The 51492-nt window shown below is 71.3% G+C and carries 51 protein-coding genes; 32 read left to right on the top strand and 19 right to left on the bottom strand.

The features are described 5' to 3' along the window. The coding region (locus VIG76_RS08815; RefSeq protein ID WP_331953238.1) for an aminoglycoside phosphotransferase family protein at positions 1-384 on the bottom strand (384 nt) is incomplete at its 3' end. Positions 385-494: 110 nt separating this feature from the next. Here VIG76_RS08815 and VIG76_RS08810 point away from each other — a divergent pair. The 5 genes from VIG76_RS08810 to VIG76_RS08790 all read left to right on the top strand — a co-directional run bounded on the left by VIG76_RS08810 (position 495) and on the right by VIG76_RS08790 (position 6035). After that, the gene (locus VIG76_RS08810; RefSeq protein ID WP_331953236.1) at positions 495-1817 is read left to right on the top strand and encodes an MFS transporter; all 1323 of its coding nucleotides are present in this window, start codon (positions 495-497) and stop codon (positions 1815-1817) included. Positions 1818-1888: 71 nt separating this feature from the next. Further along, a complete protein-coding gene (locus tag VIG76_RS08805) occupies positions 1889-3226 on the top strand; it encodes a four-carbon acid sugar kinase family protein (RefSeq protein WP_331953234.1) in 1338 nt (445 codons plus the stop codon). Further along, positions 3223-4197, top strand: coding sequence for a D-erythronate dehydrogenase (gene denD, locus VIG76_RS08800; RefSeq protein ID WP_331953232.1), 975 nt, complete (start codon positions 3223-3225; stop codon positions 4195-4197). The genes VIG76_RS08805 and denD overlap by 4 nt, the downstream gene beginning before the upstream one ends. A 42-nt stretch (positions 4198-4239) precedes the next feature. Next, positions 4240-5292 carry an aldo/keto reductase gene (locus VIG76_RS08795; RefSeq protein ID WP_331953230.1) on the top strand — a complete coding sequence of 351 codons (1053 nt, stop codon included), beginning with the start codon at positions 4240-4242 and terminating at the stop codon, positions 5290-5292. 53 nt (positions 5293-5345) lie between these two features. Further along, positions 5346-6035 carry a pyridoxamine 5'-phosphate oxidase family protein gene (locus tag VIG76_RS08790; RefSeq protein ID WP_331953228.1) on the top strand — a complete coding sequence of 230 codons (690 nt, stop codon included), beginning with the start codon at positions 5346-5348 and terminating at the stop codon, positions 6033-6035. Here the strand turns inward: VIG76_RS08790 and VIG76_RS08785 are convergent. Beyond that, the gene (locus VIG76_RS08785; protein WP_331953226.1) at positions 6025-7020 is read right to left on the bottom strand and encodes an amidase domain-containing protein; all 996 of its coding nucleotides are present in this window, start codon (positions 7018-7020) and stop codon (positions 6025-6027) included. The two genes, VIG76_RS08790 and VIG76_RS08785, sit on opposite strands and share 11 nt — an antisense overlap. 235 nt (positions 7021-7255) lie before the next feature. Between VIG76_RS08785 and VIG76_RS08780 the strand changes: the two genes are divergently transcribed. Next, entirely contained in the window at positions 7256-8431 is a 1176-nt protein-coding gene (locus VIG76_RS08780; RefSeq protein WP_331953224.1) for an LCP family protein, read from the top strand. A gap of 4 nt (positions 8432-8435) precedes the next feature. Here VIG76_RS08780 and VIG76_RS08775 read toward each other — a convergent pair whose 3' ends face one another. Beyond that, positions 8436-10052, bottom strand: coding sequence for a DHA2 family efflux MFS transporter permease subunit (locus VIG76_RS08775; protein WP_331953222.1), 1617 nt, complete (start codon positions 10050-10052; stop codon positions 8436-8438). Between the two features lie 61 nt (positions 10053-10113). Here VIG76_RS08775 and VIG76_RS08770 point away from each other — a divergent pair, with 61 nt between their 5' ends. After that, a complete protein-coding gene (locus VIG76_RS08770; RefSeq protein ID WP_331953220.1) occupies positions 10114-10599 on the top strand; it encodes a MarR family winged helix-turn-helix transcriptional regulator in 486 nt (161 codons plus the stop codon). On the opposite strand, the gene VIG76_RS08765 is transcribed toward VIG76_RS08770, so the two are convergent. After that, positions 10596-12413 (bottom strand): glycoside hydrolase family 15 protein, encoded by a 1818-nt coding sequence (locus VIG76_RS08765; protein WP_331953218.1) that lies wholly within the window; start codon positions 12411-12413, stop codon positions 10596-10598. The two genes, VIG76_RS08770 and VIG76_RS08765, sit on opposite strands and share 4 nt — an antisense overlap. 161 nt (positions 12414-12574) lie before the next feature. Here VIG76_RS08765 and VIG76_RS08760 point away from each other — a divergent pair, with 161 nt between their 5' ends. Further along, positions 12575-13576 (top strand): SDR family oxidoreductase, encoded by a 1002-nt coding sequence (locus VIG76_RS08760; RefSeq protein ID WP_331953216.1) that lies wholly within the window; start codon positions 12575-12577, stop codon positions 13574-13576. 102 nt (positions 13577-13678) lie between these two features. Here VIG76_RS08760 and VIG76_RS08755 read toward each other — a convergent pair whose 3' ends face one another. Beyond that, positions 13679-14725 carry a VIT1/CCC1 transporter family protein gene (locus VIG76_RS08755; RefSeq protein WP_414640624.1) on the bottom strand — a complete coding sequence of 349 codons (1047 nt, stop codon included), beginning with the start codon at positions 14723-14725 and terminating at the stop codon, positions 13679-13681. A 350-nt stretch (positions 14726-15075) separates the two neighbouring features. Here VIG76_RS08755 and VIG76_RS08750 point away from each other — a divergent pair, with 350 nt between their 5' ends. From VIG76_RS08750 to VIG76_RS08740, 3 genes are all read left to right on the top strand, one after another. Next, positions 15076-15903, top strand: coding sequence for an MSCRAMM family adhesin (locus tag VIG76_RS08750; protein ID WP_331953214.1), 828 nt, complete (start codon positions 15076-15078; stop codon positions 15901-15903). A gap of 71 nt (positions 15904-15974) precedes the next feature. After that, positions 15975-16511 carry an RNA polymerase sigma factor gene (locus tag VIG76_RS08745; protein WP_331953212.1) on the top strand — a complete coding sequence of 179 codons (537 nt, stop codon included), beginning with the start codon at positions 15975-15977 and terminating at the stop codon, positions 16509-16511. Continuing rightward, positions 16508-17314, top strand: a complete 807-nt coding sequence (locus tag VIG76_RS08740) for a hypothetical protein (RefSeq protein WP_331953210.1) — start codon at positions 16508-16510, stop codon at positions 17312-17314. Before VIG76_RS08745 ends, VIG76_RS08740 begins: the two co-directional genes overlap by 4 nt. On the opposite strand, the gene VIG76_RS08735 is transcribed toward VIG76_RS08740, so the two are convergent. After that, entirely contained in the window at positions 17311-18192 is an 882-nt protein-coding gene (locus tag VIG76_RS08735) for an alanyl-tRNA editing protein (RefSeq protein WP_331953208.1), read from the bottom strand. The genes VIG76_RS08740 and VIG76_RS08735 overlap by 4 nt on opposite strands. Positions 18193-18277: 85 nt before the next feature. On the opposite strand from VIG76_RS08735, the gene VIG76_RS08730 reads away from it, so the two are divergent. Next, entirely contained in the window at positions 18278-19096 is an 819-nt protein-coding gene (locus VIG76_RS08730) for an alpha/beta fold hydrolase (protein WP_331953206.1), read from the top strand. 24 nt (positions 19097-19120) lie between these two features. On the opposite strand, the gene VIG76_RS08725 is transcribed toward VIG76_RS08730, so the two are convergent. Further along, entirely contained in the window at positions 19121-20365 is a 1245-nt protein-coding gene (locus tag VIG76_RS08725; RefSeq protein ID WP_331953204.1) for an SGNH/GDSL hydrolase family protein, read from the bottom strand. Positions 20366-20673: 308 nt separating this feature from the next. Here VIG76_RS08725 and VIG76_RS08720 point away from each other — a divergent pair, with 308 nt between their 5' ends. Both VIG76_RS08720 and VIG76_RS08715 read left to right on the top strand, forming a co-directional pair. Continuing rightward, positions 20674-22353, top strand: coding sequence for a C1 family peptidase (locus VIG76_RS08720; protein ID WP_331953202.1), 1680 nt, complete (start codon positions 20674-20676; stop codon positions 22351-22353). 49 nt (positions 22354-22402) lie between these two features. Beyond that, positions 22403-23143, top strand: a complete 741-nt coding sequence (locus tag VIG76_RS08715) for a gamma-glutamyl-gamma-aminobutyrate hydrolase family protein (RefSeq protein WP_331953200.1) — start codon at positions 22403-22405, stop codon at positions 23141-23143. On the opposite strand, the gene VIG76_RS08710 is transcribed toward VIG76_RS08715, so the two are convergent. The 4 genes from VIG76_RS08710 to VIG76_RS08695 all read right to left on the bottom strand — a co-directional run bounded on the left by VIG76_RS08710 (position 23124) and on the right by VIG76_RS08695 (position 26819). Further along, entirely contained in the window at positions 23124-24278 is a 1155-nt protein-coding gene (locus tag VIG76_RS08710; RefSeq protein ID WP_331953198.1) for a hypothetical protein, read from the bottom strand. The two genes, VIG76_RS08715 and VIG76_RS08710, sit on opposite strands and share 20 nt — an antisense overlap. Positions 24279-24306: 28 nt before the next feature. Next, positions 24307-25029 carry a hypothetical protein gene (locus tag VIG76_RS08705; protein WP_331953196.1) on the bottom strand — a complete coding sequence of 241 codons (723 nt, stop codon included), beginning with the start codon at positions 25027-25029 and terminating at the stop codon, positions 24307-24309. Next, positions 25019-25579: an RNA polymerase sigma factor gene (locus VIG76_RS08700; protein WP_331953194.1), complete on the bottom strand. Its 561-nt coding sequence runs from the start codon at positions 25577-25579 to the stop codon at positions 25019-25021. Before VIG76_RS08700 ends, VIG76_RS08705 begins: the two co-directional genes overlap by 11 nt. A gap of 91 nt (positions 25580-25670) precedes the next feature. Further along, on the bottom strand, positions 25671-26819 hold the full coding sequence (locus tag VIG76_RS08695) for a glycoside hydrolase family 3 N-terminal domain-containing protein (protein ID WP_331953192.1): 1149 nt from the start codon (positions 26817-26819) through the stop codon (positions 25671-25673). A 134-nt stretch (positions 26820-26953) separates the two neighbouring features. Here VIG76_RS08695 and VIG76_RS08690 point away from each other — a divergent pair, with 134 nt between their 5' ends. Together VIG76_RS08690 and VIG76_RS08685 are read left to right on the top strand one after the other, a co-directional pair. Next, positions 26954-27772, top strand: coding sequence for an ArsR/SmtB family transcription factor (locus VIG76_RS08690; protein WP_331953190.1), 819 nt, complete (start codon positions 26954-26956; stop codon positions 27770-27772). A 61-nt stretch (positions 27773-27833) separates the two neighbouring features. Then, complete coding sequence (locus tag VIG76_RS08685) at positions 27834-28859, top strand: AAA family ATPase (RefSeq protein WP_331953188.1); 1026 nt, start codon at positions 27834-27836, stop codon at positions 28857-28859. Positions 28860-28862: 3 nt separating this feature from the next. Here VIG76_RS08685 and VIG76_RS08680 read toward each other — a convergent pair whose 3' ends face one another. Further along, positions 28863-29483, bottom strand: a complete 621-nt coding sequence (locus VIG76_RS08680) for a TetR/AcrR family transcriptional regulator (RefSeq protein ID WP_331953186.1) — start codon at positions 29481-29483, stop codon at positions 28863-28865. Between the two features lie 133 nt (positions 29484-29616). On the opposite strand from VIG76_RS08680, the gene VIG76_RS08675 reads away from it, so the two are divergent. The 4 genes from VIG76_RS08675 (at position 29617) to VIG76_RS08660 (ending at position 32790) form a co-directional block, all read left to right on the top strand. Beyond that, complete coding sequence (locus tag VIG76_RS08675; protein WP_331953184.1) at positions 29617-29769, top strand: hypothetical protein; 153 nt, start codon at positions 29617-29619, stop codon at positions 29767-29769. A 101-nt stretch (positions 29770-29870) separates the two neighbouring features. After that, positions 29871-30815: a cytochrome c oxidase assembly protein gene (locus VIG76_RS08670; protein ID WP_331953182.1), complete on the top strand. Its 945-nt coding sequence runs from the start codon at positions 29871-29873 to the stop codon at positions 30813-30815. Next, positions 30815-31639, top strand: a complete 825-nt coding sequence (locus VIG76_RS08665; RefSeq protein WP_331953180.1) for a cytochrome c biogenesis CcdA family protein — start codon at positions 30815-30817, stop codon at positions 31637-31639. Before VIG76_RS08670 ends, VIG76_RS08665 begins: the two co-directional genes overlap by 1 nt. Continuing rightward, positions 31636-32790 carry a redoxin domain-containing protein gene (locus tag VIG76_RS08660; protein ID WP_331953178.1) on the top strand — a complete coding sequence of 385 codons (1155 nt, stop codon included), beginning with the start codon at positions 31636-31638 and terminating at the stop codon, positions 32788-32790. Before VIG76_RS08665 ends, VIG76_RS08660 begins: the two co-directional genes overlap by 4 nt. A gap of 323 nt (positions 32791-33113) precedes the next feature. On the opposite strand, the gene VIG76_RS08655 is transcribed toward VIG76_RS08660, so the two are convergent. Beyond that, on the bottom strand, positions 33114-33563 hold the full coding sequence (locus VIG76_RS08655) for a MarR family winged helix-turn-helix transcriptional regulator (RefSeq protein WP_331953176.1): 450 nt from the start codon (positions 33561-33563) through the stop codon (positions 33114-33116). Positions 33564-33659: 96 nt separating this feature from the next. Between VIG76_RS08655 and VIG76_RS08650 the strand changes: the two genes are divergently transcribed. The 3 genes from VIG76_RS08650 (at position 33660) to VIG76_RS08640 (ending at position 35520) form a co-directional block, all read left to right on the top strand. Further along, positions 33660-34001 (top strand): hypothetical protein, encoded by a 342-nt coding sequence (locus tag VIG76_RS08650; RefSeq protein WP_331953174.1) that lies wholly within the window; start codon positions 33660-33662, stop codon positions 33999-34001. A 393-nt stretch (positions 34002-34394) separates the two neighbouring features. Next, positions 34395-34892: a hypothetical protein gene (locus VIG76_RS08645; RefSeq protein WP_331953172.1), complete on the top strand. Its 498-nt coding sequence runs from the start codon at positions 34395-34397 to the stop codon at positions 34890-34892. 139 nt (positions 34893-35031) lie between these two features. Beyond that, a complete protein-coding gene (locus VIG76_RS08640) occupies positions 35032-35520 on the top strand; it encodes a DUF1269 domain-containing protein (RefSeq protein WP_331953170.1) in 489 nt (162 codons plus the stop codon). 318 nt (positions 35521-35838) lie between these two features. Here VIG76_RS08640 and VIG76_RS08635 read toward each other — a convergent pair whose 3' ends face one another. Together VIG76_RS08635 and VIG76_RS08630 are read right to left on the bottom strand one after the other, a co-directional pair. Further along, positions 35839-36699 (bottom strand): SGNH/GDSL hydrolase family protein, encoded by an 861-nt coding sequence (locus tag VIG76_RS08635; RefSeq protein WP_331953168.1) that lies wholly within the window; start codon positions 36697-36699, stop codon positions 35839-35841. A gap of 248 nt (positions 36700-36947) precedes the next feature. Beyond that, positions 36948-37181 carry a hypothetical protein gene (locus tag VIG76_RS08630; protein WP_331953166.1) on the bottom strand — a complete coding sequence of 78 codons (234 nt, stop codon included), beginning with the start codon at positions 37179-37181 and terminating at the stop codon, positions 36948-36950. A 136-nt stretch (positions 37182-37317) separates the two neighbouring features. Here VIG76_RS08630 and VIG76_RS08625 point away from each other — a divergent pair, with 136 nt between their 5' ends. Continuing rightward, positions 37318-38061, top strand: a complete 744-nt coding sequence (locus tag VIG76_RS08625) for an alpha/beta hydrolase family protein (protein ID WP_331953164.1) — start codon at positions 37318-37320, stop codon at positions 38059-38061. A gap of 212 nt (positions 38062-38273) precedes the next feature. After that, on the top strand, positions 38274-38576 hold the full coding sequence (locus VIG76_RS08620) for a hypothetical protein (protein ID WP_331953162.1): 303 nt from the start codon (positions 38274-38276) through the stop codon (positions 38574-38576). Positions 38577-38677: 101 nt separating this feature from the next. On the opposite strand, the gene VIG76_RS08615 is transcribed toward VIG76_RS08620, so the two are convergent. After that, positions 38678-40231 (bottom strand): outer membrane protein assembly factor BamB family protein, encoded by a 1554-nt coding sequence (locus VIG76_RS08615; protein WP_331953160.1) that lies wholly within the window; start codon positions 40229-40231, stop codon positions 38678-38680. 726 nt (positions 40232-40957) lie between these two features. On the opposite strand from VIG76_RS08615, the gene VIG76_RS08610 reads away from it, so the two are divergent. After that, on the top strand, positions 40958-41350 hold the full coding sequence (locus tag VIG76_RS08610; protein WP_331953158.1) for a nuclear transport factor 2 family protein: 393 nt from the start codon (positions 40958-40960) through the stop codon (positions 41348-41350). A 551-nt stretch (positions 41351-41901) separates the two neighbouring features. Here the strand turns inward: VIG76_RS08610 and VIG76_RS08605 are convergent. Continuing rightward, complete coding sequence (locus tag VIG76_RS08605; protein ID WP_331953156.1) at positions 41902-42864, bottom strand: alpha/beta hydrolase; 963 nt, start codon at positions 42862-42864, stop codon at positions 41902-41904. A 370-nt stretch (positions 42865-43234) separates the two neighbouring features. Between VIG76_RS08605 and VIG76_RS08600 the strand changes: the two genes are divergently transcribed. From VIG76_RS08600 to VIG76_RS08585, 4 genes are all read left to right on the top strand, one after another. Beyond that, on the top strand, positions 43235-43855 hold the full coding sequence (locus VIG76_RS08600; protein ID WP_331953154.1) for a TetR/AcrR family transcriptional regulator: 621 nt from the start codon (positions 43235-43237) through the stop codon (positions 43853-43855). 396 nt (positions 43856-44251) lie between these two features. Further along, positions 44252-45541, top strand: a complete 1290-nt coding sequence (locus VIG76_RS08595; RefSeq protein ID WP_331953152.1) for an MFS transporter — start codon at positions 44252-44254, stop codon at positions 45539-45541. A 102-nt stretch (positions 45542-45643) separates the two neighbouring features. After that, positions 45644-46777 (top strand): serine hydrolase domain-containing protein, encoded by a 1134-nt coding sequence (locus tag VIG76_RS08590; RefSeq protein ID WP_331953150.1) that lies wholly within the window; start codon positions 45644-45646, stop codon positions 46775-46777. A gap of 626 nt (positions 46778-47403) precedes the next feature. Beyond that, complete coding sequence (locus tag VIG76_RS08585) at positions 47404-48447, top strand: IS110 family RNA-guided transposase (protein WP_331953148.1); 1044 nt, start codon at positions 47404-47406, stop codon at positions 48445-48447. A gap of 538 nt (positions 48448-48985) precedes the next feature. Here the strand turns inward: VIG76_RS08585 and VIG76_RS08580 are convergent. Next, positions 48986-49240 (bottom strand): putative antibiotic biosynthesis monooxygenase, encoded by a 255-nt coding sequence (locus VIG76_RS08580; RefSeq protein WP_331953146.1) that lies wholly within the window; start codon positions 49238-49240, stop codon positions 48986-48988. Positions 49241-49303: 63 nt separating this feature from the next. Next, positions 49304-50230 (bottom strand): NAD(P)/FAD-dependent oxidoreductase, encoded by a 927-nt coding sequence (locus tag VIG76_RS08575; RefSeq protein ID WP_331953144.1) that lies wholly within the window; start codon positions 50228-50230, stop codon positions 49304-49306. A 76-nt stretch (positions 50231-50306) separates the two neighbouring features. Between VIG76_RS08575 and VIG76_RS08570 the strand changes: the two genes are divergently transcribed. Both VIG76_RS08570 and VIG76_RS08565 read left to right on the top strand, forming a co-directional pair. Continuing rightward, the gene (locus VIG76_RS08570; RefSeq protein WP_331953142.1) at positions 50307-50918 is read left to right on the top strand and encodes a helix-turn-helix domain-containing protein; all 612 of its coding nucleotides are present in this window, start codon (positions 50307-50309) and stop codon (positions 50916-50918) included. Positions 50919-51106: 188 nt separating this feature from the next. Next, positions 51107-51492, top strand: a 386-nt coding sequence (locus VIG76_RS08565; RefSeq protein WP_331953140.1) for a tyrosine-type recombinase/integrase, incomplete at its 3' end; no start/stop codon positions are given.

Below are 51492 nucleotides of genomic sequence, written 5' to 3'. Positions count from 1 at the left end.
CGTCAGCACCGCGAGGACCGTCTCCGGCTCCTCCTCGAGCAGCGCGGATCCCGGCGAGCAGCGCTCGAGCAGCAGGGCCCGCCGCTCCGGGTCCTCGTCGAGGAGCCGGACCGCCCCGCGGCCGCCCCAGGCCCGCAGCGCGTCGCCCTCGAAGCGGCTCTCCGCGTCCGGGAGCTGCACCTTGAGCACCGCGGGCGTGCCTGACGCGGTGCGAACGGGCATCGCGACCGACGCGAAGGCGTACGGATAGGGCTCACCGAGCTCGAGGTGCCAGCGGTCGGCCACCTCGGCCACGAGCCCCGGCAGGGCGCCGAGCCAGCCCCGCCACTCCGTCGACTCCCGGAGCCGGGCGAGCCCGGCGGGGATCCGGAGCGGGAGCGGCATGCCGGAACCGTAGCGCGCCGCTCGCAGCCATCCGGATGGCGGAATACACGCGGTTCCCAGGCGCCGGGCAGACCCTTGCACTCATACAAGGTGGTATGAGGAGGTCGGGGATGTCTGCTCGCGAGTCGGTCTCGAACGTCGGCCGGATGCGCTGGAAGCGCCTCATCCCCGTGGCGATCGTCGTCTACATCATCTCGTTCATGGACCGCACGAACATCGGGTTCGCGCTGAACGGCCTCCACAAGGACCTCGGCATCGACGCCGCCCAGCAGGGCCTCGCGGCCGGCATCTTCTTCATCGGCTACGTCTCGCTGCAGATCACCGGCGGCCATCTCGCCGAGCACTGGAGCGCGAAGAAGTTCGTCGGCATCATGCTCTTCGTCTGGGGCGTGCTCGCCGTCGCCACCGGCTTCGTGCAGAACTTCGGGGAGCTGCTCGTGCTCCGCTTCCTGCTCGGCGTCGCCGAGGCCGGGATCTGGCCCGCGATCCTCGTCCTCATCAGCCACTGGTTCCCGGCCGCGGAGCGTGCCCGCGCGTACGCGTTCTGGATGATGAACATCGCGATCGCCTCGATGATCACGGCCCCGCTGTCCGGCTGGATCCTCTCGTTCGCGGACTGGCGCTGGCTGTTCATCATCGAGGGCGCGTTCCCGTTCATCATCGCGGCGCCCCTCTGGTTCGGCCTCGTGGCGGACCACCCCCGTGAGGCGAAGTGGTGCTCGCCCGAGGAGCGGGAGTACATCGAGAAGGGGCTCGCCGCGGACCGGGCGCAGGAGGGCGACCACGAGAAGCTCGGTCTCAAGCACGTCGTCACGAACTCCGTCGTCCTCCGGCTGACGCTCGTGTACTTCCTCGTCCAGATCGGCTTCTACGGCGTGAACATCTGGCTGCCGAAGGTCGTCGGGACCATCACCGGCGGCGTGCCCACCGTCGTCGGCTGGGTCACCGCGATCCCCTACGTGCTCGCGATCGTCGCGCTCTGGTTCAACGCGAAGGCGGCGGACCGGAGCGGTCGCTACTCGACGCACGTCCTGCTGTCGCTCGCGACGAGCGCCGTCGCGCTCGTGATCTCGGTCGGGACCGGCAACGCCGCCCCGGTGCTCGCGATCGTGTTCATCAGCATCGCCGTGGCCGGGTCGCTCGCGTACGACGGCCCGTTCTGGGCGGCCGGATCGCAGGCGATGCCGGTCGCCGTGGCCGGCGTGGCCATGGGCTTCATCAACGCGATCGGCAACCTCGGCGGCTTCGTCGGCCCCTACGTCGCCGGATTCATGCAGGACGCGAGCGGGGGGAGCTTCTTCACCGCCTCGATCTTCCTGGCGATCAGCCTGCTCGCGGCCGGTGGCGTGATGCTCACCCTCCGCCGCAAGGGCGACCGGCCCCACGTGCGCGAGGCCGAGCGGGAGGCGCTGACGGGCACGAACCGCGCGTGACGGACGTCGCCCGGGATCCGTCCACCGGCCCACCCGCCCCGCGGCCGGTCGCACCGTCTATCGTGCGAGCCGTGATCGCCGATGCCCGCCGCCTGGTCGTGCTCGACGACGATCCGACCGGCACGCAGACCGTCACGGACATCCCGGTGCTGACCCGGTGGGGCCGGGACGACCTCCGCTGGGCCCTCGCCCAGGGCGGTCCCGGCTTCTTCGTCCTGACGAACACCCGCAGCCTCGGCCCGGACGGCGCGGCCGCCCGCACCCGCGAGGTGGCCGAGGCGTGCCTCGACGCCGCGGATGAGGCCGGGATCGACGTGTCGTTCGCGAGCCGAAGCGACTCGACCCTCCGCGGCCACTTCCCGCTGGAGACCGACGTGCTCGCGGAGGTGCTGGCGAGCCGCGGTCGGCCGGTCGACGGCGTGCTGCTCGTCCCGGCGTACGTCGACGCGGGCCGGATCACCGTCGACGGCGTGCATCTCGTCGCGGCGGGTGACGGGTTCCAGCCGGTGGGCGAGAGCGAGTTCGCCGCGGACGCGACCTTCGGGTACCGCAGCTCCCGGCTCGCCGACTGGGTGGCGGAGAAGAGCGGACGACCGGTCCCCACCACCGAGCTCCCGCTCGCGGTCGTCCGCGGCGACCCCGAGGAGCTGCGCCGCCGGATGGACGGCACCGGGGTGCTCATCCCGGACGTCGTCACCGACGACGACCTGCGCGCGGTCGCGGTCGCGGTGCTCGCCGCGGAGCGGGACGGCCGCCGGTTCCTCTATCGCGTGGGTCCGTCGTTCGTCCGGGCGCGGCTCGGCCAGGCGGCCGAGCCGCCCATCGACGACGCCCGGCTGGCGGCGCTCGTCGACCGGGGGGCACCGGGCCTGATCGTGGTCGGCTCGCACGTGGGTCGCACGACGCGGCAGCTCGACCGGCTCCGCGCCCGGCGCGGCTTCGCCGGCGTCGAGCTCGAGGTGGCCGCGGTCGTGGAGGACCTCGAGCGCGCCGTCGCGACGACCCGCGACCGCCTGCTCGCCGCGGAGTCCGCCGGGCTCGTCGTGCTGAGCACGAGCCGCACGCGGATCACCGGCGCGGACGCGTCCGAGAGCCTCGGCATCGCCCGCCGGGTCAGCGCGGCGCTCAGCGCGGTGGTGGCCGAGGCGGTCGAGCGGCGCCGGCCCGGATTCGTCGTCGCGAAGGGCGGCATCACGTCCTCCGACACGGCGACCGAAGCGCTGGGGATCCGCCGCGCATGGGCGCGTGGCACGCTGCTGCCGGGGATCGTCTCGCTCTGGGAGGCGGTCGAAGGCCCGGCGACCGGGCTGCCCTACATCGTGTTCGCGGGGAACGTCGGCGACGACGAGTCCCTGGCCGACGTCGTGGACCGGCTGGCCGGCCCGGAGGAAGGAGGAGGCGCAGCATGAGGATCCTGATCACCGGTGGCGGCGGATTCGTGGGGAGCGCGCTCGCACGGCGGATCCTCGCGGCGGGCTCGCTCGCGGTCGGCGGCGCGCCGGCCGCGGAGGTCGAGGAGCTGGTGCTCGCCGACCTCGTGGCCCCTGCGCCCGATCTCGTCGCCGACCCCCGCGTGCGGGTCGCGACGGGCGACCTGGCGACCGTGGTGGCGGGGGAGCAGGGCGCCGACCTCGTCTTCCACCTCGCCGGCGTGGTGAGCGGCGCGGCCGAGGCCGACTTCGACCTCGGCATGGCGACGAACCTCGACGCGACGAGGGCCGTGCTCGAGTGGTGCCGGCGCCTCGAGGTCCCCCCGGTCCTCGTGTTCTCGAGCTCGATCGCGGTGTTCGGGCACGATCCGGCGCTGCCCCGCATCGCGGAGGTCACCGACGACACGTTCCCTCGGCCGCAGACGAGCTACGGCACGCAGAAGCTCATCGGCGAGCTGCTCGTCGCGGACTACGCGCGGAAGGGGTTCGTCCGCGGCCGGAGCGTGCGCCTGATGACGGTCTCGGTGCGGCCGGGCCGGCCGAACGCCGCCGCATCCGGGTTCCTGTCCGGCATCATCCGCGAGCCGATCGCGGGGGAGCGTGCGGTCTGCCCCGTGCCGCCGGACTCCCCGGTGGCGCTGACCTCACCGCGACGCACCCTCGAGGGGCTCCTGCGGGTCGCGGAGGTGAGCGACGAGCAGTGGGGGAGCCGGTCGGCGATGACGCTGCCGGGCATCACCACGACGCCGCGCGCGATGGCCGCGGCCCTCGACCGCGTCGCCGGTGCGGGCACGAGCGACCTCATCGACTGGCGCGAGGACCCGGCGATCACCTCGATGATCGAGGGCTGGCCAGCCGTGTTCCGCACCGACCGCGCTCGCGCGCTCGGGCTCGCCCCGGAGGAGTCGTTCGACGACATCGTCCGCGCCTACATCGACGACCTCGGGTGACCGTCAGCCGGTGACGAGCGCGGGCTGCATAGGCTCGTCACCATGGACTATCGGCAGCTCGGACGGTCGGGACTTCGGGTCTCGACGATCACCCTCGGGACCATGGGATTCGGCGGTACGGGCTGGGCGAGCCCGATCGGTCACCTCGACGTGGAGGGCGCCAGGCGCCAGATCGACATCTGCATCGATGCCGGGGTGAACCTCTTCGACACCGCGGACGTCTACTCGAGCGGGCTCTCGGAGCAGATCCTCGGCGAGGCGCTCGGCACCCGCCGCGAGGACGTCCTCATCGCCACCAAGGTCCGTGGCGACATGGGCGACGGGCCGAACGACGCCGGGCTCTCGCGGCACCACATCATTCGCGCCGCCGAGGCGAGCCTGCGCCGGCTCGCCACCGACCACATCGACCTCTACCAGGTGCACGAGTGGGATGGCCTCACCCCGCTCGACGAGACCCTCGCCGCCCTCGACGCGCTCGTCACGAGCGGCAAGGTCCGCTACGTCGGCTCGTCCAACTACACCGCCTGGCAGCTGATGAAGGCGCTCTGGACCTCGGACAAGGGCGGCTACGAGTCCTTCGTGTCCGAGCAGATCTACTACTCGCTGCAGGCCCGCGACGCCGAGAACGAGCTCGTGCCGATCGCGATCGACCAGGGCCTCGGCATCCTCGTCTGGAGCCCGATCGCCGGCGGCCTGCTCTCGGGCAAGTACCGCCGCGGGCAGGACGCGCCCGAGGGCACCCGCCGCTTCGAGGGCTGGACCGAGCCGCCCGTGCACGACGAGGACCGGCTCTACGCCACGATCGACGAGCTCGTCGCGATCGGCGAGGGCCACGGCGTCTCGGCGGCGCAGGTCGCGCTCGCGTACACGCTCGCGAAGCCGGCCGTCACGTCGGTGATCGTCGGCGCACGCACGGAGGAGCAGCTGCGCGACAACCTCGCCGCGGCCGATCTCGTGCTGAGCGCGGAGGAGGTCCGGCGGCTCGACGACGTGAGCGGCGTGCCCCTGCTCTACCCGTACTGGCACCAGGCGAACACCGGCAAGGGCCGGCTCGGGCCGGCCGACCTCAGCCTCCTGGAGCGGCACCTGCCGTAGGACGAGGATGTCCGAGGCGTCCTCGGGCGTCCCGGACCGGCAGGAGGCCGCGGGTGGGCAAGGAGTACAGCGCCATCGACGGGCGCCTTCGAGCGTTCATCGAGGCGCAGCCGATGTTCTTCACGGCGACCGCGCCGCTGTCCGGGGACGGCACGGTGAACCTCTCCCCGAAGGGCGTCACCGGGTCGTTCGCGGTGCTCGACGAGCGCACCGTCGCCTACCTCGACTTCGCCGGCAGCAACGCGGAGACCATCGCCCACCTGCGGGAGAACGGCCGCATCACGCTGATGTGGTGCGCATTCCAGGGGCCGCCGAACATCGTCCGCGTGCACGGGCGCGGCGAGGTGGTGCTCCGTGACGACGCGCGGTTCGCGGAGCTGGTCGGGCGGTTCGACGCCGATCCGGCGGATCACGGACTCCGCGCCGTCGTCGTGGTGCACGCGGAACGGATCCGCGACACCTGCGGCTACGCGGTCCCCTTGATGCAGTACGAGGCCGATCGCGATCTCCACGAGCGGCGGTTCGCCCGCGAGGACGACGAGTCGCTGAGCCGCTACTTCGAGGGCAAGGAGCACGTGGCCGTCAGCCTGGACGGGCTCCCCGGTCTGCCCCTGCCCCTGCCGCCGCTCGCCGCCACCGCGCAGGTCACCCCGCCGGCCTGGCCACTCGGGAACGGAGGAGCCCTCCGCACCACCGGTTCGGGTGATGCGGAGGGCGTGATCGGGTTCCCGGCTACTTCTTGAGGTGCCAGAACTGGGTGTGCAGGTGCGGGTAGTAACCCGATGCGATCAGGGCACCCACCGTGCCGCCGAAGAGCCGGTTCGTCGTGTGGGCGGTGTAGTAGAAGTCGTGGTGACCGTTCGGCAGGGTCACGATCTTCGAGACCACCGCGGTGTGCTGCCAGACGCCGGGCGTCGCCTTGCTGTCCCAGTCGAACTGCACGATGTCGCCGACGACGACCTGGTCACGGTCCGCCTGCGAGTAGCCGAGGTGCTTCGCGAGGTCGGGCCGGCCGTGCAGCCAGTCGCTCATCGCGGTCGATGAGATCCATGACGAGCTGGCGACGGGCCGCTTCGACTTCGGGTCGGCGCCGCGGTCGTACCACTGCGACGATTGCTTCCACCCGCGGGCGAGGAGCAGCTGGCTGGTGAAGTCGGCGCAGTCGTTGCCGAAGATGTAGCCGAACCGCGCGCTCGACGTGAGCGCCCAGTGCGTGCCCGCGTAGGCCAGCTCCTTGTCACGCCTGTTCGTGGCGATGTACGTGAAGGTCAGCGCCGTCGGCACGGACACGTCGTCGTTCGACTCGAGCGTGAGCGTGACGCTCCCGGGCTGGAACGCCGGCGCCGCGCCCATCAGGAACGTGGCGGAGGTGTCGCTGCTGACCACGAGGTCGTCGGCAGCGGTGCCGTCCACGAGCACCGCGGCCAGTCCGGCGCTGACGCCCGGCGCCGCGAGGAAGCCGGTGCCGGTGATCGTCACGTGGCGCTCGTACGCGGAGTGACCCCGCAGCTGGCCCAGGGCGGTGGCCCAGGGCTCACCGGCGATCGGGGCAGGCGTCGGTGTCGGCGTCGCCGTGGGCGTGGGCGTGGGCGTGGCCGAGAGCGGGCCGGCGAGCGCCGGGGTGGCGGTGAGCACGGTGGTGCCGAGAGCCACCGCGACAGCGGCGGCGAGGGAGACGATGCGGATGGGCTGCATGGGTAGCGGTACGTCGATCTGTGCGTTGGACATGGGCGCAGGGATCACGCAGTGAAACCCGACACGTTCCCGTGAAACGCGTCGGTACAATTCCGTTTCCGGACCCCCGCTTCGAACGTACTTGCGGGATTCGAAACTGAGAAACCCCCGTGAGGGGCACGTTCTGACCCGGGAGATGGGGGCAACGCCGGTGGGACACCCGCGAATTCGTCCCCTTGCGCAGCACGGCCGGCTGCGGAGCGCGAGTCCCGTCGCCGAGGCATTCCGATTGATCGCGATCGGTCTCTGCGTCGTCCTGGTGGCGGCCTTCTCCGTCGGCGTGATCGCCGTCTCCCGCGTCGCGGGCTCGATCAGCGCCAATTCCGTGAACATCGGAACCGGCGGCGGACCGGTGCCGACGATCGGCGCCTATTCGGGTGCGGTGAATCTGCTGCTCGTCGGAAGTGATACCCGGAACGGGCAGAAGGGCCATTACGGCGACAATCCCGGCAGCACGTTGAACGACGTGACGATCCTCATCCGGATCAGCGCCGATCACACCAAGGCCACCGTGCTCAGCTTTCCGCGTGACCTCTATGTGGATGTGCCGGCCTGTCCCGATCCGGCCCATCCCGGGCAGATGCTCGCGCCCGAGACGGGCGTGAAGATCAACACGACGCTCGAGTACGGCGGCGTCGGATGCACCCGCGACACGATCGCGAACCTCACCGGGATGAAGATCCCCTACGTCGCCCTCATCACCTTCGACGGTGTCGTCGAGATGTCGAACGCGGTGGGCGGCGTGCCGGTGTGCGTCGCCAAGGCGATCAACGACGACTACACGGGGCTGCACCTGACCGCCGGCATCCACACGCTGCAAGGGGCTCGGGCGCTCGAGTTCCTGCGCACCCGGCACGGCGTCGGTGATGGCAGCGACCTCACCCGCATCAGCTCCCAGCAGGTGTTCCTGTCCGCGCTCGTGCGCAAGGTCAAGAGCAGCGCGACCCTCACCGACGTGACGAAGCTCTACGGGCTCGCCCACGCCGCCGGCGAGAGCATGGTGCTCTCCTCGACGCTCGCGAGCATCGACACGATGGTCTCGATCGCCCGGGCCGTGGCGCCGATCTCGCTGAGCCGGTTCGTGCTGGTGCAGTACCCCACGATCGTCTCCGGCGACGGCGTCACACCGAACACGGGCCCCGCCACGACCCTCATCGATGCGATCAAGGCCGACAAGACGCTGCGCCTCGCCGCGAAGCAGAAAGGCGCGACCGACGGGCAGGGGTCCGTGGTGCAGGGCGGCGGATCGTCGTCCCCGTCACCGAAGCCGACGCAGTCCTCGCCCGCGCCGTCGTCCTCCCCGTCCGCGTCGTCCGGAGACGGCGTGAATCTGCCCGCAACGGTGGTCGGGCAGACCGCCGCTCAGCAGACCTGCTCCGTCGGCAACGACCTGGGGAAGCGGTGACCTATCAGGCCACGGCGCCCGTGGGCTCCGCGATCTCGGCGACCTCGTCCTGTCTCCGCGCGGGCCCGAGGGAGAGCGACGCGACGAGCCCGAGCGTGAGGAACGCGGCCGCCGACCAGGCGGCGTAGGCCGTGCCGTCCGAGAACGCGGCCTTCGCCTCGGCGGCGGCCGGCGCGGTCCTCGGGTCGTGTGCCAGTCCGGCGATCGCGCCGCCGGAGCTGTTCACCACCCCGTCGACGAGCGGACCGCTGACGGCCGCGGGCACGCCCGCGTCGTCGAGCGAGTGCTGGAAGGTGAGCTGCGCTCCCGTGTAGAGCACCGTGCCGAGCACCGCGACCCCGAGCGCCGATCCGATCTGCCGCGCGGTGCTGGTGATGCCGGATCCCGCACCGGAGAGCTGCACCGGCACGTCGACGAGCACGACGGAGGTCAGCTGGGCCGTCGCGAGACCCACGCCGACGCCGTACACGAAGAGGCACGGCACGAGCCACCCCCAGCCGGAGCCCGAGTGCACCGCGAGCCCGGCGGATCCCACGCCCACGATCTCGGCCACGAGCCCGATCCGCACGACCGCGACGGGGCGCAGGCGCGCGCCGGCCGTCGCGGCGACGCCGCTCGCCGCGAACGAGCCGATCGCGAGGGAGATCAGCACGAGCCCCGTCTGCAGGGCTGTCAGCCCCTGCACGTTCTGCAGCCAGATCGGCAGCGACAGGATGAGCCCGAACTCGCCGAGGCTCACGACCATCGCCACGATGTTGCCGTTGCGGAAGCTCGGGATGCGCAGCAGGCCGAAGTCGACGAGGTTCGGCCGTCCGATGCGGGTGCGGTGCAGGCCGCGGAGGACGAAGGCGCCGAGCGCCAGGATGGTGATGGCGAAGGCCACCGGGATGGGGGAGAGGTCGAACGGCCACGACCACGACCCGAGCTCCAGGCGTGCGCTGGTGGTCCACCATCCGTACTGCCGGCCCTCGATGAGGCCGAACGCGAGCGAAGCGAAGCCGATCGCGGCCAGCAGCGCGCCGACCCAGTCGAGGGCGGTGCGCTTCTCCGAGCGCGACTCCGGGACGAAGAGCAGCGCACCGACGATGATCGCGGCGCCGATCGGCAGGTTGATGCCGAAGGCCCAGCGCCAGGAGTAGGCGGTGGTCAACCACCCGCCGAGCAGCGGTCCGACCGCGGCCATGCCGCCGATGGTCGAGCCCCAGACCGCGAAGGCGATGCCCCGCTCGCGACCGGTGAAGGTCGCGTTGATCAGGGAGAGGCTGGTCGGCAGGATCATCGCGCCGCCGAGGCCCTGCGCGACGCGGGTGAGGATCAGCTGCTGCCCCGTCGCCGAGAAGGCGGCCGCGACCGACGCGAGCGCGAAGACGATCGTGCCGACGACGAGCAGCCGGCGACGGCCGATGCGGTCGGCGATCGCGCCGAACACGAGCAGGGTCGCCGCGAACACGAGCGTGTAGGACTCCTGCACCCACTGCACCTCGGTGGAGCTGAGGTGGAGGTCGCGCACGATGTACGGCACCGCCACGTTCACGATCGTCGAATCGACCACGATCAGCGCCACGCCCAGGCTGATGGCCACGAGGCCGAGCCAGCGTCCGCGTGCGGAAGTCCCGTTCATCCCAATCCCTTCGGGTGCCGAATCCTTCGGTAGCCGAAACACTAGCGCATAGAATGGTGCCGTGAGTGAGGACGACCGGTCGCCGATGGCGGGAGGTGGGGCGCGTTCGAGCGAGCCCGAGACCTTCGCGCTCCGGCAGCTGCAGGTGGCGATGAGCGAGGCGCAGCAGGCCCTCGGCCGGCGGCTGCGGATGTTCCCGACCGACCTGGCGGCCATGTCCCACCTCGCGGCGTCACCCGGTGCGATGGGACCGACCGATCTCGCCGGCCGGCTCGGCCTCAGCCCCGGGGCGACCACGGAGCTGGTCGACCGGCTCGAGCGCGCGGGTCACCTCGTGCGGGAGCGGGATCTCGCGGATCGCCGACGGGTGCGGCTGACCGCCTCCGAGAGCGCCCGCGTCGAGGTGATGGACCGCCTCGGCGCGCTCATCGACGGCCTGGACGAACTCGCCGAGGAGTTCGACGACGACGAGCGCGCCGTGGTGCGGCGCTACCTCGAGCGGGCGATCGCGGTCTACCGATCCTACGCGGAGGACGAGGCCGGCTAGCGACCGCCGGTCGGCAGCCGCTGGGTCGTCGCGCCGCCCGCCCGCTCCGCCTGGCCGATCGCATCCGCCGTGCGGATGAGCGCGAGGTGCGACAGCGCCTGCGGCGTGTTGCCGGCCTGGCGGCGGTGGTCGGTGTCGTACTCCTCGCTGAGGAGGCCGAGGTCGGACGCGGCACCGCAGAGCCGGTCCATCATGGCCCGGGCGTCATCGAGGCGGCCGGACCTCGCGTACTGCTCCGCGAGCCAGAAGCCGCACGCGAGGAACGGGTTCTCGCCCGCCGGCAGGCCGTCGCCCGACTCGGCGGTGCGGTAGCGGAGCGGGAGGCCGTCCTGCATGAGGTCGTGCTCGATCGCGGCGACGGTCCCGAGCATCCGTGGGTCGTCGGGGGCGCAGTAGCCGACCTGGGGGAGCAGCAGCAGCGAGGCGTCCACCTCCTCCGAGCCGAAGTACTGCGTGTAGGTGTTGCGGCGCTCGTCGAAGCCGTGCCGCTCGATGTCGGCCCTCACCTCGTCGCGGAGCCGTTCCCAGCGATCCGCCGGCCCCTCGAGGCCGTGGTCGCGGACGCCGCGCACGGCGCTGTCGAGTGCGGCCCAGATCATCGCTCGGCCCTGGGTGTAGAAGTGCGGCTCGCCCCTCGCCTCCCAGAGCCCCTGGTCCTTCGTGCCGAGGTGGTCCTCCAGGAAGGCCATGAGGGCCCGTTGCAGCGACCACGACAGGGCCGTCTCCTTGATCCCTGCGCTCCGCGCCTCCTGCAAGGCGACCATGACCTCGCCGATCACGTCCGCCTGGTACTGCAGCGACGCCGCGTTGCCGACCCGGACCGGCGTCGACCCTTCGTAGCCAGGCAGGCCCGGGAGCACGTACTCGTTGAGCCGCCGCTCGCCGGCGATCCCGTACATGATCTGCAGGTCCTCCGGATCGCCCGCGATCGCGCGCAGCAGCCACTGCCGCCAGTGGTCGACGACGTCGCGGTAGCCGTGGCGGACGAGGACCGAGATGGTGAGCGAGGCGTCGCGCAGCCACACGTAGCGGTAGTCCCAGTTGCGTGGACCGCCGAACTGCTCCGGCAGCGACGTGGTCGCGGCCGCGACGATGCCGCCGGTGACCGCGTGCGTCAGCGCGCGGAGCACGAGCAGGCTCCGGTGCACCTCCTCGCCGTACGGGCCCTCGTAGGTGTTCCGCTTCGACCAGTCCGACCACCACCGCCTCGTGCTGCGGAGGGCCTTGTCGATGTCGGGGGCGGGCGGCACGGGCTTGTGCGAGGCGAACCAGGTGAGGCTGAGGTCCACCGTCTCGCCCTCGCCGATCTCGAACTCCGCGACGTGCTTCGTGTCGACCGCGTGCAGCTCCGGTCCGCGGACGACCACCGAGTCCGGCCCGGCGGTGGCGACGAGCGCGGCCGGATGGGCCGCCCGGTCGCGCGTGACCCACGGCACCGCTTCGCCGTACTCGAAGCGGATCTGCAGCTCCTCGCGCATCACCGCCCGGCCGCGGATGCCGCGCACCCGCCGGATGAGGTTCGGCTCGCCGTCAGTGCGCGGCATGAACTCGAGCACCTCGATCTCGGCCTCGCCGGTGTCCCAGCGCGTGACGAGCGTGAGGTCGTGCTCGCCGTAGTGCCGGGTCGCCGTGGCGCCGACGGCCTGGGGCGCGAGCAGCCATCGGCCGTTGTCCTCGTTCCCCAGCAGGGAGGCGAACATCGACTCGGAGTCGTAGCGCGGGAAGCAGAGCCAGTCCACGCTGCCGTCGATGCCGATGAGCGCACCCGTGTAGCAGTCGCTGACGAAGGCGTAGTCCTCGATCCGGGATGGCATGTCAGCAGTCTCTTCCCCGGCAGCCCGCATCCGATGGGGGTTCCATGTGAACGCTGCTGCGCATCATCCGAGCCGGACTCGTCGTTGAGCCCGGACTCGGATTCCATCTGCACAATAGCAAACGTTGCAGTAACGCAAGCATCAGACCAGCAGGAGGAAGCATGAGCAAGGGAGTGGCCGTCGTCACCGGCGGCAGCGCCGGACTCGGCCGGGCGATCGTCCGCGAGCTCGCCGATCGCGGCTGGGACGTGGGCATCCTCGCGCGTGGCGAGGACGGCATCGAGGGGGCAGCGGCGGACGTGCGGGCGACGGGCAACCGCGCCCTCGCCGTGCCGACGGATGTGGCGGATCGGGCAGCGGTGGAGTCCGCGGCCGACCGGATCGAGGCCGAGCTCGGGCCGATCGACGTGTGGATCAACGACGCGATGGTCGGCGTGTTCGGCGAGTTCGCCTCGACGGATCCGGACGACTTCGAACGCGCCGTGCACGTGAACTTCTTCGGCTTCGTCAACGGCACCCGCGCCGCGCTGCACCGGATGCAGCCCCGGGGCCGGGGCAACATCGTGCAGGTCGGCTCGGCGCTCGCGCACCGCGGCATCCCGCTCCAGGCGGCGTACTGCTCGTCGAAGCACGCCATCAAGGGCTTCACGGACAGCCTCATCACCGAGCTGCGCCACAACCACTCGCCCATCACGGTGTGCGAGGTCGACATGCCGGCGATGAACACCATGCAGTTCGACTGGGTGAAGTCGCAGCTGCCGCACCACCCGCAGCCGGTGCCGCCGATCTACCAGCCGGAGATCTGCGCGAAGGTGGTCGTCGACACCGCCGAGAAGCCCCGGCGCCGGGTCTGGGTGGGGGAGCCGACGGTGTTCACGATCGTCGGCAACCGCGTCTCGTCCCGCTTCGCGGACTGGTATCTCGCCCGCACCGGGTACAAGGGCCAGCAGGCGCCGGACCTGCACCAGCCGATGATCGGCCCGAACCTCTACGAGCCCGTGTCGGGCGACCGCGGCGCGCACGGCGCCTTCGACTCGCGGTCGATGACGATCACGCCGCAGACCTGGGCCATCCGCCACCGGCAGCTCGCCTACGCAGCGGCTGCGGCGACCGCCGGAGCGGCGCTCGCGGGGGTGCTCGCAGGCATCCGCAAGGCCGCTTGACCGCCTCCCCATCGCGCCGTTCCGGAGAAACCGGGCGACACGCCGCCGCTGGGAGCGCCCAGGCGGCGTGTCGCGCAGGAACTCCGGAACGGCGCGATGGGGTCAGGCCGTCGCGCCGCCGATGAGCAGGCCGAGCAGGTAGGTGACGGCCGCGGCGCCGTACCCGATGAGCAGTTGGCGCAGCCCACGCGCGAGCGGCGACGCGCCCGACAGCAGGCCGACGATCGCGCCGGTGGCCAGCAGCGTGATGCCCACGAGGCCCGCGGAGACGAGCACGGCGGGCCGGCCTTGCATCCCGAACAGGTAGGGCAGCACCGGTACCGCTGCCCCCGAGGCGAAGAAGCAGAAGCTCGATACGGCGGCGCCGAGCCCGGTCCCCACGGCCTCGTGCTCGTCGACGTCGGCCGCGACCGCCGGGACGCTCGCGACGGTGCCGCGTCCGGCGAGCACCTCGACGGCGTGCGCCTCCGCCTCCTCGGCGCTCATCCCGCGTGAGCGGTAGAGCAGCGCGAGCTCGTTCTCGTTCACGTCGAGCTCGGGCAGGATCGTGTGCGCCTGGGGGTCGGGGGTGGATGCGGCGAGCAGCTCCCGCTGCGAGCGCACCGAGACGTACTCGCCCGCACCCATCGACAGGGCGCCGGCGAGCAGCCCCGCGAGGCCGGTGAGCAGGATCACGTGGGTCGGGACGCCGCTCGCGCCGACGCCGAGGATGAGGGACAGGTTGCTGACGAGGCCGTCGTTCGCACCGAACACGGCAGCGCGGAACGAGCCGGACAGCCGGTTGCGGCCGCGGGTGGCCAGCGAGCGCACGACCTCCTCGTGCAACCGCTCGTCCGCGGCCATCGTCGAGGTCGCGTCCGGGTCGTCGGCGTACGGCGAGCGGCCCTCGGCGCGCTGCGCGAGCGCGAGCACGAACACCGACCCGAACCGCCGCGCCAGCAGCCCGAGCAGGCGGGTGCGCACGTCGCCGCGCAACGGCCGCCCGGCGTGCGGGCCGAGCAGGCCGAGCCAGTGGGCCTCGTGGCGGCCCTCTGCATCCGCGAGCCCGAGGAGGATCTCGCGCTCCTCGCCGGAGCGGCGGCCGGCGAGGTCACGGTAGACGGCGGCCTCGGCGCGCTCGTCGGCGAGGTGCTGCCGCCACCGCCGGATGTCGGCGGGGGAGGGCGGCCCAGGCTGAGGGGTCGTGCCGGCTGCAGCGATGTCGGGACTCCGGTCGAATCGGGCGCCCGCCCCTCAAGCGGACGGCGTCGGTCTGGCCGAAGGTCTCGCTCGCCCTGATCGCGGGTAGTGCACCGGGCCCGATCGGGCCGGTATGTCGACGCACCGCCGCGGCACGCCGCGGGAGCTACTCCCCTTCGCGATCCAGGGTAGCGGGAGCCGTGGAGGCGTGTACCCCGTTCTGGGGGCGACCCGCCGCGTACCCTCGCGGACCCCGGTGGCGATTACGGCTGTGGAGGCGTGGGGACGCCTCCTCCACCACGAACCACCAAGGGGAACCGATGTCACTCTTCACCACGTTGATCGGCGGCAAGCTGCTCGTCGGCGCATTCGCGGTCGGCTCGATCGCGCTCGGCGGCACCGCCGCAGCGGCGTGCACCGGCGCGCTGCCCACCACCCTGCAGGAGCAGGCGCACGTCTCGTTCGGTGCGCCCGCGCCCCAGGGCGAGGGCGCCCAGGGCGACGGCGCCGCACCGAGCCAGACCGAGAGCCCGGCCCCGACGGAGTCCGCGGACCCCACGCAGTCGCCGGAGCCGACCGAGACCTCGACGCCGGAGCCGACCGAGACCGCGACCCCGGAGCCGACCGAGACCTCGACGCCGGAGCCGACCGCGACGCCCGACCCCGCCACCACGGGGGCGACGACCGTGACCGTCGTCCCGGTGCCGGCGAACGCGCACGGGCTCTGCACGGCGTGGAGCCACCACGGCCTGCCCGTCGGCTCGACCGGCTACGCGCACCTCCTCACCGAGGTCGGCGGCACGGACGCCGACATCGCCGCCTGGTGCGCACCCCGCCTGGCCGGCCACGTGAAGCACGAGGGCTCGGAGGCGACGGACGGCTCGCAGAACGGCAGCGACGACGCGAACGAGAGCGACGGCGGCTCGAGCACCGAGCGCCACGGCGACGGCAACGCGATCGGCCACGGCGGCTCCGGCGAGCACGGCTCCGGCGCGACGACCGGCTCGGGCGCCGCCCAGGGCGACAACGAGCACAAGGGCTCCGACGCCGGTTCCGGATCGCACTCGGACTGGGCTTCCGGTTCGCACTCCGACCGGGGTTCCGGCTCCCACTCGGACTCCGGCTCGGGCTCCGGCACCGGCGACTGACCGAGAACCGCGGAGCGCCGCCCTTCCCGGCGGGCGCTCCGCGGTTATCGTCCCGCACGAGGAGGTGGCCGGTGAGCGCCGAGGGGAACCGCAAGGGCCCGGCGGACACCCATGCCCTCGTGTTCACCACCGCCTACCGGCGCTTCTCACCGGTCGTGCTCGGCTACCTGAAGGCCCGCGGCGTCGAGGACGCCGAAGCCGTCACGCAGGACGTGTTCCTGGCGCTCTATCCGCGGCTCGCGGAGCTGACTGGAGGGATCGAGGGGATGCGCACACTGCTGTTCTCGATCGCCCACGCCCGCGTGGTCGACCACCATCGGGCGAGGACCCGGGCTCCCGAGGTCGTCGAGTACGTGCCGGACGAGGACCTCCGCACCGCTGGATCCGCCGAGGACGATGCGCTCGCCGGCTCGGCCGGCGTGCTCGGGCACCTCGCGCACCTCAGCGACGAGCACCGCGAGGTGCTCGCCCTCCGCGTCGTCGCCGACCTGTCGCTCGAGGCGACCGCCGCAGTGATGCAGCGCTCACCGGGCGCCGTGAAGCAGCTGCAGCGGCGTGCGCTGACCGCCCTCCGCGATCGCGTCTCCGCCCCGGAGGTGCTCGCATGACCCGCCTCGACGACGACCTGCTCGCGCTGCTCGCGGAGTCCGACCTCGACGACGAGCCGGAGCTGGGCGGCCTGCTGGCCGACCTCAAGGCGCTCGGCGCCGGCCCGGTCCCGGCGCCGTCCGCGGCGGTGGACGCGCTGCTCGCCGGCTCCGGGGCCGGCGCGGCCCAGCGCGGACGACACTCCCGCCGCGGCGTGATCATCGGCGTGCTCGTGCTGGCGTCGATCGGCACCGGCGTGACGGCGGCCGCGGCCGACCCCGACTTCCGGACGGGCGCCGCCGGCGCGGTGGCGGCGGTCGTGGAGGTCGTGCATCCGCATCCGGCGGCCGCCGCCCCTCGTCACCGGCCCCCCGCCGTGGTCGTGCCCGTGGCCGAGCCGAGCCCTGCCGTCTCGCACGAGGCGGATCCGGTCGCTCCGCCCGCGGTCCCGGTCGTGCCGCGGCCGACCCGGCAGGTCGCGGCCCCGGCCGCTCGCACGGGCGGATCCGGCGACGTGCAGGAGCACGGCAGCCCCGCGGGGCGCGAGGGCGACGGCTCCGGTTCCGGTTCCGGGAACCCGTCCCACGGATCCGGCGGATCCACGGGGTCGGGCAGCGGCTCGGGCGACGAGGGCGCCAAGGGCGGGTCCGGGTCCGGTGAGGGCGGCCACGGCGGTCGCGGAAGCGGCTCCGGGTCGGGCAGCAGTGGTTCCGACGGCTCGCACGACGGCGGGTCCGGATCGGGCAGCGGCGGTTCCGACGGCTCGCACGACGGCGGCTCCGGCCGATCGGGGTCCGGCGGCTCCGGCGGCGGCGGTGACTAGTTCGAAGGCTCCGGGGTCACCCTGGTCGTCATCGTCAGGCCGAGCCCGCCCTTCTGCGGCTCGGTGACGAACCGCACCGAGATCGGCCCGAGCTCGGCGAGCGACGCCACGTGGGTGCCCCCGCAGGGGATCCGCGCCTCCCCGTCCGGCAAGGCGCACACCCAGGTGCGACGGCCCGTGAGCCCCTGGTCGACGCGGTCGATCCGCACCGGCGCACCCGTGCCGATCCAGTCGCGCAGCGTCGCCTCGACGCGGGCGGAGAGCACCTCGGTGTCGTCGAGGGCCGACGGATCGAAGCCCTGCTTCCGGAGGGACCTGCCGACCCGGTAGGTGTCCTCCGAGCCGTAGCGGCGGATGACGGAGCGGTCGACGGCGAGTCGGTCGAAGGCCGGCGCGCCGAGGTCGTCGGTCGGCACCGGCTTCGACCAGGCGCCCGCGAGAGCGTGGTCGAGCGCGAGGGACGCGAGGTGGCAGGCGGTGTGCCCGACGGACAGCGCTGTCCGCAGGTCGGTGTCGACCGCGGCGCGCACGGCCGTCCCCGCCGTCAGCTCGGTGTCGGACGGCGTCACGTGCACGACGGCGAAGGTCCAGCCCTCGGTGCCGGGCCGCACCGGCATCGCGTCACCGACGGCGAGCTCCTCGCCCTGGGCGGCGCCGATCAGCACGTCGAGCACGGGCCACTCGTCGTCGCCGGCGACGAGCACCCCGCGGTCCGGGCCCTGGTCCGGCCATGCGAGATCCAGCGGATGGAACGGCGTGCGGTCCAGCACCACGCCCACCCGGCCGTCGGGGAGGGGCTGTACATGCAGCACGACGGCGTCCGCCGAGACCGTGCCGTCCGGGAACAGGACGATGGTGTCCGAGTCGGGAAGCGTCACCCGTCCACGCTACTGATCCCGGGCGTCGGGGAGGGGTCGGCCCCTCGGCGTTCCTGGCGGCGCTGTTCCTAGACTGACGAGCCTCATGGACCGCTTCCTGGATCGCTCGTCGGCGACCATCGCCTACGACATCGAGGGTCCGGACCGCGGCCCGGCGCTCATCGCCACCCACGAGCCGACCGGCAGCCGTGCGGACGAGGACGCCTGGGGCGCGTTCGACTGGAGCGCCGTTCCGGCCTCGGGCGTCCGGCTCGTCCGCTACGACACCCGCGGTCATGGCCGATCGACGGGCGGGGTGGAGCCGGCCGACTACCGCTGGCCGGCGCTCGCCGCCGACCTGCTCGCGCTGGCCGACACCGTGTCGCCGGACGCCCCGGTCGACCTGCTCGGCGTCGCCACGGGCTGCGGCACCGTGCTCCAGGCCGCGACGACCGCCCCGCACCGGGTGCGGCGGCTCGTCCTCGTGGTGCCGCCCGCCGTCGGTGCCGCACGCGATCGCCAGGTGGAGCTCTTCCGCGCGGCCGCGGACCTCGCCGAGGTGCGCGGCATCGACGCGTGGACGCGCGCCGCGACGGCCATGCCGCCCGTCCCCGTGCTTCAGGAGGGCGGATGGCATCGTCGCGAGCGACCTTCGGTGCCGGAGGAGCTGCTGCCGCTCGTCGTGCGCGGGCAGGCCGACAGCGTCTTCCCTTCCGACGCCGTGCTCGCGGGGCTCACGCAGGAGGTCCTGATCCTGGCGTGGACCGACGACCCGAGCCACCCGGTGGACGGCGCCGAGCGGCTCGCCGCCCTCCTCCCCGGCGCCCGGCTCGAGGTCGCGACCGATGTGCCGACGGTGGCCGCTTGGGGGCGGCGTATCGCGGAGCTTCTCACAGAGGAGACGGCGGGCGCGGAACGCGACTGAGATCCGCTCAGGAGGTGCGGGCGATCAGCGCACGGTCACCCGGCTGCTCTGCACCTGCGGCGGCTGCGTGGTCGGCGCCGATCCGTCCGCGGCGCTGATCCGCTTCAGGGCGGCTGCCCAGAGCTCCTCCTCGATGCGCCCCGCGAAGTCGCGCAGGCGGCTGAGCTCGCTCTCAGCCATCTCCCGCGGCTCGGGGTCCCAGATGCAGAGCGCGCCGATCCGGTACCCGTCCCAGGTGTGGATGGGGTAGCCGGCGTAGAACCGCGCACGCTTCACGAACGCCCGCTCCCGCACCCGCGCGTCACGTTCGGCGTCGTTGATCAGCGTGAGCCCGTCCGAGCGGATGGTCACATCGCAGTAGGAGTCGCCGCGGGGGGCGACCAGGGTCGTGTCCTGCGTGGTCGAGGCCTGCCACTGCAGGTCGTGGTCGATCACGTTCACCGCGGCGCCGGCCGCGCGGAACACCACCTTCGCCTGTCGCACGAGGAAGTCGATGATCTCGTCGCGTTCGGCCGGGTCGAGCCGCATCGTGTCGAGCGCCTCCTGGCGCAGCGGTTCGAGATCCGGCAGCCGCCGGAACGCCTCGGCGGTGGTCGGCGACACCCAGCCGTCGGCCTCGGCGAGCTCGAGTCGCAGCCGCTCGACGACGATCTCGCCCCACGCCTGGTAGGCGATGGATGAGAACCGGCTCCCGAACCCGGCACGGTTGGTCGGGGGCATCAGCTGCTTGAACCGCACCCCGAGGGAGGTGAGCACGCTCTCGCTGATCGCCGTGTGATGCTCCGCGGCCGACCTGACGCGCCGGGACCGCTCGCCCACGACGTCGAGCATCGCGAGAGCGGAGTCGTAGACGAAGATCGGGGCGCGGTCGGCCACCTCGGCCGTCAGCAGCCGTGCGAGGGCCTCCATGTCCGTCGAGAAGCGGCTCGCGCCGGTGCGGTTCGCCGCGTGGTGATCGCCGAGCACGACGATCACCGAATCGAAGCGGTGCAGCCGGAGGCCGAGCAGGCCGGTTGCGGCGCGCTCGCTCGTGGGGTCGGCGTCGACCACCACGGTGAGGTCGACCCCTCGGCCCGAGCGGGCGGCGAGCCCGTCGGCGACCGCGCCGGGCAGCCCGGCGTTGTGCGTGGGCAGGCCGAGGCCGGCCAGGATGCCGCTGCCGAACATCAGCAGCTGGAGCGGCGCGCGGCCAGGACGGTGGACCGCCGCCACCCGGTCCGGGAAGACCTCGGGCAGGGTCTGATGACGGGGGGCGGTTGAACGATCCAAGGCGCACTCCTCTTTCATCCGGCGATCTCGAAGGAAGACACCCGGACGCGCCGCGAGCGGGGCGCTGGGGACCGGGTCGCACGCTAATCGAGTCATCACCGAAACGCGGGTCCCACTCCGGGTGGCGCGGAACCCGCGGGACCCCCGGATGTGGGGGGGCGCCGCACTGAGCGCGCCGACCCGTTCCGGGGCCGGGGGAACCCCTGCCACCCGAACTGGCGCTGGAGGGTGCCTGCCTCGCGCCTCCAGAGTGAGCGCGGCGAGGGCTGCCGACCCGAGCAGACCGCCCGACCCCACGGAGAACCATCGTGCGCTTCACGACCGCGCTGCACACCGCCGCGATCGCCGCGCTGCTGACCGCCCTGCTCGCGCAGCCGGCGCTGCCCGCCGCGGCGGCCACCCTCCCTGGCGGCACACCGGCCGCGCATCCGGTCGGCGGCTTCGTCCGTGGCGGATCCGCCGTCGCGCCGAACACGGACGGCCTGAAGGCCGCGCCGCGAGCCGGGCGGATGCGTGCCTTCGCCGCGACGGCGCTCCCGGACACGGACAGCCTGCGTGGCCGCAGCGTCGCGCCCGGCGACCAGAAGCAGGTCGGCTCGTGCGTCGCATGGGCGATCGGCTACTCGATGCTCGGCTACTACAGCGCGTACAACGGCAGCAGCACGACCTATGCGCCGATGTACCTCTACTCGCAGATCGGCCACGGGGAGGATGGGGGGTCGACGACCGCCGACGCGTACTCGGTGCTGATGAGCCAGGGCATCGCCCCGCAGTCGAAGTACCCGCAGGGCGACTACGACTGGAAGCACAAGCCGACCAGCGCCGAGCGTGCCGTGGCGGCCACCGCGAAGACGACCGCGCCGCACTACCTCTACAGCGTGCCCGGGAACGGTGGCCCCGGCGCCGGCGCCCGCACGGCGATCGAGACCGCGATCCACGAGAAGCACCCGGTCGTCCTCGGCATGCCCGTCTTCGGGGCCTTCGAGCGGCTGGACGCCGCGCACCCGGTGCTGCACGCCGGCAGCATCACGCCCGGGAGCTACCTCGGCGACCACGCCGTGCTGATCGTCGGCTACAACACGACGGGCGTCGTCATCGAGAACCAGTGGGGCACCCGCTGGGGCGCCGACGGCTACGCCACCCTCGACTGGGCCTTCGTCGAGCGCTACACGTACGAGGCGTCGTGGATCTACGGATTCCGCAGCAGCCTGTCGACGGTGCCCGGCCAGGTCGACGGCTTCACCGCTTCGGTCCAGAACACGGCTGGGGCGAGCACGTCCGTCAGCGCGAGCTGGACCGGCACCGCCTCCTACGAGGACGAGGCCTGGAACCCTGTCGCCGGCTACACCGCCACCCTCACCGGCGACGACCACTCGACGCAGACCGTCGACATCGACGACCCGTCCGTCACCTCGGCGCGCTTCACGGACGTGCCCGACAACGACGTGTCGTACACCGTGACGGTCGTCGCGAAGGACCGTTCCGGCTCCGGCGACCCGCAGACCTTCACCTTCCAGCCGAGCGCGTATGCCGCGGATGAGACCGTGCTGACCGACCCCGTTCCGGGTGCCGCTCGCGCGACTCCGCCGATGCCCACCATCAAGCCCATCCCGGCGCTGGCCCCGGGAGCTCCGGCGACGGGCTGGCCGAGCCTCTCGGCGGCCCACATGGGGATCGCCTGGCGGAAGCCCTCGTTCAGCGGCAACAGCACGATCACCCAGTACAAGGTGTCGATCGTCGGCAAGTCGGCCGGCCGGGTGCGCTACAGCCACAGCTGGTCCGTCTCCTCGACGCACCGCTCGCTCGTGACGCTCCTGCGGACCGTGAAGCACCACGCCTCGAGCACCGTGCCGCAGCACCTCTCGACCTACGTGCTCTCCGTCTGGGCGAAGAACAAGGCAGGCAGGTGGAGCACCGCGACCGTCACGACCATGACGGTGAAGTGGCACTCGTCCGGGCCGTACTGGTACCAGGACCAGCAGAGCTGACGCGATCGGCTTCGCGCGAAGCCGCGGCGGGGTCGGCGAGGATGGACGGGTGATCGACGACCGCCCCGCCATCGGCATCCCCGTCCGCCTCCACGCGGAGGACGGCACACCGGATGCGCTCGTGGCAGCCGTCGACGAGCTCTTCGCCGCGATCGTCGGCCTCGTGCGCCGCTCCGGCGCGGAGCCGGTGCTGCTCGAGGCCGGGTTGCGCGGGATCGGGGACTGCGACGGCTTCGTCGTCCCCGGCGGCGGCGACGTGTCGCCTGCCCGCTACGGCGGCCCCGCCGACGACCCGACGCTCTGGGGCGTGAGCGCTGAGCAGGACGAGCTCGACGTCGCGGTGCTGCAGCACGCGCTCGACCACGGGCGCCCCGTGCTCGCGATCTGCCGCGGGATGCAGCTGCTGAACGTCGTGCTCGGGGGCAGCCTGGAGGTGGACGTCGCCGAGTCCTCGGTGGTCCATCGGCTGCCCGCCGCTGCTGAGTTCGCGTTCGCGGTGCACGACGTGCAGGTGGAGCCCGGCAGCCGTTGCGCCGCCGCCTACGGCTTCGCGCCGGCGCTCGCCGTGCAGTCCGGGCACCACCAGGCGGTCGCGCGCATCGGCAGCGGCCTCCGCCCCACGGCCTTCGCCGCCGACGGGCTCGTCGAAGGGGTCGAGACGGAGGACGCCGGCCGCTGGGTGGTCGGCGTCCAGTGGCATCCGGAGGTCGCGGCCGAGGAGCAGCGGCTTCCGCTCTTCATCGCCCTGAAGGAGGCCGCCGAGCTCGGAGTCACCGCGCTTCGGCGATGATCGCCTCCGCGATCTGCTTCGAGCGGATGCCGTCGTCGACCTGGATCGCCGTGGTTCCGAGCGAGAAGACCACCGAGCACTCGTTCGGGCTGCTGCTGCTGGAGCAGTCCGTCAGCGCGTGCTCCCCGGCGACCTGGTTCGCCAGCGTGACGGGCTTCAGCGGGCCGCGGGCCTTCGGATCCGCCGCCATGGCGGCGACGGCCCCGGCCTGATCGGGCGCGATCGTGATCTTCGCGGTGCTGTTCGGGCCGGTGCCCGAGCCGTTCACGAAGCAGGAGGACACGCCGATGCGGTGCTCCGCGGCGCCGGCGATCGAGTCGGAGACGCTGTCGGGGTACCGCGGGTCGGCGTAGGAGGTCGATCGGACGCCCATCGCTGCCGCGAGCGGGCCGGGCTTCACGAACGTCCGGCAGTCCGAGGTGGCGCGGGTGCCGACGTGCGAGGGGAACCGCAGCTGCGCGGCGCTCGCGTGCTGCACGGTGGCGAACACGGCTGCGATGGCCGGCCCGGCGTTGGTGAAGAGGGTGTCCTCCGTCTCGCCGGCGAAGACCGAGGTGCCTTCGGCGAGTCCGACGGTGAGCAGGTCGACGCGGACCCAGCTCGACCCCACCGCGGCGGATGCGCCGCAGCCGGGGTCGCCGCAGGTGGCGGCCGCCGAGATCCCGGCGAAGACCCGCCGCTTCGCGGTCGGGGCGTCACCGAACATCTGCGCGCTCCAGTCCTTCGCGGCGCCGGGAAGCACGGCGGCGTTCACCACCACGTCATCGGTCGCGGCGCCCTCGCCGGCGATCCGCCAGGCGCAGCTGAGGCCGCCGGCGCCCTGCACCGCGGTCTCGGCGGTGATCGTGCCTCCCGCCGTGCTGGTGACGCTCACCGTGCGATTCGCGGGGGAGTGCGGACCCTGTGCCGCCGCGAGCAGCTGCGCGTGGGTGAGGAGGTCGTCGCACCTGAGCGGGGCGCTTGCGGTCGCCGCGCTCGCCGTCGGAGTGGGCGACGGGGACGCGTCCGGGGTCGCCACCGGCGCGGCGGATGCGCCCGGGCCGCCGGGCGTGGCCGGCACGGCGTGGCTGCACCCGGCGAGGACGCCCACGGCGAGGGCCGTGACGGCTCCGAGCAGAACGGGATGGCGGTTCATGTCGATCTCCTGGTGGGGGTGGCGCGCGTCAGTGCGCGTTGTCCTGGCCGGTCTCGTGCACCGAGAGGCCGTGGCATCCGGCGGTGCGCCAGTCGTACGGTGCGTCGGTCGACGGCCCGTACATGGCCTCCTGATAGCCCTGCAGCTGCTCCGGGGTCAGGCCGCTGTCGCCGTACGTCGTGCCGGTGCCGCGCCCCACGCTGATGGGGTCGAAGAGGTAGCCCTTGCTCGCCATGCACTGCTTGTCGAGCCAGGCCTGCTCCTCCCAGATCGCGCCGTTCGTGGGGTCGCCCATCCCCCACGAGGTCGCGACGACGTAGGAGTGGAGCTGATCCCTGGTGATGTCGTGCCACCCCGCGTGGGTGATGAGCTGCGTGGTCCCGCTGGGAGCCGGGTCGGGCGCCGTCGTCGTCTGCGCAGGGCTTGGTGCGACGGGCGACGGCGACGGGTCCGGGGTCGTGGGCGTCGGCGACGAGGTGACCGGCGTGGTGAGGCCGGTGTCCGGCCCGGTGCCGTGCTTGGGGGCACCGGCAGGCGCCGTGTGCGGCGCCTCGCCGAGCACGAGCGCGGTGGCCGAGACCGCGACGACCGCGATCGACACGAAGGCGGTCACGAGGCCGGTCCCCAGCGGGTGGCGGCTCGTGGATCGTGCCGTCGAGGTGCGGTTCGGGACCGCGGTCGCCTCGACGCGGTCGATGAGCAGCCGGCGGAGCGCGGCGTCCCGGTCTGTGGTCACAGGCTCAGAGGCCATGGGTGATTCCTTCGAGGGGTGATGAGGCGAGGGAGCCGAACCGCTCGGCGAGGCGCTTCTTCGCGCGGTGCAGCCGCGACTTGACGGTGCCGGGGCGCACGCGGAGCGCGGTCGCGACCTCGAGCTCGGACCAGCCCTCGAGCACGCAGAGGGTCAGCACCTGCTGGTCGGCGAGCGAGAGCCCGCGGAGCGCGATCACGACGTCCGGCTCGTCGAACGAGTCGGAGTCCTGGTTCGCGTGGCTCGGCGGCGGGAGCTGCGCGAGCAGCGCCTGGTAGCGGCGCCCGCTGCGCCGCACGTTGTTCGCCACGTTGGTGGCGGTGAGCAGCAGCCACGGGATCAGCGACCCCTGCACGACCGGGATGGTGGCCCGCTTGCGCCACGCCTCGAGGAAGACGATGGCCACCGCGTCCTCGACGTCCTGCGTGCAGGTCAGCAGTCGCCAGAGGTGCCGCTGCACGCGAGGCCGATGGCGGTCGAAGATGCGGCCGAAGGCCTCACCGTCGCCCGCGATCGCGCGCCCCCAGTCGTCGGCGTCATCCGTGCTCACACCTATGAAGTGTCCGGCAGGGGCCGATCGGTTCCCGGAGGACGCGACGTGTTCTCGCGCGTCCGGATTCCGGACGGATGCGCGCTGCGCGTCAGTTCAGCAGGCCGCGCGCCTGCTTCGCGGTGAGCACCCGCATCACCGAGGCGTTCACCTGCTTCGTGAACGTGGTGCTGGTCTTCATCCGCGCGAGGATCGCCGCGATCATCGCCGGCGCATCCGCGGCCTTCACCGTGAGGACGATGTCCCCGCCGGCGCCCACGAACCGCCAGGCACGGGATCCCACCGAGAAGGAGGCGACCTGCTTCGCGGCGCCGAGGTCGTCGCTGATGACGACGCCGGTGAAGCCCATCGTCTTCCGCAGCATCCCGGTGATGATCGGCGGCGAGAACGCGGCCGGCTCCTTCGCGTCGATCTTCTCGTAGATCGCCGTCGAGATCATCACGAACGGCACGTGCGCCTTCACGGCCGCGGCGAACGGCTTCAGGTAGGCGCTCGTCGTCGTGATGTGCGTGTCGGTGACACCGGCGGTCGTGTCGGTGTTCCCGGTGACCTGGCCGAGGCCCGGGAAGTGCTTCGCCGTCGCGTCGACACCCCCTGCAGCCAGTCCGCGGAGCACCGCGGTGCCCTGCGTCGTCACATCGGCCGCGTCGTGGGCGTACTCCCGGTCGAGGTCGCCGATCGGTGGGTTGTTCCTGTCGCCCAGTGGCACGGTGTCGAGGACCGGAGCCAGGTTCACGTTGATCCCCGCGGACTTCAGCTGGGCGCCCCAGGTCGTCGCCCAGTGCTGCAGGGAGGAGGTGTACCAGCCGCCCTGGACGAGCGCGGTCGAGTAGTCGGTGAAGCCGGGCCCCTGCATCCGGCGCACGTAGCCGCCCTCCTGATCCGTGGCGACGAACAGCTTCAGGTGTGCCGGCGCGCGCGCCTGCAACGCCGCGGTGACGCCGTGCTCCTGGGCGATGCTGAGGTGGCTGGTGCCGTCGAGGATGACGGAGCCGATGTGCTCCTGCGGGATCGCGGAGAGGCAGCCGGGGCCGGCGGAGGTGCTCGAGCAGCCGATCATGATGAGCTGGCCGACCCGCTCGGCGACGCTCATCGAGTCGAACGCGGCCTGCGCCGGGCTGGTCGCGGATGCGACGGCCGCACGGGCCGGTCCTGAGGGGGCTGCGGCCGCAGTCATGGCCGGGAGGAGCGCCGCCGTGCAGAGAACGGCGACGCAGGCTGCCGAAGCCCTGTGCTTCATCTGCGAAAGGTAGTCCCGAGACTTGCGGATGCGCCGTGAGTGCTGGTAGGCGAGAGTGGTTCTTGACGTGCAGTCGAACGGCTGCCTATCCTTCGCATAGGCAGCCATCCGGCTGCCGGTTTGGAGAAGCCATCATGGACGACGAGGTCTTCAAGGCGCTCGCCGATCCCTCGCGCCGGGCGCTGCTGGACAGCCTCATGGAGCAGGACGGCCAGACGCTCAGCGCCCTCGGCTCCCGGCTCGCCATGGCCCGTCAATCGGTGAGCAAGCACCTCGAGATCCTCGAGCGGGCGAACCTCATCACGACGGTGCGCCGGGGCAGGGAGAAGCTGCACCACCTGAACGCCGAGCCGATCAACGCGATCTCCGACCGCTGGATCCGCAAGTACGACCGGGGGCGCATCGCCGCGCTCACCGACCTCAAGTCCGCATTGGAGAGCACCGCCATGACCGAGTCCGATTTCGTCTACACCACCTACATCGAGGCGCCGCCCGAGCTCGTCTGGCGCGGCCTGACCGACCCCGCCTTCACGCGCCGGTACTGGGGCATGGAGTTCGAGACCGACTGGACGCCTGGGAGCCGGTGGTCCGTGTTCCACACGAACCGCGGCATCCGCATCGGCGACGAGGAGATGGTCGTGAAGGAGTACGACCCGTACTCGCGGCTGTCGTACTCGTGGACCGCCTACACGAAGGAGTTCGTGGACTCGATCGGGTACCCGGACGGGATGGTGGAGCAGGCCGCGGCCGAGCCGCGATCCGTCGTCACGTACGAGCTGACCCCGAACGGCACGGAGACCCGCCTCACCGTGACGCACTCCGGCTTCCGGCCCGGCAGCGTCGTGCTGCCCGACATCAGCCGCGGCTGGCCGATCGTGCTGTCGGGGCTCAAGACCTTCCTGGAGTCGGGCCGGTACCTTCAGGTGGAGGGCGCAGAGGCGGTCGCCGGCTGATCGGATGGGGGCGCGACCGGCCGCTCCCGCAGCGCCCATCTCCCGCGCCTAGGCTCCGCGCATGGCCACTCGCCGCCCCTCCCTCGACGACCTCCGCGACACCCTCGGCCGCGTGGGTGATCAGCTGCGCAAGCCCGGCCTCGAGGGCGTCGAGGGGATCGTCGGCGACCTGTTCAGCGGCCGCGCCGCACCGGCGCGGCCGCTGCCGGTGATCCAGGCCGAGCTCGACGCCCTCATCGGGCTCGAGACGGTGAAGGAGCAGGTGCGGGGGCTCGTCGCCTTCCTGCAGGTGCAGGCCCGCCGCAAGGCCCATGGCCTGCCCGAGGTCGCCACCTCGCAGCACCTCGTGTTCGCCGGCAACCCGGGCACCGGCAAGACGACCGTGGCGCGGCTGCTCGCCGAGATGTACCGCGCGGTGGGGCTGCTGCAGAAGGGGCACCTCGTCGAGGTCGACCGGGCCGGGCTCGTCGGGCAGTACGTCGGCGCGACCGCGATCAAGACGGACCGGGTCATCCGCAAGGCGCTCGACGGCGTGCTGTTCATCGACGAGGCCTACTCGCTGGCCCCCGAGGGCGAGGGGCGGCTCGACTTCGGCCCCGAGGCGATCGAGGTGCTGCTGAAGCGGATGGAGGACCACCGCCATCGCCTCGTCGTGATCGTCGCCGGCTACCCGCGGCTGATGGAGTCGTTCCTGCTGTCGAACCCGGGCCTGCGCTCCCGGTTCGCCCGTGAGATCCGGTTCCCCGACTACTCGACGGCGGAGCTCGAGGCGATCTTCGGCACGATCGTCGCCCAGCACGAGTACACGCTCGCGCCGGGCGCGGACGAGATGCTGCGCCGCATCCTGTCGGGACTGCAGCGGGGCGACGAGTCGGGCAACGCGCGGTTCGCGCGGACGCTCTTCGAGCAGACCCTGAACCGCCAGGCGCTGCGCCTCGCGCAGGGTGAGGACCGGACCGTCGACTCGCTCGACCGCGACGAGGTCACCACCCTCACCGCCGACGACATCGCCGAGGCCGCCGCGGCGCTCGGCGAGTGGCGCGGCCCGGATCCCGGCCCGTCACGCTGGCGGCGCTGGCTCGGCTGACCGCTACGAGAGCGCGTCCGCCAGCTTCGGGCCCCAGATCATCCCGAGCTCGGCCTGGACGACCCGCGTGAGCAGCCGCATCCGATCGAAGTCGGACCGGTAGCCGATCAGCTGGTATGCGTTGATGCCGTCGATGAGGGAGATGACGTGCGCGGCGATGTCGTCGGCATCCGCCTGCGGGAACTCTCCGCTTCTGGCGCCGCGGCGGATCACGGATGCGACGAGCCCGTGCCAGGCGGCCTCGCCGTCCTGCACGGCGCTGCGCAGCCCCGGGTTGTGGCGGGCGAGCGCCCAGGCCTCCAGGCGGACGCCGTCGCTGTCCTCCGGGGCGGTCGAGAGCCAGCTGAGGAGCGCGCGCATCTGCTCGACGGGCGACGGGTTGGCCAGCACGGTGCGCCGGACCTCGGCGATCTCGGCGACGGCCGTCTCCCGGTACGCCTGCGCGGCGACCGCCTCGACGTCGAACCGGTCCGCGGGGACGCCCGCGGCGGCGGCGAGGCGCTGCGGCGTGATCGCGATCAGTCCGTCGCTGGCGAGGAGGGTCTTGGCGGCCGCGAGGATCTCCTCGTCGCCGACGACCCGGTCCTCGTGCTCCGCCGTCTTCGCGCGCTTCCGTCCCAGCATCGTTCTCCTCGCTCGAACGTCGGTGGCCGTGTCCGAGGCACATCTTCGCCCGACGTCCCTGTGATCGTGGAGCGGCGCGCGTCCGGACGTGCCCGAATCGTGGTGGGAGGGGAGGAATCGGATCGATCCGGAGGTGACGTCCCCTCCGGGCATCCGCGACGAGGGGGCGATGGCGTCGCCGCTGGTCCGCCGGGCCGCGTTCGAGCAGGTGGCGCTCGCCGCCCTGCGGGTCGTCCCGAACGGCCCGGTGGACCTCGAGCCCTCGCCCGAGTCCACCCCGCCGTGACGACTCCGTCGGCGATGCCTGCATTCATGCATATGTTGCTATAGTGCATTGATGCGATCGTCGGTCTCCGGACGCCTCCTGGTGGCTGGATGAGTGGCCTGATGTGGATGCCGATGCTGCCGCCGACGCTGTGGCGCGTCCTGGCGATCCACCTGCAGCCGGTGCCGGTGCTGCCTGCGGGCGCGCTGATGCTGCTCGCCGCCTATCTCTGCGGGGTGGCCGTGCTGCGGCGCCGGGGCGACCGCTGGCCAGGCGGGCGGATCGCCTGGTGGACGGCGGGGACGCTCTCGGTCGTCGCCGTCACCGCGACCGGCCTGGACGGCTACGGCATGGAGCTGTTCAGCCTCCACATGGTGCAGCACATGGTGCTCGGCATGCTGACGCCGATCCTGCTCGTCCTGGGTGCGCCCGTCACGCTGCTGCTCCGGGTGGTCCCGGCCCGTTCGAGGGCGCGGCGAGCCCTGCTCGCCCTGCTGCACAGCCGGTTCGCCCGGTTCCTCACCCATCCGGTGGTCGTGTCCGCGATCTTCCTCGTCAGCCTCTACGGCCTCTACTTCACGCCCGTGTTCAACGCGCTCATGAGCACGATGTGGGGCCACAACCTGATGCTCATCCACTTCGTCGCGGTGGGATGGCTGTACTTCTGGGGCATCCTCGGCGTCGACCCGTCGCCGCGGCCCAGCACGCACGGGCTGCGCTCGTTCAGCACGCCCCTTGTCCCACTGCTCGAGCTCGTCGCGGCCGTGCCGTTCCACGCGTTCTTCGGGATCGCGCTCATGATGTCGCCGGCGGTGCTCGAGCCGATCTACGGGTCGCTGTCCCGGATGGTCGGGGTGGCGCCCCTGCCGGATCAGCAGGCCGGCGGGGGGATCGCGTGGGCCTTCACCGAGATCCCGACCCTCCTCGTGCTCGGCGTGCTCATGATGCGCTGGCAGCGCACGGACGCCCGGCGCGGGACGACGCGCTCCGCCGCAGCCGCCCGGCGCGACGAGGACGAGCTGACCGCGTACAACGCCCGGTTGGCACGCCTCGCGGAGCACGGCTGATGCGGTTGCTGCTCGCCACCGTCTTCCCGCTGGGGCTGCTCGCCGCAGTGAACCCCTGCGGGTTCCCGCTGCTGCCGGCCTATCTCGCCCGATTCAGTGCTGCCGGCCGGACCGATGCTCCCCTCGCGGCCCGCGCCCGTGCGTCGCTGCTGAACTCCGCGGCGATGACCCTGGGGTTCGTGGCGGTGTTCTCGGTGGTCGGGGCGACGGCGTCGCTCGTGCTGCACGCCGTGCTCGCCGCCGTACCCGCTCTGCTCGTGATGGTCGGCGCGGCGCTCGTCCTCATCGCGGTGCTGTCGGTGCTCGGCCGGATGCCGGCCGTCGGGCCGCCGGCTCGGGTGCTCGGCCGGGGCGCGGGACCGGCTGCGGCGTTCGGCTTCGGCGTCGCGTACGGAGCCGGCTCGCTCGGCTGCGCGCTTCCCCTCTTCGCCGCCGCGATCGGCGACGCCGCCGCGACGCACGGCTGGACCGGCGCGCTCGTGGCCGGCGCGGCGTACGCGTTGGGCATGGGGGTGCTCGTCGCCGGTATCGGCCTGCTCGTCACGATGTCCGGATCCGCGACAGCGCGGCGGACGTCGGGGATCGGCAGGATCACGCCCCTGCTCGGCGCGATCGCCACCGGCGTGACCGGGGTCTGCCTCGCGTTCGTCGGGCTCCGCGACCTCGGGGTGCCGGGGCCGGCGGTGATCCTCGCGACCCAGGGTCGCCTCGCGGCGGTGCTCGGGGCGAGCCCCGCCCTGCTCGGGGCCGCGCTCGGGGCCGTCGTGGTCGCGTGGCTCGTCGTCGTAGCCGCGCACGAGCTGCGGACCGGAGCCCGCCGATGACGGCGCTGAAGCGCGACCCCGTGCTCGCCGTCCTCTGGGGAGCGGTCGCGGTCGCCGTCGCGCTGGGCGTCGTGGTGGCGGTGGTCGCCCTCGTCCCCATCCGCTCCTCCGCATCCATGGCCGGTCCGGGCGACACCCACCTCAGCGACGCCGAGACGACCCTGCTCGCTGCGGAGCCGATGACGCCGACCGAGGCGCCGGGCTTCACCCTGACCGATCAGCACGGCGCCCCGTCGCACCTCAGCGACTTCCGAGGGAAGGCGGTGGTCCTCTCGTTCAACGACGACCGGTGCACGGACATCTGCACGCTCCTCGCGCAGGATGTGCTCGTCGCCGACCGCGATCTCGGCGCCGACCGCAGCCGGGTCGCGTTCCTCTCCGTGAACGTGAACCCCTTCCATCCGTCCGCCAAGGATGTGCGGGCATGGACCGACGAGCACGGCCTCGGCTCGACCCCGAACTGGACCTACGACACCGGCAGCCCCGAGCGGCTGTCGGCCGTCGAGCGCGCCTACCAGGAGGAGGTGAAGCTCGACCGGCAGCACCGCACGATCGAGCACGGCACGGACCTCGTGTTCATCGATCCCTCAGGGCGGGAGCGGCTCATGGGCATGTACGGCACGGAGACGGCGAACACCGCCGCCTTCGGCCACGCCCTCGCCGACGCCGCCGAGTCGACCCTCCCCGCCGGCGAGCGTCACGCGGTGGCGGGCGCGGTGCCGGCCGCGAGCGGATCGGCGGCGACGATCGTGCCGACCGCGCTGGCGCGACTCGGCGGCGGAGACCCGATCGCCCTCGCGGGAGATCATCGCGCCACCGTGCTCACGTTCTTCTCGAGCACCTGCACCGTCTGCGGCACCGAGCTCCCCGGCATCGAGCAGGAGTACCGGAAGACCGGCGATCACATCGCCTTCGTCGGGGTCGACGTCGCCGACCAGGCTCCTGCCGCTCGCGCCCTCCTCGCCAGGACCGGCGTGACCTATCCGGTCGGCGTCGACCCGACAGGCGGCGTCGCGCAGCGCTTCGGCGTCACGGGACTGCCGTACACGGTCATCCTCGATCCGTCGGGCCGGATCGTGACCACGCACCCCGGGCTGCTCACCGCCGACCAGCTCGCCTACCTGCTCTCGGTCCTGCCGAGCCAGGGCTGAGGTTCGCGCCTGCGGAAGCGAGCGCATGACGCCCGGGCTGCCTACCCTCGAGGGTCGGCCAACGCCCATTCCGACGCGCAGGTGGCGCACGACGCGACCCAGGACCGACTCGAGGTCGATCGGATGTCGACGTGCTCGCCCGAGTCGCAGGACGGGCACCGCACCAGCTGGTCGTCGTCCGCGGGGCCGTCGGTCCCCGGGCTGTCGCTCGTCACCGGTCGACCCCCAGCAGCCCCGAGCAGTCCTCGCACCAACCCATGCAGTCCCGCATATGTTGAGACCTTACATGGATCGGTCGCCCGGGTCCGGCGACGAGCCGGGCCTCACATGCCCAGGACGAGGAGCTCGGATGCGGCGGGTTCGCCCGCGGCGTCGGCGAACGCGCCGAGTGCGTCGACGATCCGGGAGCGCTCATCCGCCGGGACGGCGTCGAGCACGCGATCGAGTTCGGCCTGCCGCTTCGCGGACACGTCCTGAACCAGGCGGCTGCCCCGCGGGGAGATGCTCACGAGCACCTCGCGGCGCGAGTCGGAGCTCGCGGCGCGCGACACCCATCCGGCGGCCTCGAGGCGATCGAGGACTCGGCTGAACGTGGACTGGACCACGTCGAGCTGCTCGGCGAGCTTGCCCACCCTCGTCGGGCCCCGGGTCTCGAGCAGGACGAGCACGCGGAACTGGGGGAGCGTCACCTCCTCGAGCACCGGCGCCAGGCTGCGGGCGACGATGGCGAGCAGGGCCCGCGTCGCGCGCAACGCCGAATCCAGATCCGTCACCGAGCCTCCTCGCTCAGCGTAGGCCGTCCGCTCCCGACGCCGCCTCGTCCCGAACGGCACGGGTTCTCCTCGATCGCCGAGGTATAGGTTGCCCGCGTGGACGAACTGGCGGATGGCAGCAGGACGAGTGTCGGGGCGGTCTCCGTCGATGAGGACGCGGCCCTTCGAGGCACGCACAAGGGGGCGGTGACCGTCGAGTCCGGAGGTCATCTGCTCGCGTCGGGATTGATCGTCGGTGCGACCGAGGTCGAGCCGGGCGCGACCCTGATCCTGACGGGGGAGGCCCAGGGGAAGGTGCACGTGCAGGACGGGGGCCGGGCGGTCATCGTCGGGCGCGTGGAGGGTGCGCTGGAAGCGACACCGGCGGCGGAGGTCCGCGTCGCGGGTGAGGTGCTCGGGCCCGTCCGGAAGGTGGCGCCTGAAGCGGTCTCCGACTGAAACGGATCCGTCTCCGCCGGGTTCGGCCGCCGGCGGATCAGTTGCGCCCGCAGCGGGCGAGTCGGTCCTCGAACACCGCGTCCGAGCCGCCGTACAGCAGTGTGCCCACGAGCCACTCGCTCTCGATCCCGAAGCGAGAACGGCCGGATCGCACGCAGCCCAGGATCGCAGCCGCCTCGAACCAGCGGCGATGTACGACGTCGAGCGCAACATCCGCTTCGAGGGACGCCTCGTAATGGCGCTCTCACGAGGGCGTTCCGAGGTGGTCCGGCCCTCTGGTCGTCCGTCCGTCCCCGACCACTGCCTGAGAACCTCTCCGCTGGGTCCTTCGACCCACCTGTCCGGCACCTGGATTGCCTACGCTGGCCCGACCCACCGATCGGAGAAGCGTCCATGGCCGACCAGCTGGCGATGAAGTCCGTGCGGATCGCCCTCGAGGCGAGCCACCCGGGGTGGCGTGCCCTGTTCGACGACCCGCGTGCGTCGATGCAGGACTTCATCGCGCAGATCACCGCCCGCGTGGCCTTGCTGAGCGCCGGCGAGCTGCTCTATCTCGAGAGCGCGGTGGACGGGCACGCCGATCAAGGCGCCTCGGTCGAGGTCCGTGCGTTCACCCCGTCCGTGTTCGTGCAGATCGCCGGGGCGGTGGATGCCGCCGGTGTGGGCGAGGTGGCCTTCTCGACGGCGACGCCGCGGAGCGCCGTCACGCGCGTGGCCGTCCGGGACGTGCGGATGGGGCCGTCCGGCGGCCCGGTCGGCGTGATGTTCGACCTGACGTTCTCGAACGGCGAGGTGGCGACGATCGGGGGCGGCCGCCGATACGAGCAGGGCGACACCGACGGCCTGAGCGTCCTGCAGACGTCGCTGGTGACCTTGGGTCAGCACCGGTAGTCGCCGCGCTCGCGGCGGCGTGCGTTCACCCGGGTTGGGTGACCCGACCCCCGAAGGCCGGGGGTCACGATTGCCGCGACGGGCGTGGCGTGCCGGAGCACCGATGCGTGGAGGATCCGTCGCTGCCGGGAGGTGCGCCATGACCGAGTTGATCGTGATCACGTTCGAGAACGAGCCCGACGCGGAAGCGGCGTACAGGAAGGTCCTCAACCTCCAGGAGGACCTGGTCGTCGAGCTGGCCGGCCTGGCGCTGGTGAAGGTGGACGAGTCCGGCAAGAAGCACGTCGAGACGCCGCACAGCGGCGAGCTCGGCAAGGACGTCGGGCGGGGCGCCCTCTTCGGCACCCTCATCGGGCTGCTGTTCTTCATCCCGTTCCTCGGCCTCGCGATCGGCGGCGCGCTCGGTGCCCTCTTCGCCCACCTCGACAAGTCACCGGTGAACGCGGAGTTCCGGGAGAAGGTGCAGAGCGCGGTCACGGCCGGCAAGTCGGCCGTCGTCGTCTATGCCTCGAAGATCGACGAGGACGAGTTCGCCGAGGAGATGCGCTCCTTCGGCGGGGCCACGGTCCGCACCTCCATCTCCGAGGAGGAGGAGGACCGCCTCACGCACGACGCCGCGGCGGCCTGACCGCACGGCCATCGGGAGGCAGCCGCTCGTCCGCCGACCTGGTCGGGCCAGGGCCGGCTCGGCGTCCAGGACCTTCCAGGGGATGCCTCCACCTGGCGCGACCGTGAAGCCATGTCGTCTCGCTCGATCTCCCGGACGTCGGTCTACCGGAGGAGCCACCGCTGCATGGCGCCGATGCTGCCACCGGTGGGTCGGGCTGCGCGCTGAAGGACGACGGCCGGTGCCTCCGCTCACGCCGTCGCCGGCGAGACTCCGCTCGTCCATCCGGCCTCGCCCGGCCCGAGCTGCTCGTTGCTCCGCCCGAGGAGCGCTCGCCGGCTACATCCCCTTCGGCGCCACCTCCGCCAAGGCGACGGCGATCTTCGCGTGGCCGGTGGCATTCGGATGGATGCCGTCGGAGGCCAGGTAGTGGGTCTCGTCGTAGGCGTAGTCGGGGCCCTTGAACGCCGCGCGCAGGTCCACGTACGTCGACCCGGTCCGGGCTGCGACGTCCCGGATCGCCGTGTTGACCTCAGCGGTGACCCCTGCCGCCGCGTCTGCGTAGGCCTGGCCCTTCTCGTGCGCGTACTGGCCGCCCAGCCAGACGCTCCAGTAGTCCAGCAGCACCACCCGCACCGGGTGGCCGGCCGCGAGCTCGTGGACGCGATCCACGATGTCGTGCAGGTTCACGCTGAGGTCCGTGACCTTGGGCTGGTAGCAGGACACGTCGTCCCCGCACGACTCGGAGCGCGACGCGTCGTTCGCGCCGATCTCGATCTCCACCAAGCTCGCAGCCTTGACCTGGTCGATCGTGGCGCTTCCACTGCTCAGCTGGTGAAGCAGGTCGCTGCTGGTGTATCCACTGACCGCTTCGTTCGACGCCATGACCGACCGTGCGCCCGGCAGCGACAGATCCGCGGCGCTCAGCTCGGGATAGGGCGTGCAATCGCACGCGGTCCCCGCCGGTATGGAGTCACCCAGCGCGGCCAGCGACCACGTCGCGGTGGGCGTGGGCGTGGGCGTGGGCGTGGGCGTCGGCGACGGTGCGCCCGCCGAAGCGCTGCACGCTGTCAGCGCCACCGCCAGAAGGCCCAGTGTGAGCACCGCGAACCATCCGGCCATCCAGTGCCCGACCGCGCCGACGCCCCGCATCGGGCCGCGCCCCACCATGTCGGAGTGGGCGCCTCGTCGCTTGGGCACGTCCGCACGCTACGTGTCGCCGAGAGCTCAGCCCACGTCCGATACGGGTGACTGGCCGGGACCTTCGGTGAGGGCGGCGCGTTCGTGACACACGGAAGCCTCCATCGATCGGCGTCCGGCGACGCCGCATCACGATCGAGCGGCCGCGGCGCCTGGTCCCATGCGGCCCGGCCTTCCGCCTGCGAGCTCGTCGCTCGTCGACCTCGTGCTCGACGGAGCCGACGGTGCCCCCGAACGGGTAGGCCGTCCTACTCGAGCAGCCGCTCGGGGCGTGTCTGTTTCGGGGGCTGGGGGCGTTGATCGCTCGGCCCCTCCCCGGAGGGCGGGGCGGGCTTCTGATTCCGGCTCGACTGGTATGCCGCGTCACGCTCGGCTTGGAGCCGCCCCAGCTCGCCCGGCCGGCGTTCCGCCTCGGGCTTGCGGAAGTAGTCGGCCAGCGCTGCCATCGCCGAGTCCATGCGTGCTTGCGTCTCGTCGTTCATGCCGAGCCCTGCCCTCCGTTCGACCGTCACCGACCCTAGCGAGGGTTCGCCGCCGGGCAGCTTCCTCTGACAGCGGAACCGCACCCGCACCGCCGCCTCCGGGGGCGCTCCATCGACTCGAGTAGCGTCACGTGTCGTGATCGAGCGATTCGAGTACGGGGACCGCCCGATGCAGTACGGCGTGTTCCGCTCCGCCGACGGATCCTCCCGCGGAACCGTCATCCTGATCCACGGCGGATTCTGGCGCGGTACGCCCGACTACTTCGACGGCCCCACGCCGATGGCCGAGGCGCTGGTCGCGCGCGGCTGGAACGTCTGGCAGCTCGAGTACCGGCAGCTGCCGAACGGCGGCGGGTGGCCGGGGACGCTCGACGACATCGCCGCCGGCATCGAGCACCTCGCAGCCGTCGCGTCCTCGCTCGATGTCGAGCCGGGACCGACGATCACCGTGGGGCACAGCGCGGGCGGCCACCTCGCCGTCTGGGCGCTGTCCCGGCCCCGGGCGGGTGTGGCGCTCGCCGGCGCCGTCAGTCTCGCGGGGGTGCTCAACCTCCGTCTGGGCGAGCAGGAGAACATCGGCAACGGAGCCGTCGTGGGCCTGCTCGGCGGCAGCTCCACGGAGCACCCGGAGCGCTACGAAGCAGCCGATCCGATCGTGCGGATCGAGCAGGGCCTGCCGGTTCGGATCGTCCACGGCAGCCGAGACGACGTCGTCCCCATGAACCAGTCCGACACCTACGTGGCTGCAGCTCGCGAGGCCGGGCAGGACGCCGCCGTCACCGTCGTGGACGGCGACCACATGGCGGTGATCGAGCCCCTGCATCCTGCCTTCGACGAGCTGCAGGCCGCGCTCGAGGAGATCCTCGCGGTCACGCACTGAACCGTCGTGGGCCGAAGCCCTGACCCGGTGGCATCGGTCGCGTCCACGGCGATTCCAGCGAAGGCGACGCCCAGATCCGGGAGTGTCAAGAGCCGAAGGTCCATCGACAACCCATCCAGCAGGGGCCTAGCGTCACGGGCGCCCCGCCGAGACAGTCCCGGGCCGCCCCGATCCATCGGGCCAGGGTCGATTGCGAGAAGCGAGGTCGAACCATGTCCTACGGCGTGATCCACCACTTCAAGGGTGGAACGGAATCCCAGTACAAGGCCAGCGTCGGAGCGGTGCACCCGGCTGACGGGAGCCTCCCCGCCGGTCAGATCTCCCACGTGGCAGGGCCGTCGGCGGACGGCTGGGTCGTGGTCGCTGTCCACGATTCGAAGGAGAGCTGGGAGACCTTCCGGAACTCGATCCTGATGCCGCGCATGCAGGCAGGCATCCCCGGCGGGTTCACCGAACCGCCGCAGGAGACCGTGTTCGAGGTGCTCAACGAGGTCCGTGCCCCCGCGCTCATGTGAGCCGGTAGCTGCCTCAGGCGTACGGGCCGACCGGCCGCTGGAGGCGCTCGCGGGCAGGCCCTCAGGTCAGGGCCTGCCCGCGACGTCCTGCGGCTGACGGCTCAGCCGAAGGCGTGCAGGGTTCCCCCTCGCGAAGGCACGAAGACGCGTCCGTCGAAGACGAGCGGCGCCCCGAAGACGGGGCCGCCGAATAGGCCGGCGGCGCTGGTCCACAGCTTGTGCCCGGTTGTCGCGGTGAACGCGTGAACGGTACGGCCCGTGCCGTCCGCATAGAACACCACGCCGTTGGCGACCACCGGCGGAGAGACCGGGGATGCAGTCGGGCCGGCCACCGAGTTCCAGAGCAGCGTGGTCCGACAGTTGGTCCCGAACCGGAGGGCGACGACACCATGGCGGCGGCCTCCATCGCCCGGGTTCGAGATGTACAGGGTCCGACTGCTCCTGTCGTAGGCAGGAAGCCCCTGGAAGTAGTTGTGGGCGCTTCCGTTGGCGATCGGCACCGTCTCGACCGGCCCCGCTTTGATGTCGTCGCGGTTGTAGATGTAGAGGAAGCCGTTCTTGTTCTCCGCCGCCAGCCGCAGCGAGCAGCCGGTGATCCGCAGGTCGATCAGGGTCGGCGTCGCACCGAAGTCCACGTCCCGGCCGGTGAGGGTCGGGTGATGGGCGCCGAGGACGGCCAGGCTGGGGCTGAGCTTGACGACGTACTCGGCGTAGGGGGTGGCCTCCGTCGCCCCGTTGGGCAGCGCGTTCCCTGTCGTGACGTACGGATTGCCTCCGGGGTCGAGCGAGGCGCCGCCCCAGCCCCAGATGCCGCCGCCGCTCTGGGTCTTGTTCTTGATGACGACGAAGCTCCTCACCGTCCTCGACCCGGTGTCCACGGCCACCAACCGGCCTCTGTACGGGGTGTGGTCGCAGTAGCTGGCGAGCCCGGCGTAGATCGTGTGACGCGTGGGGTCCAACGTCAGGCCACCGTAGACGTGCAGATGTGCCGGGTCGCTGGTGACGGTCGTCGGCGTCCACCCACTGGCGGGGTCACCGGTGCCCATGTCGAAGGCGTACAGCTTCCCGTCGCCGCCGACCACGTAGACGCGGTTCGTGGCCCTGTCGAGGGTCGCCGCGCCCGTGACACCGGCATTCCCGCTGGGGAAGTCTCCGCAGGTGGTGTGCTGGAAGCCGACTTTGTGCTGCCATACGACGGTGCCGGTGGCGGCGTCCATCGCGCCGAAGCCCCCCCGCTCGTCGCCGACGTAGATCAGGTTGAGCGTGCCCAACCTCGTGCCCACATTCGAGGCGCCGACCGGGGTCGCGTCGAAGGCGCCCTTGGTCGCGAAGCCCATGTGCCACCGCTGCTGGATGCCGCCGACGTTGCTCGGGTTCAGACCCGCCTCTGCGGTGTTCACCCCGCTCCGGCCCAGGTCGTACCCGAAGGTCGTGACGTCGTACGTGACGCCGGCCGGCGCTGCGAAGGGCGGCGCCTTCGCCACCGATCCGTGCTCGGGCGTGATGGGTGTCGTCGGGAACAGCTTCCCCGGCGTCAACGGCGTCGGGTGGGTCGGAGTCGGGTGGGTCGTGGCCAGAGCCGGCGCTGCTGTGGTCAGCCCCAACACGGTCAAACCAACGGCAGCCACCGTGGCAATGGATCTGGATAAATGCATCAGATTCCCCCGCTCCGCTCCTCGCTAGGCCTACACCTCACGACACCGACGCGCTAGAGCACTTTCGCCCCTCCTGGCCTCGGGAAAGGTCTAGAGGGCTTGACCCACTGCCGCCTCCGGCTGAAGCCCGAGGCGCGCCGGGGACCGTGAAATCACGCGGAGGCGGGTCAATCCGTCCCCAGTCGGAACCTCATCTCGGGAGGACGGTCCCCCTCGCGAAGTAAGCGCCGGCCCGCTTCACGATTTCGACTTCCACCCCGATCACCCGATTCGTGCGAGGAAGCTCGACCGGCTCACGCTTCTCCGCGCTGGTCATCCCCTCCGCTTGGCGCTGTCGACGGCGTCTGGGAGATTCAGCGACGCAGACACGACTCGCTGATCCCGAGGTTCCGCGCGACCTGTACGACGGGCTCACCCGACGCAACCACCACGAGCCCAGGACGTCGGGCTCCGGCGGCTTGGCAGCAGCATCCTTCGGACTCGTTCCAGAAGCGATCACCTCGCTCCAGATCGGGTGTCAGGAAGACCGGGTCAAGCTCCCATGTGGGCCCACATCAGCACTCGGTGCACGTTCGTGGCGGCAGGGCTCGATGTCGAGGTGCGAGCTCATCGACTGCGCACAGGTCTCCCACGAGCGGTGGTCCTTGGCCTGTATGCATCGGGTGCGGTGAGGCCTACGCTCGGCCGCGACCGCGACGATGGGTCTGCGGCCTGAGAGGGAAGATCATGGGCACGCAAGAGAACATCGCATTGGTCCGCCGCGGGTACGACGCCTTCAGCAGCGGCGACATGACGACGCTTGGGCAGTTGTTCGCCGAGGACGCCGTCTGGAACTCCCCAGGCACCGGAGTCATATCCGGCCGAAGCGAGGGGCGAGACGCCATCCTTGCGACCTTCGGCGAGCTGTTCACCCGTTCGAACGGAACGTTCACGGTGAATGTGACTGAATTCATGGGTGGGGATCAGCGCGTCGTCGCGTTACACCACGTGCATGGTGAGCGTGACGGCAAGGTCCTCGACGAGGACCAGGTGAACGTCTTCACGATCGAGGACGGCGTCGTTCATGAGGTGCAGCAGTTCGTCACAGACAGCGCGGCGGACGACGCCTTTTGGGAGTAGGAAGCGGGGCGGCGCTCGTAGTGCGGCCCGACGAGACTTGGTCGTCGGGCGGGGCCTCGACCTCGAGGAGTCCCTGATCGTCGTCCGTGGCCCGCCTCCGCCACCACGGCGCGCCCTGGCCCTGCGGCGCCGCCCCGACGCTGTGGTCGCTCCGGGTGGAGCGCCGAGCGGCGGTCAGTCGGCCCTGTACCAGTTGCGCTCCCAGGCGGCCCGCTCCAGCGTCTCCTTGGGACAGAATGACCCCGGCTTCACCGGGGTCTTCCGCTATTCCACTTGCGCGCCCGGAGGGACTCGAACCCCCAACCTTCTGATCCGTAGGCACGGGAATGCCGTTTACGGAGACAGATCAGGGTCTCCGGTGACTCCAGATCCGCATGTTTCCGGGCTTCTTCGCTTGCGACGATGGGCCGAGAGTCACAGGAACCGCGGCGGATTGCACACACGGCGCACACACGCTCAGCCCCCCAGTGGGGTCGGACATAGGCTCAATGGGGCGCCGAGCTCACCCGGCCACGCAGCGCATCCGGGGCAGGATGGCGCCGTTCGACCCTCTAGCCGACAGTCGTCGCGGGACGTCGGTTGGCGCGAAGGAGCACTGTGAGCGCCTCGTCTCGCCAGTCCCTCGCGGACTGCATGACCTTCGTGAATGCGGAGGAGGCGTGTATGTGGCCGAGCTGGAGCGAGAACTGGGCAGGAACGCCCGCCGCAGTGAGCGCTTCTGCGTAGCGAGCGCCGTCGTCTCGGAGCGGATCGAACTCCGAAGACATGATGTACGCGGGGGGTAGCCCTGACAGTCCGGGTGCGAGCAGCGGTGACGCGTACGGGTTCGTCGCGTCATCGGACGACGGAAGGTAGAGCGCCGCGAGCTCGCGGATCGCGTCGAGCGTGAGGTCGTACCCGGTCCCGTTCTCCTGCAGGCTCGGGCTGGCGAGCGTGAGGTCGAGCGCGGGCACCTCGAGCAGCTGGAACGCGATCGCGGGGCCGCCCTCGTCGCGGGATTTGAGGGTGAGCGCGGCGGCGAGGTTCGCGCCTGCGGATCCGCCGCCGACGGTGATCAGTTCGGGGCGGATGCCGAGCTGGTCCCCATGGTTCGCGACCCAGGTCAGGGCGGCGAAGCAGTCGTTGAGAGCGGTCGGGAACCGGTGCTCGGGGGCTTTCCGGTACTCGATGGCGATGACGGTGCAGTCGGCACCGATCGCACGTTCTCTGCAGGTGTTCGCCGTGGCTCGGCTGTGGGCGGTACCGCTGATCCATCCGCCGCCGTGGATGTAGAGGTGCACCGGGTGCGGACCGCCCGAGAAGGGCTGGAACACGACGAGGTCGATCACGCCGCCCTCGACGGGGATGGAGATCGTCTGCTCGCTCGCCACGTCGGGGCCCGGCTCCATGAGCTGGTCCACGAGGGCGTCAGCGCCGGCGGTCTCCTGCGCGCGGAACGCGTCGAAGTCGTCGATGTGGTCGGGGAGAGGCGGAAGGTTCGCGAGGAGCGGGGCGAGGAACGGGTCGAGGGGCATCGTTGATCTCTTCCGGTCGAGGTTCGGGCAGTTCAGGGGCAGGCGTGGCGTGCTTCGACCCGGAGATCGGGGCTGCCGTTCGTCGACCGGGCTTCTCGCGCCGCGAGGGACGCGAGATCGGCGATGACGGCGATCCGCGAGGGTTGGACGGCCCGAACCGGTGAGCCCGCACGTGCAGTCCTCATGGTTCTTCTCCTTCGAGGTGGCCGGACACCCTCGCAGCGACGGAGCACGGGTGCGGCGCTCGAACCATAGCCAGAAGCTGTCCATTATGGCAAGTGTTCGCGCTGGACAACTTTCGACATGGAAAACGTTGCGCGGTACTGTGCTCGGATCAGGCGCTCGATCGCGTCCGCCGGAGGGGTGTTTCATGTCCGCCGCGACGAGCGAACGAGAGCCCGAACCGCCCCACGGGCGCAAGCGGGGTCCGTACTCCAACGGTCAGCAGCGCAGGGACGAGTTCATCAACGGCGCGCTCGAGCTCTTCGCGCAGCAGGGCTTCCAGCGCCTGTCGCTGCGCAAGATCGCAGAAGGGCTGGGTGTCAGCCACGCCGCCCTCAGCTACTACTTCCCCACCAAGGAGGACCTGCTCGAGGCCGTGTTCGCGGCGCAAGCGGAGCGCGAACGTCCCCTGGTCGCCGAGGGCCTGGCGCAACGCGGGCTCCTCGACCTCGCCGGCGACCTGATCCGGACGAACGAGGAGATCCCCGGGATCATCGGCCTCGATGTCACCATCCTCGGAGAAGCCCACAGGCCGGATCACTCCGCCCACGACTGGGCCCGCCGACGCATCGACGACACCAACGAGGCCATCCGACGCGAGCTCGTGCTCGAGAGGGATCGCGGGCGCCTTCGCCCCGAGCTCGACATCGACATGACTGCACGGCACATCACCGCCATGATCCGAGGGCTCCAGCTGCAATGGCTCTACGACCGCAGCATCGCCCTCGACGAGCACCTGAACGCGTACCTCGACCAACTTCGCGCCTAGGGCAGGGGAAACGCCCTGCCTCTGCCGGCGGGCCACAGGCGCCTTTCCCTGAGTAGGACTCGACGGCTCCGGGGCGCCCGTTCGCCTGCTACGGAGAGCCGGTCGCCGAACTCGTCGCGACTGTGTCGCGCGTTGGTGTCGCGGCCGCGAAACCTCCTGCCCGTCGTTCTGCCGCTCGGTCTGCAGCGCTCGCGGACGGCTCCATAGGCGTGCGCCGTGCGCCGGTGCGCCGTGCACCGTGCGCCGGAGTCCGCACGGTCGCGGCGGGCGGTGAAAGTTGGCCACGATGAACACTTGCCAAGTTGGACAATGTTGATCTACGGTCCTACCAACCCCGACACCCCCGTCGGATGAGCTCTGCTTCCAGCACCGCTCGACCCCTTCAAAGGAGAAGAGATGTCTCAACCGACGGCAGTGCGACGGCGGGCCGTGAACCCGTGGTGGGTGGGCTTCGTCGCCGGCATGGCGTCGTTCCTCGACGGTGCTGCAGTCACAGGCAATGCCTTCGCGCTGGTGATCTACCAGCACACCATCGGTCTGACGCCGACGGAGATCGGCGTTCTGACCAGCGTCCTGACATTTGGCGTCGCGATCGGCGCGCTTGTCGGGGGACGCCTGGGCGACCGCTTCGGACGCCGCAGGGTCTTCATCGCCACGATGGTTCTCGTGGTGGCCGGGGGCCTGCTTCCGATGCTCGCGACGAGCTTCTGGCCAATCCTGGCCGGCCTGAGCGTGCTCGGTCTGGCGGTCGGTGCTGACATCCCGGTCTCCCTGGCGACGATCGCGGAGGCGGCCAGCGACACGAACCGGGGCAAGATCCTCGTGCTGTCGAACCTGCTCTGGGGCATCGGCATCGGCGCGACGGTGCTCGTCACGTCCCTCACGGCCGCGACAGGACGCTTCGGAGCGCAGGCGATCTATGGCCTGGTCGTCGTCGTGGGCCTCGTGGTGCTGCTCCTACGGCTGACGATCCCCGAGTCCACGAGCTGGATCACCGCTCGCGACGAGCGGCGCCGAGGCGTGCTGTCCGTGCGGGCGCAGACCGTCCACCTTCGCGATCTCCTGCAGCGACCGCTTCGCTTCCCCTTCCTCGTCCTGGCGGGCTTCTTCACCCTGGTGAGCGTGCCCATTCAGGTCTTCGGCTCCTACGTGGCATACGTCGGCGCCAACTACGGCGGCGTGCCGGTGGCCACGTTCTCGGTGGTCATCCTGCTCGGGCTGCCCCTCGCCGTGATCGCGCAGGTGTTCTTCATGCGCATCATCGACACGCGCTTCCGGCTCACCTTCTTCCTCGCGGGCGGTGTGCTGTTCGTCGTCGGCTACCTGGTGCCGGTGCTGTTCGGCATCAACCTGACGACCCTCGTCGCGGCGGTCTTCCTCGCCGGGCTCGGCACCGTGTTCTGCGGCGAGCCGATCTTCCGCGTGTGGGCGAACGAGGCGTTCCCCACCATGCTGCGAGGCACCGCGCAGGGCTTCCTCTTCGGTCTCGCTCGGATCGTCCCAGCAGTACTGCTGGCGCCGGTGCCGGCGTTGATCGCCGCATCACCGACGGTGTTCTTCATCACGCTCTCGGTGCTCGCCGCCGCGGGAGTGGCGATCGGCTGGGGAGGCTTCCACGGCAACCGGGTGGTCAACGAGTTCGACCACGAGGACGAGCCAGTGGACGCGGAGCTCGCCGCTGCCTGAACCAGAAGGTGGCCGGTGCGCCCCCAAGGTGCGCCCGCACCGGTCAACTCGCCGGGCTCTGACGCTCACAGACACGGACATCACGTCGAAGGGACCGACCTCATGAACACGATTCACGCCGACGGACACGTCGCCACTGGCTTCCAGAAGATCGCCGACGCATTCCTCGCCAACTTCACCGAGCGCGGTGACACGGGCGCCGCGTGCACCGTCTACGTGCACGGCGACATCGTGGTCGACCTCTGGGCCGGTGACTCCGGGCGCGGCCCATGGACACGGGACACGCGGAGCGTCCTGTTCTCGGTCAGCAAGGGGGTCACCACCGTCTGCTTGCTCATGGCGGCCGAGGAGGGACACCTCGTCCTCGACGCGCCGGTCGCCGACTACTGGCCCGAGTTCGCCGCCAATGGCAAGAGCGCAGTCACCGTCCGGCAGATCCTCGCCCATCAAGCAGGCCTGATCGCCCCCGAGACGCGCCTCACCGCCGATGACCTGCGGAGCTGGACTCCCGTCACGGAGGCCCTGGCGCTCCAGGCCCCGCTCTGGGATGCGGGAACCGGGCATGCCTACCACGCCCTCACCTTCGGATGGCTCGCGGGAGAGGTGCTCCGTCGCACCACCGGGAAGCGCCCGAGCGAGTGGCTTCAGCAGCGCATCGCTGAGCCGCTCGGGCTCACCCTGACCTTCGGCGCCGACGTGGACGATCCGACACTCGCCATGCTCGGCGAGCCGCTGCCGAGCCAGGAAGCCATCGACGTCGGAGGCATCGACGTCGATCTGCTCGCACGGGTGATGGGCATGAACGGTGCCTTCGACGGACTCGACCTCTTCACCACCGCGAACCAGCCCGAGTTCCTGTCCTTGGAGATACCCGCAGGGAACCTGGTCGGAACCGCGCACGATGTCGCACGGCTCTACGCCGCGACCGTCGGCGAGGTCGACGGGGTGCGGCTCCTGCGCGCCGACACCGTGCGCGACGCCCGCCGTCCACTCTCCACCGGGACGCCGTTCTTCGGACCGGACGCCGGGCACCGCTGGGGAACCGGCTTCATGCTCGACTCCATCCGCCGGGGCATGGCCGGCCCTGGAAGCTTCGGCCACGACGGCGCAGCAGGCCAGCTCGCTTTCGCTCACCTCGAGCACGGCGTCTCGCTCGCCTACCAGACCAACCGCCCTGGCGGTGAACCGGACGACCGCGCCGAAGCCCTCTGCGACTCCCTCCGCGCCTGCCTCTGACCCCCGGGTCCCGACGGAATCCACGACTTCTCGGCCGCCGACCGGGGTACCTACGGGTTCCCTTGCGACTCGGCCGCTCGCACCCGTCGCAGGCGTTCACGATGAAGCTCCTGCTGCCGTCGCGCCCAGGTCCAGCGGATCGCTCGACACGTCCGGCGCCGAGGCGGCCGGCGTCACGCTCGGTGCCGGCGTCCTGCGCGCAGCCCCTCGGCAGGCTCCTCGACTGACCGCGTGCAAGGTCCGGCCGCGTCAGCGGCCACTGGCGAGTCGCCGGCGGAACCCGTCGTTAGCCCCGTCGTTGAGAGCGATGGGGCTAACGACGGGTTTCGGCTCGTTTTGTCCCGTCCTGGCCTGCCTCCTCAGCTGACTGTGAGGGTGGTGTTCGCAGTCTGACGGTGTTGGGCTGTGGCTGGTGGCTTCGGGCGTGACCCTTCGGCTGACTGGCTTCGTGCCTTTGACGCGACTTGTCCGCCTGGAGCTGCCGGCCCCGGCCCGAGCGGAGTGACTGGCCTGATCAGGAGCTTGACCGTTGAGCGTTCGCGCGCTCCTCGTGTCCCATCACAGTCCTGCCGCTTCTCCGTCCCGGACCGGGATCCACGTCCCGTCCCGGCAAGGAGAAGAACGCGATGAACAGTCTGATCGATCTCGTCGATGTCGTCATCGGGGTCGACACCCATGTCCTGACCCACACCGCTGCGGTCGTCGATGCCGGCACCGGCGGTGTCCTGGCGCAACGGACCGTCGATGCGACCGTCGCCGGCTATGCCGAGCTGGTCGAGTTCGCTGACCAGCATTCGGGATTGCGGGCCTGGGCGATCGAGGGCACCGGCGGTCACGGCGCCGGTCTGACCCGTCACCTCGAGCAGCGCGCCGAGCTGGTGGTGGAGCTGGACCGTCCCGAGCGGGCGCAGCGCCGCAACGGGGCGAAGTCCGACCCGTTGGACGCGATCCGCGCGGCCCGGGAGGCGCTGGCTCGTCCACGGTTGGGGACGCCACGCTCGGCCGGGGAACGGCAGGCGCTGTCGGTGCTGCTGGCGGCTCGCCGTTCCGCGGTCGAGTCCGCCACCGATGCGCAACGACAGCTCTTCAGCCTCGTGATCGCTGCCCCCGAACCGGTCCGGGCGAAGCTGCGGGGCCAGAAGCTGCCGGCGATGCTGCGCACCGCAGCCAAGATGCGGGTGAACCCGTCGATGGATCTGGAGACCGCCACGACCGTCACGGTGCTGCGCGCCCTGGCCCGTCGCGCACACGATCTGGCCGACGAAGCCGCCGGTTACGAACGCGAGATCCTCCGCATCGCCCGCTCGATGCGGCCCGACCTGCTCGAGCAGAAGGGCGTCGGCCCGATCAACGCCGCAGTGATCCTCTGCGCCTGGTCACACCCCGGCCGCATCCACTCCGAAGCCGCGTTCGCGATGCTCGGCGGCGTCGCCCCGATCCCCGCCACCAGCGGCCAGGTCGTGAACCGACACCGGATCAACCGCTACGGCGACCGGCAACTGAACCGCGCCCTGCACAACATCGTGCTCACCCGCCTGCGTTACGACGACCGCACCCGCGCCTACGCCGACCGCCGCACCCAGCAGGGCCGCAGCCGCCGCGAGATCATCCGCTGCCTCAAACGCTACGTCGCCCGAGACCTCTATCGCCTCCTCGAACACACCGCTTGACATCCATAGGAGCGTCGCTGCTTGCGAACCACCCGCAGCACAGCGCCAAAAGAGGGCTTGTGCTGTGGGTGGTTCGCAAGTGCAGGAGGCAGGCCAGGACGGAACAAAACTCGGGTGGAAGCGGATATGTGGATCAGGGATTGTCGATGGGCGATGGGTACGTGGACAGGGTGTCAATTCGAGAGAGGTTCAGGTCTGATTGGCATTGAAGTGGAAGGAATGAGCAGAGGAAGATGATGCAGGTAGGACTAATTCGTTGGAGTCGAAAGGACCGACCGGTTAGTCGGGTCTATGGGGTGGCGCTTTGTCGGGCTGGTCGAAGCGGGTAGGAGCCGGCTCGCATCCACGGCTGCAGGGCCTCGTGTCAGCGGCAGGCGAGAACACTCTGCGTTCAGTAGGTGCGGAGAACTTGGGCGCGATCAACTTGCCGACGGACTGGCTCCCGTGCCACTCGGCTGTGCTGCGCGCCACTCAGCGCGCAGCAGAACCTTGCAGGCCGACGGCGACCCTTGGCGGCCGGACGCCTACGACCTTCTGGTCAGCGTCTCCGGCCGCGCCGGATGAGCGATGCGCGAATCCGCTGGAGCGGAGGCATCAGTCCGTAGATCACGATCGGCACGGCGATCGTGGCCAGCACGAGTGTCTTGACCACGACGGGAGTGGTCCTGAGCAGCCCGCCGAGGAGCAGGTTGAGCAGTGTGAGGGTGGGGAAGACAGCGATCCAGATCATCGCTGCCATCTGATGGCGCGACGGAGGTGGGACGGGTCGTAGGGGCTGTTCGATCTCGGACATCGGATCTCCTTGTTCTGGTGAGGAATCGTGGCTTGCGCTCAGCGGGCGCTCCGGTGGCAAGGCCTAGACCTGCGTCGAAGTAGGTGAGAGGGCGATCTCAATGTCTTCGGCGACAAGGTCGCCGTTGATGGAGATGGCAGCTGCCGAACCTTCGCCGGCTGCAGTGATCACTTGGGCTCGAGGATCGCCGGCGTTCCCCGCGACCCAGACGCCGTCGACGCTGGTGCGTCCAGCCCCGTCCTGGATCAGCCAGCCGGTCCCGTCGGATGCGCAACCCAGCTCGACAGCGAGGCGGTCGTTGGGAGCGAAGCGGGGACGGACGAAAAGGGCATCTCGCGGGACGACCACGCCATCGGCGAGCGAGACCCCGACGAGTCGGTCGTTCTCCACGGCGAGAGACGCGACCGCACCGGAGACGATTCGCACGCCCCGGGCGATCAGTGCGTCATGTCCGCTCTGCCCGACCCGATCCGACCCGGTGAACAAGATCACGTCAGAGGACCACTGACGAAGGAGCAGGGCATGCTGCACCGCGTCGTGGTCTGCGCCCAGCACTCCGAGCGGTTGATCGCGAACCTCCCACCCATGGCAGTACGGGCAGTGGAGCAGGTCCTTCCCCCAACGCTCACGGATCCCGGGGATGTCCGGCAGAACGTCCCGGAGCCCCGTAGCGAGCAGCACGCGTCGTCCGGTGGCCGTCTCTCCATTTGAAAGGCGGGCGCAGAACCCGGAAGCCGTCTGAACGACGTCGAGCGCCTTCGCGTTGCGCACCTCGCCGCCGTACCGCTGCACCTCGGAACGGCCGGCGGCAAGGAACGTCGCCGGATCGACGCCATCGCGGGAGAGGAAGCCGTGCATGTGCGCGGCGGGCGCGTTGCGAGGTGCGCCGCCGTCGATCACGACGATCGACCGGCGGGCTCGGGCCAGGACGAGAGCTGCGCTGAGGCCGGCGGCGCCGCCGCCGATGATCAGGACGTCGTATTCGCTCATGGCCCCACCGTGGCCACTCGTCACCGGATCAGCAACGATCGTTGCTGGTTCTGGGACGAAGGAGTGGACTGCCGTCATGGAGGACGAAAGCATCACTCAGGCGCTCGAAGGCGTGGGGGCCAGGCTCAGACGTTTGCGCGCGCAGCGGGCTTTCTCGCTGTCGGTCCTTTCGGAGATGACCGGGATCTCCAAGAGCACGCTGTCCCGACTGGAGACCGGCCAACGGCGGGCGAGCCTCGAACTGCTCCTGCCGCTTGCGAGGGCGTACCGGGTGCCGCTCGACGACCTGGTCGGCGCGCCGGAGGTGGGCGACCCCCGGATCCGGCTCAAGCCCAGGCGTGTTCACGGGCGAACGGTCATTCCTCTGACGCCTCGACCGGGCAGCGTGCAGGCATGGAAAATCGTGATTCCGGCGTCGCAGATCCCTCCCGAGTTGCGGGTGCATGACGGGTACGAGTGGCTCTACGTGCTCTCGGGTCGGGTCCGCTTCATCCTCGGCAGCCAGGACCTGACGCTCGAGCCCGGGGAGGCTGCTGAGTTCGACACGCGCGTTCCCCATTGGTTCGGCAGCGCGGGCGGTCAGCAGGCAGAGATCCTCAGCCTCTTCGGGCGTCAAGGCGAAGGGGTGCATGTGCGGGCTGCTCCAAGGCGGGGAAGTGGCGGGCAGTACGCCGACGTCTCCTCCTGAGGAGGCGGAAGTCTCATGAGCCCTGAGGTCGCGGCCTTCGCGCGACTGCGCGCGAAGCGAACGTTGATCACGCTGCTCCGGGCAGCGGACGGCCTGTCGGACCGGCGGGAGACCATTCCGCAGCGGGACGAGGGAGGTCGACGGTGGCAAGGCCCCGACTGCCGATCAGCACCTACGGCAGGATCAACGTGCGCGAGCTCACGCCTGGCGTGTGGCGCGCAAGGACGCTCTATCGATTTCCTGACGGCAAACGCAGACAGGTCGAGCGCATTCGTCCCGGACGGTCTGGAGCCAAAGCATCGACCGCGCTCCTTGAGGCACTCGTCGAGCTGGCCACCCCGACAGTGGGTGAGCTGACGGCCTCGACGCGCTTGTCGGTGGTCGCTGAGCGCTTCCTCGCGGAGAAGCGCGACTCCGGGCTCGCCGCGGGCTCGCTCGCGACCTACGAGCAGGTCCTGCGCGCGATCATCATTCCGCGGCTCGGCGACCTGAGAGTGGACGAGGCGACGCCGGGGCGGTTGCAGCAGTTCTTCACCGCCATCAGCAAGGAACACGGCCACGGGCAAGCGAAGAC

The organism is Amnibacterium sp., assembly GCF_036559085.1.
Taxonomy (GTDB): Bacteria; Actinomycetota; Actinomycetes; order Actinomycetales; family Microbacteriaceae; genus Amnibacterium.
Note: the sequence above shows the minus strand (reverse complement) of the source record. Positions and strands in the feature narration are given on the sequence as shown.

Coding starts and splice junctions, on each gene's coding strand:
- VIG76_RS08810 (WP_331953236.1), top strand. CDS start 495: ATGTCTGCTCGCGAGTCGGTCTCGAACGTCGGCCGGATGCGCTGGAAG.
- VIG76_RS08695 (WP_331953192.1), bottom strand. CDS start 26,819: ATGAAGCACAGGGCTTCGGCAGCCTGCGTCGCCGTTCTCTGCACGGCG.
- VIG76_RS08615 (WP_331953160.1), bottom strand. CDS start 40,231: ATGCATTTATCCAGATCCATTGCCACGGTGGCTGCCGTTGGTTTGACC.
- VIG76_RS08765 (WP_331953218.1), bottom strand. CDS start 12,413: ATGCCATCCCGGATCGAGGACTACGCCTTCGTCAGCGACTGCTACACG.
- VIG76_RS08610 (WP_331953158.1), top strand. CDS start 40,958: ATGGGCACGCAAGAGAACATCGCATTGGTCCGCCGCGGGTACGACGCC.
- VIG76_RS08785 (WP_331953226.1), bottom strand. CDS start 7,020: ATGTCCAACGCACAGATCGACGTACCGCTACCCATGCAGCCCATCCGC.
- VIG76_RS08570 (WP_331953142.1), top strand. CDS start 50,307: ATGGAGGACGAAAGCATCACTCAGGCGCTCGAAGGCGTGGGGGCCAGG.
- VIG76_RS08710 (WP_331953198.1), bottom strand. CDS start 24,278: ATGAACCGCCATCCCGTTCTGCTCGGAGCCGTCACGGCCCTCGCCGTG.
- VIG76_RS08640 (WP_331953170.1), top strand. CDS start 35,032: ATGACCGAGTTGATCGTGATCACGTTCGAGAACGAGCCCGACGCGGAA.
- VIG76_RS08665 (WP_331953180.1), top strand. CDS start 30,815: ATGCGGTTGCTGCTCGCCACCGTCTTCCCGCTGGGGCTGCTCGCCGCA.
- VIG76_RS08575 (WP_331953144.1), bottom strand. CDS start 50,230: ATGAGCGAATACGACGTCCTGATCATCGGCGGCGGCGCCGCCGGCCTC.
- VIG76_RS08685 (WP_331953188.1), top strand. CDS start 27,834: ATGGCCACTCGCCGCCCCTCCCTCGACGACCTCCGCGACACCCTCGGC.
- VIG76_RS08600 (WP_331953154.1), top strand. CDS start 43,235: ATGTCCGCCGCGACGAGCGAACGAGAGCCCGAACCGCCCCACGGGCGC.
- VIG76_RS08680 (WP_331953186.1), bottom strand. CDS start 29,483: ATGCTGGGACGGAAGCGCGCGAAGACGGCGGAGCACGAGGACCGGGTC.
- VIG76_RS08620 (WP_331953162.1), top strand. CDS start 38,274: ATGTCCTACGGCGTGATCCACCACTTCAAGGGTGGAACGGAATCCCAG.
- VIG76_RS08775 (WP_331953222.1), bottom strand. CDS start 10,052: ATGAACGGGACTTCCGCACGCGGACGCTGGCTCGGCCTCGTGGCCATC.
- VIG76_RS08660 (WP_331953178.1), top strand. CDS start 31,636: ATGACGGCGCTGAAGCGCGACCCCGTGCTCGCCGTCCTCTGGGGAGCG.
- VIG76_RS08580 (WP_331953146.1), bottom strand. CDS start 49,240: ATGTCCGAGATCGAACAGCCCCTACGACCCGTCCCACCTCCGTCGCGC.
- VIG76_RS08585 (WP_331953148.1), top strand. CDS start 47,404: ATGAACAGTCTGATCGATCTCGTCGATGTCGTCATCGGGGTCGACACC.
- VIG76_RS08645 (WP_331953172.1), top strand. CDS start 34,395: ATGGCCGACCAGCTGGCGATGAAGTCCGTGCGGATCGCCCTCGAGGCG.
- VIG76_RS08795 (WP_331953230.1), top strand. CDS start 4,240: ATGGACTATCGGCAGCTCGGACGGTCGGGACTTCGGGTCTCGACGATC.
- VIG76_RS08605 (WP_331953156.1), bottom strand. CDS start 42,864: ATGCCCCTCGACCCGTTCCTCGCCCCGCTCCTCGCGAACCTTCCGCCT.
- VIG76_RS08750 (WP_331953214.1), top strand. CDS start 15,076: ATGTCACTCTTCACCACGTTGATCGGCGGCAAGCTGCTCGTCGGCGCA.
- denD (WP_331953232.1), top strand. CDS start 3,223: ATGAGGATCCTGATCACCGGTGGCGGCGGATTCGTGGGGAGCGCGCTC.
- VIG76_RS08740 (WP_331953210.1), top strand. CDS start 16,508: ATGACCCGCCTCGACGACGACCTGCTCGCGCTGCTCGCGGAGTCCGAC.
- VIG76_RS08590 (WP_331953150.1), top strand. CDS start 45,644: ATGAACACGATTCACGCCGACGGACACGTCGCCACTGGCTTCCAGAAG.
- VIG76_RS08595 (WP_331953152.1), top strand. CDS start 44,252: ATGTCTCAACCGACGGCAGTGCGACGGCGGGCCGTGAACCCGTGGTGG.
- VIG76_RS08670 (WP_331953182.1), top strand. CDS start 29,871: ATGTGGATGCCGATGCTGCCGCCGACGCTGTGGCGCGTCCTGGCGATC.
- VIG76_RS08630 (WP_331953166.1), bottom strand. CDS start 37,181: ATGAACGACGAGACGCAAGCACGCATGGACTCGGCGATGGCAGCGCTG.
- VIG76_RS08730 (WP_331953206.1), top strand. CDS start 18,278: ATGGACCGCTTCCTGGATCGCTCGTCGGCGACCATCGCCTACGACATC.
- VIG76_RS08690 (WP_331953190.1), top strand. CDS start 26,954: ATGGACGACGAGGTCTTCAAGGCGCTCGCCGATCCCTCGCGCCGGGCG.
- VIG76_RS08760 (WP_331953216.1), top strand. CDS start 12,575: ATGAGCAAGGGAGTGGCCGTCGTCACCGGCGGCAGCGCCGGACTCGGC.
- VIG76_RS08705 (WP_331953196.1), bottom strand. CDS start 25,029: ATGGCCTCTGAGCCTGTGACCACAGACCGGGACGCCGCGCTCCGCCGG.